The organism is Ciceribacter thiooxidans (assembly GCF_014126615.1).
Taxonomy (GTDB): domain Bacteria; phylum Pseudomonadota; class Alphaproteobacteria; order Rhizobiales; family Rhizobiaceae; genus Allorhizobium; species Allorhizobium thiooxidans.
This window is the reverse complement of record NZ_CP059897.1, coordinates 575,153-631,000: the sequence shown is the minus strand read 5'-3', so window position 1 is coordinate 631,000 and position 55,848 is coordinate 575,153. Positions and strand designations below refer to the sequence as shown.

Sequence of the window (55,848 nt, the reverse complement as noted above, 5' to 3'; positions counted from 1 at the left end):
GCGCCTTTGGGATCAGCCCGTAATTGTAGAAATTGATGCCGTCGGCGCCGCCCGCTCGGGCGGCCTCTGCTCGCAAGGCAAGGTCATCGGCTCCGCGCATTTCCGGATAGAACACCCGAAAGCCCACTCCCAGATATTTGTCCGGACCGAGGATGTCGCGGCCGTTCCTCATAAGAGCCGCGATGTCGTCCACTTCCATGTCATAGCCGCAGAGAATGGCGCCGTCGCACACCTTGCCGACAGCAGCAAGGTCCACGCCGCCGATCCAACCGTCCTTGAGATCGATCAGCACGATCTTGCTGGCCTCGTCGGCCTGCTCGCGGATTTCGCGAACAAGGCTGGTGACGGGCTCGGTACGCCAGGCGAGGAAGGCATATAGATCGGGATAGTCGCGAAAGGCGGAAATGCCTTTTTCCGGAAAGTCCGCGAACTGAACTTCGGGAACCGCGCGCTCGCAGGCCTCTGCGAGAAACTTGCGAACGACCTTCCGCGCACCGTCGATGTTGATCCCGACGCGCATGGTGGCCGTGCGGCAATGGTCGCAGAAGCAGAGGGAAAACAGGAAATCGTCCTCAGGCGTCAGGCCGACGCCGTCCTTCTCATGGTGGAAGCCGTGCAGGAAGCCCATGAAGTTCGGGCTTTCGAGTTCAACCATGTCTGGCTTATAGCGGCTGGTGATATCCCGCACCATCGTCGCGACATAGTCGCGGGCGGCAGGGCTCGACGGGCAGAGATTGAACGGATTGGGATCGCCGAATGCATTGCGTGTGACATCGCCGGGATGAAGCAGACCGAGGCGCGTATTGTGAAGGCATACCGTCCAGCAGGAAACGGACATGCCGCCCTCATCACGAGCCCTGATCAGGGTGTCCAGCATATCACCCCGCGCGGCGACGTTGCGCGCCATGAGCGGCTGGATGCGCTTTTGCTCCCAGAGCTTCGCCTGGGGGCGATAGTAGACGGTGCCGTCTTCCGGGAAATAGGATTTCCGGCCGGGGCTTCTCGGTTGCAGGAAATGGCCGGCATGATAGGAGGTCGCCAGACTGACGTTGTTCAAACCCGCCCGGTCGCGCAATTCGACAGTCAGCCGGTCCAGACCCTGATCCTGGATGTCCCAGGAATAGGTCCACATCGCAAGTCGCATGCTCGCCTTCATCTTCGTGGCCATCGCCGGCAAGCCCGTCAGAACTCAACCGCGGATCCCAAACCATTTTCGGCGGCTCGCCGGACAGCGAGGTCGGCGACAACCAGATCCTGCAGCGACACGCCTGTTCCGTCGAAGATCGTGATCTCCTCGGCGGACCTGCGTCCTTCACTGATACCAGAGATCACCTCGCCGATTGAGCCGCGAATATCGCTCTCCTTGATCAACCCCTGCGCATAGGCGTGCTGGAACTCGCCAATACTGATCGATTGGGCCGCTTCGTCGACGAAGAGCGCGGCAGCAGAGACGAGCCGTGGATCAAGCTCCTGCTTGCCTTTCGTGTCGGCGCCCATGGCGGAGATATGCGTTCCCGGCCGAACCCAAGCCCGGTCAACCAGAGCCTTGGTAGAGGGCGTGACGGTGATTAGAATGTCGGAAAGCCGGGCGACGTCCTCGCGGTTCTCGTGGGCATGGTAATCAAGGCCGAGCTCAACAACCGTCTTGCCGAAGGCGGCCAGGTTGCCCGGCGAGGGATCCCATGCATGTACGGTCGTGATCTGCCGGACAGCAAGGGTCGCCAGTAGTTGATAGACGGACTGTGTGCCCGTTCCGATGATGCCCAGGACCGCCGAATCCGCTCGGGAAAGGTGCTTGGTAGCAATCGCGCTTGCGGCCCCGGTACGGACGCCGGTGAGGTAATTGGCGCTGACGAGCGCCGATGCACGCCCGGTATTGAGGTCGAATAGGAGCGTGGCGGACTGATGGTTCGTCAATCCGCGGGCCAAGTTGTGCGGCCAGTAGCCGCCCGCCTTAAGACCGAGAAACGGTGCGGAGACGTCGGCTCCCGTCTTCACACCGAAGACGGCGTCCGCATGGCCGACGACCTCGCGAACCACCGGATAGTTCCGCGCGAAACCCCGCGCCATGGCTGCAAAGGTCTGCTCGACTGCCTCGATGGTTTCCTCGATGGTGACGAGATCCCGGGCCAGAGCTTCGGAAATGATCAGCATGCTTAGTCTCCGCTGATTGAGTCAGGCTTCTAGGATGAATTCATCGATCATGACATTCATTCCGGCCAGCATGCCGCCGTCGACCGGCAGTGCAACTCCGGATATATATCCGGCCTCGTCGGATCCGAGGAAGCAGACAGCTCTGGCAATGTCCATGGGCTCGGCGACGCGACCGAGCGGATACCAGCGACCAAGCTTCTGGAATATGTCCGGATCCTTCTGCTGGCGAATGGTCCAGGTGACGTTTTCGGTTCGCACCGAACCGGGGCACACTGCGTTGCAGCGGATGCCGTCGCGGCCGAATTCGGAGGCCACTGACATGGTAAGGTTGATGATGCCAGCCTTGGCGGCACTGTAGCTGGGATTGCCGAAGTAGCGCATCCCGTTCACCGACGCGATATTGACGATGGCGCCGCCACCCTTGGCTCGCATGCGCGGGATGATCGCTCTTATGCAGTGATAGGTGCCGTTGAGGTTGACTTCGATCTCGCGATGCCAGGATTCGAGCTTCATTCCCTTAAGGTCGCCGGCATCGGTAAAGGCCGCATTGTTGACAAGAAGGTTTGCGGGCCCAAGCGCCGCCTCGGCAGCGGAAAAGGCGGTCTCGACTTGGGCCGCGTCGGTGATGTCGGCCTTGACGAAGACCGCGCGCCCGTCGGCCTCGATGATCTGGCTGACCGTCTCGTGGCCGCTTGGCTCATCCACTTCCAGCACGGCAACCGCGGCGCCCTCGGCAGCCAGCTGGCCGGCTATGCAGCGGCCGATACCGTGGCCTGCACCCGTCACAATCGCAATGGTCCCGTCATGGCGCGGCATATCTCGACTCCTGTCGATCACTTGTTGCGTTGGAAAGCGCGACGGCAACCCATTTGCGCCCCTGCCATCCTCATCGACAACTACCGGCGGACGGTTCAGTCTTCCAATGCAGAACAAACATGACAGGATCACGATTTCGCATTCGCCTTGCCGCATCGCACGGACGTAGGGTGACTCGATCTGCCCGCCGGACGGAAACCCGCAGGGAATTCGGCGGCATCGCACAGGTAAGGGAGCATCGAATGAAGAACATCGTCGTGACTGGTGGCAGCGGCAAGGCAGGCCGGGCGGTGTGCCGCGGTCTCGTTGAGCATGGCTACAACGTCCTGAACATCGACATGCAGGCGTCGAAGGATCCCGTCTGCCCGTTCTACAAGGTCGACCTCAACGATCTCGGCCAGGTCATCGACGCCATGCAGTGGAGCGGTGGCAAGGATCATCCCTTCCGCAAGTTCCGCACGCCGGACGCAGTCGTCCATCTCGCGGCCATCCCCGCTCCTGACCTGATGCCCGACGACGTCATCTTCCGAAACAATGTCGTGTCGACCTACAATGTCTTCGATGCGGCGATCCGCGTCGGTGTCAAGCGCATCGTCTGGGCATCGAGCGAAACCACGCTCGGACTTCCCTTCAGCCCGTCGAACCCGCCTTCCTATGTGCCGGTAGACGAAGACCATCCGATGCGTCCCGAAAGCGCCTACTCACTATCGAAAGATCTCGGAGAGGAGATGGCACGGCAGATGCAGCGCTGGAATCCGGACACGACCTTCATCGGGCTGAGGCTGTCCAACGTCATGGAGCCCGCTGACTATGAACAGTTCGCCTCGTGGCAGGACGATCCGCACTTCAGGGAATGGAACTGCTGGGGCTATATTGACGGGCGCGATTGCGCGCAGGCGGTACGGAAGGCATTACATGTCGATCTAGTCGGCGCCGACCATTTCATCATCGCGAACGCGGATACCGTGATGGCGCGCGGCAGCGCCGAACTGATGGCTTCGATTTTCCCGAACGTGGCCGTCAAACGTCCTATCAAGGGTCGGGAAACGCTCCTGTCGATCGACAAGGCTCGTCGCGTGCTTGGCTATGAACCGGAGTATGACTGGGGCCGGCCCTGACAGGATCGTCCGGGAAACATCGGTTGGTTAGAACGAAGGCGGGTTTAGGCCCGCCTTTTTTGCGTTCTGCGTATCCGCGCGGCGTGGCCTTGTCTCGCGCCTCGCCGCTATGCCGCTTCTTCATGCCTTCATGCGATAATAGTATTTTAACCCGCCTTAATGGTGTCGCACAGTGTGCTCGTCAAGTCGAAAGCCTGAATGCGAAATGCGTCAGGTAGAAGAAGGGATAGCGACCCCATGAGGAGAACACATCGATGAATTTCAGCATTCGGAGTGCAATGACAGCATCCGCACTGGCCGTGGGCATGGCTTGGGCAGGGGCTCCGGCCTTGGCGGAGACGCAGGTCAATTTCACCGTCGCGGAGTATAGTTCCAAGACCGGACCCTTCTTCCAGGAAATGGCGGACGCGTTCCAGCAGGAAAATCCCGACATCAAGATCAACATACAGGTAGTTCCGTGGGACACGCTCTTGCAGCGTCTGACCACCGACATTGCCGGAGGACAGGCGCCGGACATTTCGATCATCGGCACACGCTGGCTTGTCGATTTCGAACAGCAGGGCATCGCCGAGCCGGTCGATTCCTACCTTACACCGGAATTCAAGGCGACCTTCATCGATACCTTCATGTCGCCGTCGGTCATCGACGGCAAGATCATGGGCTTGCCGGTCGCAGCATCCGCTCGCGCCATGCTCGTCAATACCGAGCTTCTGGACAAGGCGGGCGCCAAGGCTCCGACCAATTGGGACGAGTTCTACGAGGCGGCCAAGAAGCTGAAAACCTTGCCGGATGTGTTTCCCTTCGGTCTCCAGGGCAAGGAAATCGAGACGGACGCCTACTACTACTACAGCCTCTGGACGCATGGAGGCGACATCCTGAAGGCTGACGGCACCTCGGGCCTCGACACACCGGAAGCGCTCGCAGCAGCAACGCTGTACAAGAAGCTGATCGATGAAGGCCTGACCCAGCCCTCGCCGACAAATTACAACCGCGAAGAAATCTTCAACATGTTCAAGCAGGGCAAGCTCGGTATGGTATTTACCTTCCCGATGCTGATCCCGCAGATCAAGGCGGAAGCTCCGAACCTGAAATATGCGGTCATGCCGTTCCCGGAAGGAAAAGCCAAGGCCACCTATGGCGTGACGGATACGCTGATGCTCTTCTCCTCGTCGCAGGTGAAGAAGGAAGCCTGGAAGTTCATCGAGTTTTCCTACAGGGATGAATGGCGTCAGAAATTCGACCTCGGCGAAGGCTTCCTGCCGGTGACGAAGAACGTCGCGACACTCGACAACTTCACCAAGGACCCGGACATCGCCGGCTTTGCTGCGGGCCTTCCGTATGCCAAGTTCGCTCCGACCATCGCCAACTGGGAAGAAATCGCCGACGTGACGGTTCGCACGATGCAGCAGATCTATCTCGGCCAGGCCCAGCCTGAAGAAGCCCTCAAGGCCGCAGCAGCCGAAATCAACAAGATCCGCGGCAAGTAAACGAGACAAAAAGGGGCGGCGACTGCTGCCCCTTTTTCGATGTCATGTCCGGCGGACCAGGACGGGAAGCCCCCTAATGAAATCTACGTTGCGCTCCACGCCTCTGCTTATGATCCTGCCGAGCCTGCTGCTTGCAGTCCTGATCATCGGTTATCCGGTTCTCGATCTTGGATGGACTTCGATGCAGGAGGTCAGCCGCTTCGGCAAGCTGATGGGGTTTTCAGGTTTGAAGAACTTCTCGGAAGTCTTCGCCGATCCGCTTTTCTATGCGTCGCTCGGGCGCACGGTGATCTGGACCGTCGTCGTGGTCGGCGGCACACTGGTCATATCGCTGCCAGTCGCCATCATGCTGAACGACGATTTCTATGGCCGCAGCGTGGCACGCGTCATCATCATGTTGCCCTGGGCAATCTCGCTGACCATGACAGCCGTACTTTGGCGCTGGAGCCTCAACGGCCGCGCCGGTCTGATCAATGCCACACTGATGGACCTCCATATCATTTCAGAGCCAGTCGAATGGCTGGCCACGGCTTCACTGGCATTCACCGTAGAGATCCTGGTCGGGATCCTGGTTTCGATACCGTTTACGACGACGATCTTTCTGGGCGGGTTGTCCTCGTTGCCACAGGACTCGTATGAGGCGGCAGCTGTCGATGGAGCGAGGCCGTTGGAAATGTTTCGCCATATCACGTTGCCGCTGATGAAGCCCTTCATCAATATCGCCATCGTCCTCAACGTCATCTACGTCTTCAATTCATTGCCGATCATCTGGGTCATGACAGAGGGCGGTCCGGCAAATGGTACCGACATCCTCGTCACCTACCTCTACAAGCTCGCCTTCCGCTTCGGACAACTGGGCAAGGCATCGGCGATCTCGTTGATCATGTTCGGTGTGCTCTTCGTCTTCACCATCGCCTACGTCTTCCTCGTCATGCGCCAGGAATCCGACAATCTAGCCGAGGAGCAGGTCATAAATGACGCCTAAACTCAAGAAATCGATACTCTACTGGGTCCTGCTCTCTCCCCTTTGCGTTGTCATCCTCCTTCCATTCGGCATTATGTTCGTGACCGCCGTGCGACCACGCGACGAACTGTTTGTCTATCCGCCGACTTGGACTTTCAGTGAATTTCGCTGGGTAAACTTCGTCGAGATGTGGGCGAAGACCAACTTCGGTGGCGCACTGCTCAACAGCCTTTATGTCAGCATCGCATCCACCATTATCGCGATCCTGCTGTCTATCCCCGCGGCCTACGCACTTTCCCGCTACCGGTTCGTCGGCAAGGGACTCTACAGAAACTTCCTGCTGATGACCCAGATGATGTCGCCAATCGTTCTCGTCCTGGGCCTGTTCCGGCTGATGGTACACCTCAATCTGGTCAACAGCCTCAATTCGCTGGTCGTCACCTATGTTGCCTTCAACATGGCTTTCACGATCTGGATGCTGCAGAGCTACTTCAATACGATACCGCGCGACCTCGAGGAGGCCTCCTGGATAGATGGCGCAACCCATTTCACCAGCCTTGTGAAGATCTTCCTGCCTCTCGCCATTCCCGCAATGGTGGTCACGGCAATTTTCACATTCATCAACAGCTGGAACGAGTTCGTGCTGGCGCTCACGCTGATCCGCAACCAGAACGATTACACGCTGCCGGTGCAAATCTTCTCCCAGGTAGCTGGCCGATACCAGGTCGAATGGCACCATGTCATGGCGAGCACCGTGCTCGCCACAGTGCCGGTCGCCATCGTCTTCTCCTGGCTGCAACGTTATCTCATCCGCGGCATGGCGCTCGGAGCGGTCAAGTAAGCCCTCGGAACGATCCGGAACACAAAAGGACTTCGCATTCATGGCATCGGTTACAATCAAAGGCATCGAGAAGCGGTTCGGCGCTCTGCAAATCATTCACGGCGTCGATATCGAAATTAAGGACCAGGAATTCGTCGTTCTTGTCGGTCCATCGGGTTGCGGCAAGTCGACACTCCTGCGCATGATCGCCGGCCTGGAGCCGATCTCGGGTGGTGAAATCTTGATAGGATCGCGCGTCATCAACGACGTTCCGCCGCGCGACCGCGACATCGCCATGGTCTTTCAGAACTATGCTCTCTATCCTCACATGACGGTTTTCGACAACATCGGCTTCAGTCTCAAGCTGAGGAAGAAGCCGAAGGAAGAGATATCGACCAAGATCCACGAGGCAGCCGAGATCCTCAATCTCGGGCCCTATCTGGAGCGTTCTCCCCGGCAGTTGTCGGGCGGCCAGCGTCAGCGTGTCGCCATGGGCCGGGCGCTGGTCCGGGATGCCCAGGTCTTCCTGTTCGACGAACCTCTGTCCAACCTCGACGCAAAGCTACGCGTCGTCATGCGCACCGAGATCAAGGCTCTCCACCAAAGGCTCAAGACCACGTCCGTCTATGTGACCCATGACCAGATCGAGGCCATGACCATGGCGGATCGTATCGTGGTGATGAACAAGGGCCGCGTGGAACAGGTCGGCACGCCGATGGAGCTCTACGACTACCCGACCAACCTCTTTGTTGCGGATTTCATCGGGTCTCCTTCCATGAACTTCATCGAGGGCGTTGTGGCCGCCGATGACAACGGACCTTCCGTGGTGGCCTCAGACGGAACAAGGATGGCGATTTCGCGGCAAGCCGGCGTGAGCCCGGGCCGGAAGGTCATCTACGGCGCAAGACCGGAACATCTGGATCTGTCTTCCGGGCCTGAGGGGTTCGACGCGGTTATCGAAGTTGTCGAGCCGACCGGTCCAAACGTTCAGATCTTTGCCAACGTCGCCGGCAAGCGGATATGCGCGCTGACGAACGCGCGGCAGGCCTTCACGCCCGGACAGGTGATCAGGGTGCATTGCCCGCAGGAATCCGTTCACCTGTTTGATGCGTCGACCGGCGTACGAATCTGAACGGATTAGGTGCTCCTGGACATCGGTCTTGCGATGAGCCGCTAAGAGAGAGAGCGTGACCATCGCGGCCGACACGCTCTCTATCGTTGAAGGTAAAGCAAGCGTGGCGCACGGCTCCGTTCGGGAACGATGCGCTGATCTCCACTCACCAGAACTGCGAACAGCAGCACCCTACCAGCCGTTGATGCGTGGCCATGAGGCAATGTGCTGGTCGTCGTCGCCCACAATGACGTGGTAGCGATCATACATCGCCGCAGTCATGCAGGCATGGTTGGGCAGCACCCTTACCTTCGAACCGACCGGCAACAGATGGTAGGGGAAAGGTCCCTGGCTGACCAAAAGTCCGTGTTCCTGATAGACATGACCCACCGTGACTCCGGAGATGCGCTGCCGGCAAGACATGTCCATAACCATGCCGAAGCCGATATCCTCCGCGAGACCGGGGGCTGCGGTGCTGCGGTCCTTCGACAGAGCGAGGGCTCCCGCGTCGATCAGGGCAGTATTGAACTGGGGCCGGTGGCCGATGACCGTCGCAAGCACCGATAAGGCGATGTCGCGCGGCTCGCAGGAATGGATTTCCGACTGCATGACATCGCCGAACATGTAGACGCCACAGCGAACTTCGGTCAGCCCCTCGAAGCTGACACCATGGGTGGCAGTCGGCGTGGAGCCGACGCTGACAACGGGAACCGGAAGGCCAATCGCGCGTAGGCGTGTCGCCGCGGTTACCGCCACCATCCGCTCTTCTTCCGCAACCTTGCGGATGTCCTCGATGGTACGGCACTGGTACGAATGTCCGGCATGCGTGAGCACGCCTTCGAGACGGGTCCCTGGGAGTTCTACGAGCGCACGTCCAATTTCGAGCAATTCGGGCGACTCGGCGAAGACGCCGGCGCGCTTCTCTCCTGAATCCAGTTCGATGAGGACATCCAGCACGATACCGAGATCGACGGCTTGCCGGCTGATTTCCCGGGCAAAGTCCACCTGGTCGAGTATCACACCGATCTTGATCCCACGTTTGACGAGAGCGGCGATCCGGGGCAGCTTGTCGGGAAGAACGGTGACACCATAGGTGATATCCGTTATGCCGTTGTCAGCAAGGTATTCCGCCTCTTTGAGCGTCGATACCATCACGCCACCGAAGTTCCCGGCAATCGCGATGCGGGCGACGTCGATGGATTTCGCGGTTTTCAGGTGGGGGCGGAAACGCACGCCGTGATCCTCGAGTCTCGAGGTCATACGTCGCGTATTGGTCTCCAATATCCCTCGGTCCAGAATAAGGCTCGGAGTGTTGAGATCCTTCAATCCCATGTTTCCCTTCCAGAATATAGGTGAGTTCGGCTTCAGCCGCGCGGCCAGGTGACGTCGCGATCGACAGGAAAGATGGGGCGGGGCAGGAACTTGAACTCGAAACGCGAGAGTATCGGCGACGAAAGACCAGGCGCGTCCACCTCCACGACTTGATCCGGACCGAAGAACTCGTCGAAACCGGCGCGAAAATGGCCGCGGGATTTGACGACGACTGATCGTGCCTTGGCGATGTCGATTCCCATCATCTCCAGAAAGACTGGATCGGCACATTGTGTGCGGATGGAAACGACAACGACCTGAACGCCTTCCACATCAAGGAGAACCGTCGTGCCCAAATTGAGCCTGCGGTTGGCGTAGAAGCCACGGCGGCCTACGCAGTCACCGTCCCGAATACGCACTATCGTGGCGTTTGCCTCGAACCTGCGCGAGAAGCGATCCGGCTCGACCCGGTTGAAAACAGCCCGGAATGTTTCGCCCACACCGAGTTGCATTGCTTCCTGGGCCAGCAGGGGATCGTTGAAGATGCCGAGGACGCTACCCTTGGCGCGGGCACTCACAAGCGCCTCGAGGATCCATGTCGTGTTACCGTTTGCCCCACCGCCGGGATTGTCCGCGACATCGGCAAGAATAACGGCCGGAAGATCCGGATTTTCCCCCACAGCAACCGCTTTCGCAACGGCATCATCGAGCGAGGTCAGATGCGGATCGTAGCGACGGTAGTCCTTCCAGGCCGTTTCGGCGATATCACGGGCGACCGCTTCGGCACGGGCGCGATCGCTCCGGGCAGTCACGATGATGCACAAGCCGTTTTTTGGCGTATCGGCATAGGCAAAACCGCCGAGAATTGAGACATTCATGATCTCACCACCCGACTTGGCTTGCCCATATTTCATCAGATCCGCATAAGGACCCTTCTCCGTAAGAAGGGTCACCGTCGGTGGACAGACAGGCAGACGGATGATGCTCGCGACCGGACGCAATCCATCAAGCATTTCGATCAACGCCGCGGCGGCCTCGCGGCCCCGCGCTACCATATCGACGTGGGGATTCGTTTGGTAGGCAATCACGAGGTCGACCGCGGCAACCATACGGTCCGAGACGTTTCCGTGAAGGTCGAGGGTCGCGACAACGGGCGTATCCTTACCGACGACGGAACGCACCATCTCGAAGATCTCGGCATCGGGATCACGGTTCTCGGTGGTGATCATGGCGCCGTGGTTGCAGATATACACGCCATCGAGCGGCATTGCCGCTTCCAACCGGTTCTTCATATCCGCCAGTGTCTGTACGAAAAATTCGTGATCTATCGGGCCGCCGGCTTCGACCAACCCGATGAGAATTGGGACCGCCTCCCATTCAGTCGACACGTCCATCGTGGCGCAGAAGCTGTGTATTTCAGCAGGGATCCTCGATTCGTCCTCGCGAAGTTCCTCGGCCATTTCGATGCCTGCTAGGTAAAGCCGGCTAAGAAAATCATCGCGGCCGGTTACCGGCGCGAAGCTGTTGCTCTCAAGCATGAGCCCCAGGATGGCGATTCTTTTTTTCTGGAACATGGGACGATCTCTTTCTTGCATCTTCCCGAAGGATAGACCGCTGGATCGGACCCCTCCAATGCAAGCTTCGCCTCATTCAATGCATGGCCGGTATCAGGCATCCTCCTCGGACTGCAAAACCTGCAGCGGCTCGACTTCGCCGTCCAGCATGGACCATAGCTGTTCGGCCATGGCCGGGAGCGGGTCGCGAGAGCGGTAGATCCTGATCTCCACAGGAATGAACCATTTCTCATCTCCGGCCAGCACGAGGCTTCCGGATGCGAGTTCCTCGGAAATGCTGCTCTCTGGCAGCCAGGCCATGCCCTTGCCCTCCCTGCTCAGCGTCTTCAGCACCGCTGCGAGCTGGCTGACGAAGACCCTGCTAAGATACACCGGCTCCTCCACATGATTGATCATGTGATCGACGGCCCGGCCGATCGCCGAGGCTTCAGTATAGGCCAAATAGTGGACCGGCTCTTCGGGGGTGCCGGGAAGGCGGTCAAGTGGCGCGCCCGACGAATCCGGCAGCGTGACCGGCAATAGCCGGTCGGTACCGACGAGTTTCGAGGTGAAATGCATCGGCGGAAGGTTCATCTCTACCTGCGGATGCGCATGACTGATGGCAAAATGGCATTCACCCTTGATCAACGACTGGATACAGTCGGTGAACTGATATGAATCCAGCCGGATGTTGAATGCGTGTGTGCCGGATTCGATCGAACGGATCCATGCGGGGAAGAACGTCAGCGAAAGACTGTGAGTCGCGGCAAATCGGATGAGATTGGCGGACGTTTCGCTGACTCTGCGTGCGTCTTCCCGCCCTTGGAGGAGCCTTCTCAGCACTTCTTCGGCCACAGGCCGGAAGCGCTCACCCGAAGGTGTAAGGCTGATCGGCTGGGTCGTGCGGTCGAATAGCTTGGCGCCAACCCAGTCCTCCAGGCTCTTGATCCGGCGGCTGAATGCGGGCTGAGTTGTATAACGGGCCTCAGCCGATCGGGAGAAGTTTCTTGTGTCCACAAGACTGAGAAAGTCCTCCAGCCAGCGGCTTTCCATGTCGTACTCCGTTGTCGTGGCCGTTCGTTAGAGCCACTATCGTCAGAACTGGACGGCTGTCCAGCAAGAGTTCCGGCTTCGGGCCATGGCCCCGCACTCGCGCGTGGCAAACAACCCCCTGACCAAGCAGACGCTGTGGCTACAGCCTGATACCGACATTCTTTGTCTGCACATAACCGAGAAGAGCTTCCTGGCCCTTTTCCCTCCCATAGCCGGACCGGCGAGCGCCACCGAAAGGCGTCTCCACCCCACCGACCCACCAATCATTGACGTATACCTGACCAGCCACCAGACGGTCGACTGTCCATAGCGTGAGCTTAAGGTCGCGGCTGAAGACGCCGGCGGCAAGGCCATAGTCAGTACCATTGGCGATGGCGACCGCCTCCTCCGGAGTGTCGAAAGGAAGGACAACAAGGACGGGCCCAAAGAACTCTTCCTGTGCGATCCGCATGTCCGGACTGACATTGGTGAAAATCGTCGGCGGTAGAAAATAGCCCTCCCTGTCTAACCGTTTTCCGCCCATCTCGAGGGTGGCGCCCTCGGCGACGCCGGCATCGCACAAGGCCTCAATGCGCGACAACTGCCGCTCGGAAATAACCGGTCCCATGTCACAGCCGTCAGCGCCCGGGCCAACGCTCCGGCGCGCAGCCTCCGCCCTGATCTTCTCGACCAGCGTGCCGACGATCGACCGGTTTACCACCAAACGAGAAGCAGCCGAACAGATTTGGCCAGAGTGGTGCAGGATGCCGCGCGTGATATTACGCGCCGCATCGTCGAGATCGGCATCTGCATAAACGATGGCTGCGGATTTGCCTCCGAGCTCCATCACACAGGGGATGACCCGTTCCGCTGCAGCGCGCAAAACGCTCTTGCCCGTCTCCACGGAGCCGGTGAACACAATATGATCGATGTCCTTGTGACCCACAAGAGTAGCACCGGCTTCTTGACCATAGCCGCAGACGATATTGACAGCGCCCTTCGGAACAGAAGCACGTTCGCAGGCTTCGGCAAGCAAGAAGAGGCTGAGCGGAGAATCCTCGGGCGACTTCAGGACCACCGTGTTTCCGGTAATCAAAGCACAGGCAATGGAGCGCGCGCCTACGGGCAAAGGACCATTCCAGGGCACGATCTGGGCAGACACGCCATAAGGCATATGGACCGTATAGTCGACGATCCCGTCGCCGAGAGGAATTTGGCGACCCTCGAGCTTGTCGGCCATACCACCATAATATCGGAGGTAGCGCTGAGTTAGCTTGACTTCATTGTAACCGCCGGCCCGCGTCTTGCCGTTATCCTGGATTTCCACCTCGGCGATCTCGTCCGCCAGGAGGTCGAGCTGCTCGGCTATTGCGAACATGAGCTCCCCACGTGAGGCGGGCGACATAAGTTGGAGCCGCCGACTTTCAAAGCAGCGCCGGGCCGCCGTTACGGCCATATCGATCTCGGCGGCGGCCCCACAGGCGACGTGTGCAATATTTCTGCCCGTTGCCGGATCGGTGACCGGGATAGTTCTCCCGTCGCTGCTGTCGACCCATTCACCATCTATGAAGTTTCGCCAATATGATCGAATTTGCGTTACCATTATTTTCTCACGATTTCTCCTCGGAATTAGCGTAGATCGCCAGTCGTTCTCGCGCCAATGTCATTTCGCGATGCGACGATAAGTTTGAGGAATAGTGGACTGCCGTAATGACCACGATTCAGAACCCTCGCACGGCCCGCTCCCCGGAATCGCCTCGGATGTTGTGGTGGTTCAGATTGCGGGGAACATGCGCGCGCTCAATCACGCTTTTGAGGGCTTGACCGTCGATGAGTCAGCCAATAGGTCCAATTCCTGTTCAAGCGACCCGACCGAGCAACCGCTGCAGCTCGATCCGAGAATGCGGTGACGATCAAGGGCAAGACAGGGCGCAGGGTCATTTGCGCCTCCCTGGAAGCCAGTACTGTCCCGCCGATCTGCCGGAGACCCGCAACCGAGTGCCGTCCCCTGCACTGCTTGACACCCCACCCTGCCTTTTCGACTTAGTCGGGCGTGGCGCCAAACGAGGACCGTCCTGCCGGGCGAGCTCCCCCTGGTTTCTGTCGGTGGACGATGCTCAGCGATAATCGCGGTCGCGGAGACCCGGCGAAACCGAAATCAGCCTTTAAGAATTGCGGAGAAGCGCGGGTCGAAGGCCCGGCTTATCGGCTCTGCGGCCGCACCCAGCGCCACCGCCCAGGGATCTGTCATTCCAAGTTGCAGACGCGGTAGCGTCCGTTCGCCCCGGTCGGCAATCGACGGCAGGAGGGGTTGCATCGCCTCGATCAGCCGACCGGCCAGGGTCGGCGGCGTCCCACCGCAGAGGATTACCGTCTGCGGGTCGAAGATCGTTTCGATCAGATGCACGCTCCAGCGCAGATCCGCGGCTGCGGCTTCTACCCATCTTCCGATCCTCGGATCGTCTGACGAAGCCAACTGCGCCATCTTCTCTTGAGAATCTAAGGCACCCGGGTCGATTTTCAGATACTGGTAGAGCGAGGCCAGCGAGGCATGATGCTCAAGCGGGGTGCGTGTAGCACCGCCCGAATGCAGCAGGGCCATGCCGATCTCGCCGGCATTACCTCCTGCGCCGTTGTAAAGTTCACCTCCTAGGATGAGGCCGGCGCCGATGCCGTAACCGAGATACAGGCAAACGACATGGTCGAGGCCGTGGGCGGCGCCCACCATCCGCTCAGCCGTGGCGCATGCCGTCGCATCGTTCTGCAGGCTGACATCCAGACCGGTTCCCGACATCAGCGTCTCCAGCAGCGGGAATCTCTGCCACGCCTCCATCATCCACGGGTCGTCACCGGAACCGCCGACCCCGAAGGGGCCGGGCATCGCGATGCCAAGGCCGACCAGCCGCCTCTCGGACTGGCGTGCGACCTTGGTCAACGCACCCCGAATTTCGGCGATCAGTGCCAAGACCACCTTTGCACCGGCAGCCGGTCCACCGGGCGGCAGGGTGGCTTGCGCGCGCGCCAGTATGTTTCCCATCAGATCCACAGCAAGCGCCCGCGTCACATGCCGGTCGATCTGCAGGCCGATGGCAAAGGCGCCTTCCGGTACCAGACGGTAGGGCGTTGAGGGTTGCCCCCTGCCCCTGCGGATCGTTTGCCCGGCGGTCACCAACCCGTCCTGTTCCAACTCATCGATGATGTTCGAAACTGCCTGCTTGGTGAGCCTCGTCGCCCGCGCGAGGTCCGCCCGCGACAGCGCGCCGTTAATGCGCAGGGCATCGATCATCACCCGGCGGTTATGCGTGCTGGTGCCCTCGTGATTAGTGCCGCTCGTGGCGCGGATCGGCCGGCGTTCATTCATGCAGGGTTACCTCTTGACTCTACTAGAGTATTGGAGAAGTAATAAGTCAAGACATTTGACTTATTAGGGACCGAAGAGTTCCGGGAACAAGGCGCCCGCAGTGCGGACACCCAGAAATCATGCGGTACGGGGATAGCCCTCGTGTCCGGTTCATTCTTCAGGCAACCGAACGACGCCTGCGGATCTGCGCAATCGAAAAAACTGGAGGCAGCAATGTTGAAATTCCGGAAAACGACACTGGTCGCCGCCGCGCTTGCAAGCGCGGCCGTCGCACCGCATGCCATGGCCGAGACCAAGATCAACGCACTGTTCATGGCACAGGCGGCCTATAGTGAGGCCGATGTCCGCGCCATGACGGAAGCCTTCACCAAGGCCAATCCCGATGTGACGGTCAATCTCGAATTCGTGCCGTATGAGGGCCTGCACGACAAGACGGTACTCGCGCAGGGTTCGGGGGGCGGTTACGATGTCGTGCTCTTCGACGTGATCTGGCCGGCAGAATACGCTGCAAACAATGTACTGGTCGACGTTTCCGACAAGATTACCGACGACATGAAGACGGGTGTTCTCCCCGGCGCGTGGACCACGGTCCAGTATGAGGGAAAATACTATGGCATGCCGTGGATCCTCGACACAAAATACCTGTTCTACAACAAGGAAATCCTCGAAAAGGCCGGGATCACTGCTCCCCCGAAGACCTGGGCCGAACTCACGGAGCAAGCCAAGATCATCCAGCAGAAGAACCTGCTGAAGACGCCGATTGCCTGGAGCTGGTCGCAGGCCGAAGCCGCAATCTGCGACTACACGACGCTGGTCAGCGCCTATGGCGGGGACTTTCTAAAGGATGGCAAGCCGGTCTTTCAGACAGACGGCGGTCTCGATGCTCTCAAGTACATGGTCGACAGCTATAAGTCGGGTCTGACCAATCCGAACTCCAAGGAATTCCTCGAAGAGGACGTCCGCAAGGTGTTCGAGAACGGTGATGCGGCCTTCGCACTGAACTGGACCTACATGTACAACATGGCCAACGATCCCAAGGATAGCAAGGTCGCAGGCAAGGTCGGCGTCGTTCCCGCGCCCGGTGTCGAGGGCAAGAGCGAAGTTTCCGCGGTCAACGGTTCGATGGGCCTCGGCATCACGACGGCGAGCAAACATCCCGAAGAAGCCTGGAAATACATCACCTTCATGACATCACAGGCGACGCAGAACGCCTATGCCAAGCTCAGTCTGCCGATCTGGTCCTCATCTTACGAGGACTCGACCGTGACCGCCGGTCAGGAGGAACTCGTCGCTGCGGCGGAGAAGGGCTTGGCCGCCATGTACGCCCGGCCTACCACACCCAAATACCAGGAGCTGTCGACCGCCCTGCAGCAGGCAATCCAGGAAGCACTGCTCGGTCAGTCGACACCGGAGGACGCGCTGAAGTCCGCCGCCGAAAACAGCGGTCTCTGAAGAATTCACAATTGCCGGGCGGCCCGTGCCGCCCGGCCGCTCAACTCGATGTCGAAAACCTGGGAAGGACCGCCACATGTCAGGTACCTCCATGACGCTTCGCGCCTGGCTCCTGATGCTGCCGCTCCTCGTGGTTATGATCGCGGTGATCGGCTGGCCCCTGTTTGACACCGCGCGCCTGTCGTTCACCGATGCCAGGCTCGTCGGAACGGAGGGCAATTTTGTCGGGGTTTCCAACTACGCACGAATACTTTCGAGTTCGAATTTTGAGCGCACCCTGATCACGACGGCCCTTTTCGCAATCATATCGGTGGCGGCCGAACTGGTCATCGGCGTGCTCGCGGCTCTTCTGCTCAACCAGGACTTCCGCGGTCGGTTCCTGCTACGCGCACTGATGATCTTGCCATGGGCGCTGCCAACGGTGGTCAACGCGACATTGTGGCGGCTGATCTACAATCCCGAATACGGCGCCCTGAACGCGGCTCTGACCCAGATCGGTCTCCTCGACGCATACCGTTCCTGGCTGGGCGAACCGGGCACGGCACTCGCCGCCCTCATTGTTGCCGACTGCTGGAAGAACTTCCCGCTCGTGGCATTGATTGCGCTCGCAGCCTTGCAGGCGGTGCCCCGCGATGTGATAGCCGCATCGCTGGTGGACGGCGCCGGCGCATTCAACCGTTTCCGTTACGTCATCATGCCCTACATCGCCGGACCACTGCTCGTGGCCCTCGTGTTAAGGACGATCGAAGCGTTCAAGGTGTTCGACATCATATGGGTGATGACGCGCGGCGGTCCGGCCAACAGTACGCGCACGCTCTCAATTCTCGTTTATCAAGAAGCATTTTCATTCCAGCGGGCCGGCTCGGGCGCGTCACTTGCGCTCATCGCCACGCTTTTGGTGACGGTGCTCGCAGTCGGCTATGCCGCGCTCGTTAGAAAAGCCGCGGGGAGCAACGCCTGATGGAACGAAAGAGCCCGCTCTTCACGGCATTCATCTACATATCTGCATTGCTGCTTGCGGCGCTCATTCTCGCGCCCATCCTCTGGCTCTTCGTCATGAGTATATCGCCGGCGGCTGATCTCGCAGCGAAGCCGCTGCGCTGGTGGCCGCAACAGATGGATTTCTCGCGTTATCGGACACTGTTATCGACGGTCGAGAACAGCGCCGGCGCGGCATTTCTGGCATCGCTGCGCAACAGTATCGAGGTCGCCGGCATGGCTACGGTCGCCGCCATCGCGCTCGCCATCCCGGCCGGTTGGGCGGTGTCGCGCACGCCGTCCGTAAGCTGGTCGCTGTCGCTCGTCGTTGCCACCTACATGTTGCCGCCGGTTGCGCTAGCCGTGCCCCTCTACTTTGCGCTCGCTCATTTCGGCATGCTCAACAATGTCTTCGGATTGGCGCTCGTTTACCTGACGATCCTGGCACCTTTCACGACCTGGCTGATGAAGTCCGGCTTCGATTCCATACCGAAGGAGATCGAAGCCGCGGCGATGATCGATGGTGCAAGTCTCTTCCAGACGCTCCGGATCATCATGCTGCCGCTTGCCGCGCCAGTGATCTCGACGTCGGCACTGTTCGCCTTCCTGCTCGCCTGGGACGAGTTTTTCTATGCGCTCTTGTTCACCTCGAACCAGCGCGCCAAGACGCTGACGGTTGCAATCGCCGATCTGGCCGGCGGCCGCGTTTCCGATTACGGGTTGATTGCCACCGCCGGCGTCCTTGCCGCCCTGCCACCGGTGCTGATTGGCCTCCTGACCCAACGAGCCCTGATTTCGGGGCTCACCAGCGGCGGCGTCAAGGGATGACCGAATTGAACAACAATCGTCCGGCGGGGCTTCTCGCTATCGATCGCGAAATGGCGCGCCAGCATGCCGACGCCATGACCTCCTACGAAGGCGCCCGGAGCTTGGCCGGCAAGGCCGCCGCCTCGCTGACGCGGACCGGCAAACTGCTCCTGCTTGGCATGGGCGGCTCCCATGCCGTCAACCGCGCCGTCGAGCCGCTTTACCGCGACCTGGACGTCGAGGCGATCGCGATCCCGTTGTCCGAGCAACTCGGCCAGCCGCTGAGGCTGGCCGACAAGACCGTCTTCGTCACCTCGCAATCCGGCGAAAGCGCGGAAGTTCTCCGCTGGTTCGAGGAAACGGGTGGCACACCGGACACATTCGGGCTGACCCTGGAAGCAGGATCGTTCCTCGCTCGGGCTACGTCGTCTCTGATCGGCGCAGGCGGGACCGAGCTCGCGTTCGCAGCAACACGGAGCCTGACCGTGACGTTGGGCTTGCATTTGGCGATTCTGGAGGCGTTAGGATCGGACGTGTCGCAGGCACTCGCGGTGCTTCGAACACCCGAAGCGCCTGACATCGGCGAGGCGCTCTCCGCGCTCGCAAAGGTCATGACGATCGTCACCTCCGGGCGACGGCTGCAGGGGGTGGCCGAGGCGCTTGCCCTGGGCCTGACGGAGCTTTCGCGCTATCCCTGTTTCTCGCTCGAAGGTGGGCAGCTTCGCCACGGCCCGATGGAGATGCTCGGTCCGCAGGTCGGCGTCGTGCTGTTCCGCGACGGACACAAGACGTCCACGCTTGTGACCGCGATCGCCAAATCCGCAGTCGAGACTGGATCGCCGGTGATCATCTTCGATTGTTCCGGCCTCAAACCTATCCAGGGCGCCGTCACGATTGCCTTCCGGCCGGCATCCGGAATAGCTGCAATCCTGGCCATGCTGCCGACGGCACAGCGGCTGATGGTGGCCTTCGCGGACGCACGGGTTGAGAATGCCGGTACGCCCCTGCGCTCCACGAAGATCACCCGGAGCGAGTGAATGCGGCCACTTGCAGTCATCGGCAATGTCAACGTTGACCTCATCCTGGGGCCCGCCGAGCCATGGCCGAAGGCGGGCACGGAAGTCGTCGTCGATCACGACGAGCTTCGTGTCGGCGGCCAGGCGGGCAATACCGCACTCGCCTGGGAGGGGCTCGGCGTGGAGTATGCAATCGCCGCCAATGTCGGCGACGACCAGTTCGGCCGGTGGCTCTCGGAGGCCTTCGGCGAGCGCGGCAGGCGGTGGCCGGTCACTCCAGTCGGCACGACGCTGTCGGTGGGCATTACCCATCCGGATGGCGAACGCACCTTTTTCACCACACGTGGACATCTACCGAGGCTGAGCTTTGCCGACGTCCTGGCGGTGCTGGACGGCGAGGCACTTTCCGGTGGCTATGCGCTGCTGACGGCAGCGTTCCTTACCGACGACCTAACCGGGGATTATCCCGCACTGTTCGACTGGGCGGATCGGCATGGTATCGCGATCGCACTCGACACCGGGTGGCCGCTCGACGGCTGGACGGCGCACAACTGCGACGCCGTGCGCCAATGGCTCTCGCGCTCCCGGATCGCTCTGCTCAACGAAATCGAGACCACGACGCTTGCCGGGCTCGAGGACCCGGCTGATGCGGCGCGAAACCTCCTCTCGCAAATGCCGGATGGCTCCATCGTCGTCGTCAAGCGCGGACCCGAGGGAGCAATTTCGATCGGCACCGGGGGTGACCTTGTCTCGGTGGCCGCACCCTCTGTAACGGTCGTCGACACGATCGGCGCCGGCGACGTGTTCAATGCCGCATTCCTCGCATCGCTGGCGCGGCAGGAGCCGCTCGAAGCGTGCCTCGCCGCCGGCACGACCGTTGCGTCGCGTGCCATTTCCACGCTTCCCCGCAGTTATGGCGGACCCGAACCTTTCAGGGAGATCGTGCGATGAGCGCGCTCGAGATCGAGAATATCCGCAAGACCTATGGCAAGACCGAAACACTGAGGGGGATCGACATCTCGCTCGAAAGCGGCGAGTTCCTGGTCCTGCTCGGTTCGTCCGGCTGCGGGAAATCGACTCTCCTGAACATCATCGCGGGCCTTACTGAAGCGTCCGGAGGTAACATCCGCATCAACGGCCGATCAATGCGCGGTGTGCATCCCAAGGACCGCGACATCGCCATGGTGTTCCAGTCTTACGCGCTCTATCCGAATCTCACCGTCCGGCGGAACATCGGCTTTGGTCTGGAAATGCGCGGGGTTCCGGCAGCCGATCGCGACAGGGCGGTCGGCGAAACGGCCAAGCTTCTCCAGATCGAAAACCTGCTGGACCGCAAGCCAAGCCAGCTTTCCGGCGGTCAGCGCCAACGGGTGGCGATTGGCCGGGCGCTGGTGCGGCAGCCGAAGATATTCCTTTTCGACGAGCCGCTTTCGAATCTCGACGCCAAGCTCCGGATGGAGATGCGCGCCGAACTCAAACGACTGCACCAGTTGCTGAAGACGACGGTCGTCTACGTCACCCATGACCAGATCGAAGCTATGACGCTCGCAAGCCAGATCGCCGTCATGAGCGACGGCCGGATCGAGCAACTCGGAACCCCGGAGGAGATCTACAACCAACCAGCGACACTGTACGTCGCGACCTTTGTCGGCGCTCCGCCGATGAACTTGCTGAAGGCCGAAGTCCGCGACGGAACTTTGGCCGTGACAGGTGGAGAGAGTTTACTGCCGATCCCCCAGGGCTTGCACGCCGCGTTGAACGAGGGGCAGCACGTCATCGTCGGTATCCGCCCCGAGGGCCTCAGGGTAAATGATGTCGAGGGTCTCTCGATCTCCGTACGCTGCGAGATTGCCGAACTCACAGGTCCGGAGTTGATCATGACGGCCGACATGCATGGCCAACGGATCATCGCGTCGTTGCCGCCGCAGGCACGTATCGCCCACGGCGACACACTCAGGCTTTATTTCGATAGCACAGCCATGCACCTCTTCGACGCCCCAACCGGCAAACGGATCGCGACCTGAGCCCCGGGCGGGCTGTTATGTCAGAAAGTGCGTGTTGGGCGACCCGAGGTCCCCGTTTAGCGCGCATCGCACACGGCCCAGGCGGGTGCCTGGACGAAGGACACCGGCACACAATGGATCGGCAGCCACATATGAAGGTGGCGGCATCGTGCGTGTAACGCCCGCCAGTTTTGCGATCTGGTCGCCGGCTAGCTTCACTTCTATGGTGATGAATCCCGTTGTGCTGGTGTTCTGCTCCGGGCCCGCCCAGGACGAAAAGGGCGCCTGATGGCGGCAGCCCAAGGAAGGTGATGCCGGCGGCGGTCTGCTCGGCAGCCCATGGGGCATGGCCGAGGGAGCGGAGAAATGCTTCTGGCCAGGCGCGTTTTTTTTCAGATACCTCGCGCTGTCATTGTCAGGCGCCTCCGCTGACAATCAATGTGTTTCGCGCGGCCTGGAAAGCGTCCCGCAGTGCCTTGTGGTCATCGAGGCCTTCGAGGGCATAGCTGTTGAGAAACTGGCGCCCGGCGAACAGTTTGCGTTCGACGGGGCTCAAATCTGCTTCGTCGCAGACCTCCTGCCAGCGCTTGGCGATGGTCGTGACCTGGTGTTCGATCAGGGCAGCGGCATCGGTTTCCTTTAGGTGATAATCCGGCGCAGCGGAAATCAATGTGGCGAGCGTGCTGGCGCGCCCATCGCCCTTGATCAGCATGGCCTGCGTGGCTTCGTTGCCCGTGCGGACTTGCGGACAGATGTCATAGGCGGGGGTGAGCGTGAGCATCGTGCCGTCCCAGAAGGCGGCATGGTTGCGCGCGTGGTCGTCGGTATTGCCGCAAAGCACGTTGAAGCAGATCCGCCGATAAAGTTCCTTCAGCGTGTCCTTGGGATCAGTGAAGCGGTGGCGGATGAGTTCGGCCAGGTCTTCGTATGAGGCATAGCGGGCCATCATTTCATCAAGGCCCAGCATGGTCAGGGCCGAGACCATGGCCTTGCGCGTCCAGCCGTCTTTTGTGTGCGTGCGATCGAAGCGCTCGATCAGCAGCACATCCTTATGGGCGGTACGGGTCATCGACACGGGCGCGGCGTTGAGTCCGCAAGCAGATGCCAGCTTCATCGCGATGAATTCGGCCTTCACGACGCTGTAGGTGTCGTTGGCGGCGGAGAATTTGGCGATGAACTTCTTCGTGTCGTCATCGATCAGCGCCTTGGGGCGCGCGCCGCCGATCGAAGTGCCGTGATTGAGGGCCTGGTCGAGCGCCGGAGTAAGAGGGACGCCCTTTTCGATGAGTTCGGCCCCTTCGAGGAGTTCATCGAGCGATGCCTGCGCGGCAAGGCGGGGTACATACTCCGTAGCGGATGCCTGGAAATCGAGGGCGCCGATGCGGTCGGAGCCCGACTGGAGCAGGAAGATCAGCTCGCTGATCTCCGGCACGCCAGCAGTGTCGGGCTTCTTGCCCGTCAGCCTGTTGATAATGACGCGGCGGCCCCAGGCGTCGGGCGAGCCATCGCGAATGCAACTGGCCATGGTCAGGCCGTTGACGGGCGCAATGACGCCTTCCTGGAGGGGGAGCTCCGGCTCGTAGATGGGAATCGCGCTCTTACGGCGGCGATAGCTGGCGCCGTAGGTAAAGAGCAGGCGCTCGCCATCCTGGTCGAGGCGGCCGGCCACCACCGGTTCCGTCGCCCCGGGCAGCCACATCCAGACAAAGGCTTCTGTTGCATCCGTCTTAGAAGTCATCATCGACCTTCTTCACGGCGTGGCGGACGCTCTTGGGCAGCAGGGTCAGTTTTTCGTCGAGGCGCGCGTTGTGCAGCTGGAGCGTGCGCTCGTCATATTCGAACAGGCGCACGCCGACGATGGAGGCGACTTCGAAGACGATGCCGATCTCGGGGCCCGGCGCGCCTTTTTCGATGCTGGAAAGTGTCGTGCGGCTGATACCGGCGCGGTCCGCCAGTTCCTGCGCGGTCAGGCCGCGCTCGGCGCGGCCGACGCGGATCAGCTTGCCGAGCATGGCGAGGGCTTGGCGGGTGACTCTTGAATAGCTTCTCTGGCGCGGCACAGCTACACCCGTTTTGTTCATTTGAGTGGGCATGAGGCGTCCTCATGCGCAGAATTTTGTACATTCTTGACGTAGGACCGGCGTCCAGTCAAGTTTTGCTCATTTGAATGGCCGTAAGGGCGGTTCGCGGCCAGAATTTTGTACATTGCGGATAAGAGCTGGACGGCGGCAATGCACCTCCGTGAGACGCGAGGCACGACCGCGGACTACGTACTGATTTGTCGGACGGACTCGATGACACGATCGCGACCTCAGCGCCTGCAAGCAGCTTGAAACCGGAAAGCGCTTCAATCGGGTCGCGGTTGATGGGGAACGTCGTCAGGATCCCCACCGGCTTCTTGCTACGGGCTTTCGCAGAATTCCTCGACGTCCTCGAATGTGCCTTTTCAGTCATGGTTCATCTCCTCCATTGTCAACATGGAGACCAAAGCGACATTGACGGCCACGACAACTAAAGCACATCTAAGCGGGCCGGCGAGAATGGAATGCGCCCCTGACGAAGCAAAAACCTGGCGCCGATCCGCCTGTCTGTTCTGCCGCGAATTTCACAAGGAAGACCCCACGCCGGGGAGAAATAGCCATGCGAAATCCCGAAGGGGCGCTGAGTATTTCCCAATATTCGATAAGCCGATCTGGGAACGCCTCGTGTAGGACGCGCCAAGAATCAGGGCGCCTGCCGCGAATCGTTCCCGCGTCTTGATATGCATCAAGCCGCTCGGGTGGCTTGCGATTAGACTACATTAGCCAAAGTGAAACCATAGGGCGGAGCCGCAAGCGCGGGACGCACTCTATCGATACGGTTGAAGCTACTCTGGATTGCATCGCGTACTACCGTCACATTCTTCAAGCGAAGGAACACGAACATGGTTACGGCGAATGTTGCAGCTCCCTCCACCACTACCGAAAAAGCATCCGGCAAGCTTGGCCTTGTGCCGCTTGTGGCTCTTGTCGTCGGCTCGATGATTGGCGGTGGCGTCTTCAGCCTGCCGCAGAACATGGCCAAGGGCGCTTCTCCGGGGGCCGTCATCATCGGCTGGCTGGTCACGGGCATAGGCATGCTCGCCTTGGCCTTCGTCTACCAGGGCTTGTCGACGCGCAAGCCGGCGCTCGATGCCGGCCCTTACTCCTATGCCCGTGCAGGCTTCGGCGACTTCATCGGCTTCAATAGCGCCTGGGGATACTGGCTTAGCGCGTGGATCGGAAACGTCTCCTATGTCGTCTTGATCTTCGGTGCCCTCAGCTATTTCTATCCTGCCTTCGGTGCCGAGGGGAATACGACCCAAGCGATCATCGGGGCATCGATTGTCCTTTGGGGTACCCATGCGCTCGTCCTCATGGGTATCCGGGAGGCTGCGATCATTAACGTCATCACCACGACCGCCAAGCTGCTTCCGATCCTGCTCTTCATCCTTCTGGTCGCGGTCGCGTTCAATCTCCCGAAATTCAGCCTCGACTTCTGGGGCGCGCAAACACCGGATCTGGGCAGCGTCATGACGCAGGTCAAAAGCACCATGCTGGTCACGCTTTGGGTCTTCATCGGCATTGAAGGCGCCAGCGTCGTTTCGGGCCGCGCAGCAAAGCGCGCGGATATTGGACGCGCCACCATCATCGGCTTTATCATTGCCTTGGCTGCCTACCTGCTTGTCTCGCTTCTTTCCTTTGGCGTCATGACTCAGCCGGAATTGGCTGCATTGCCGGCCGCGGCGTCCATGGCCAGTGTGCTCGAACAGGCCGTCGGTCCTTGGGGCTCGGTCGTCGTGCGCATCGGGCTCGTCATTTCGGTTGCAGGTGCATTCCTGAGCTGGACCGTGTTTGCGGCCGAAATCCCCTATCGCGCGGCGAAAGAAGGCATGTTGCCGGCGGTATTTGCAACCGAGAACAAGAATGGGGCGCCCGCGGGCTCGCTGTGGATCACCAACATCTTTGTGCAGATGTTCCTGATCGTCACGCTTTACGCAAACTCGACCTATCTCGCGCTGTTCTATATCGCCTCGACCGCCATTCTGGTGCCTTATGTGCTCTCCGGCGCCTATGCCTTCAAGCTGGCCCTTAGCGGCGAAGAGTACAGAGAAGGCGAGCGTCGAGGACGCGACATGTTCACCGGTGCGCTGGCGACCGTCTACGGTGCATGGCTAATTTATGCGGCAGGTCCCAATTACCTCTTCATGTGCGCGCTGCTCTATGTTGTTGGCATTCCTGTCTATTGGTGGGCGCGGCATGCACGCGGTGAGAAGGCCTTCTCCGGCATTGAGGCGCTCATCGGCCTCGGAATCGCGGTCGCGGCGGCCATTGCCGGCTATCTGATGTGGACCGGCGCGATCAGCGCCCTGTAATCGTCTCAAGCGTGGGAACATGACAATGAACGCAATCCCGCAACTTGGCGTCCATTCCGAAACGGGAAAGCTGCGGCAGGTGATCGTCTGCCGCCCCGGTCTTGCCCATCGACGTCTCACGCCTTCCAACTGCCAAGAGCTACTGTTCGATGACGTGTTCTGGGTCAAGCAGGCGCAGAAGGACCATGACGTCTTTTCACGCGTGATGCGCGACGATGGCGTCGAGGTGCTCGACGTCAACGTGCTACTCGCCGAAACGCTGAATCTGAAAGATGGTCGGGCCTGGGTGCTTGACCAACGCGTCAACGCGGATCAGGTCGGCGTGGGTATGATGGAGGAACTGCGCGCGTGGATGGACGAACTACCCGGCGCCAAACTGGCCGAGTATCTGATTGGTGGGCTGGCGGCGGATGATCTTCCGTTCAAGCCGACCGGCCTGTTCGGAAGCTATCTCGGCCATCACGGCCTGATCCTGCCGCCCTTGCCCAACGCGCTCTTCACCCGCGATAACTCCAGCTGGATCTACGGCGGTGTAACGGTCAACCCGATGTACTGGGCCGCTCGTCGGCCGGAAACGCTGCTCAATGCCGCGATATATAAATTCCATCCGAAGTTTGCCGGCAAGGTCGAGATTCATTGGGGCGACCCGACCAAGGAGCACGGGTTGGCGACATTGGAAGGCGGCGATGTGATGCCTGTCGGTAACCGCACCGTGCTGGTTGGCATGGGCGAACGCTCGTCTCCGCAGGGGATCGGCCAACTAGCAGAGGCACTGTTTGCCAAGGGGGTCGTCGATCGCGTGCTTGCCTTCCGGATTCCGAGGTCGCGCGCTGCAATGCACCTGGACACGGTGTTCACCCTGTGCGGCGGCGACGTGGTGACGACATTCAAAGAGGTTGCGGACGAACTGGTCTGCTATGACATACGGCCGGCGGAAGGCAAGGCGCCGCTGTCCTTCCGCCACGATCCGCGTCCGATCTTCGATATCGTGGCCGAGGTTCTGGGCTATAAGACGCTTCAAATCGTGCCCACCGGCGGTAACACCGACGAAGAACGTGCGCGCGAGCAATGGAACGACGGCAACAACGTACTGGCGTTGCGTCCCGGCGTGGTGGTCGGATACGACCGCAACGACGATACCAACGCCGCACTGAAGGCTGTGGGCATTGAGGTCCTGGCTATTCCGGGCGCCGAGCTTGGACGCGGCCGGGGCGGTGGACATTGCATGAGCTGCCCGACCATCCGCGATGCGATCTGATTTCAAGGGGAGTCACCATGGCCTTCAACCTGAAAAATCGAAGCTTCCTCACGCTTCGCGACTACACGCCGCGCGAGATTGCCTTCCTGCTGAAACTCGCCGTCGACCTGAAGACCGCCAAATACGCAGGAACCGAGGTTCCGAAACTGCAGGGCAAGGATATCGTCCTGATCTTTGAAAAGGATTCGACCCGCACTCGCGTCGGGTTTGAGGTCGCTGCCTACGACCAGGGCGCGCGGGTCACGTATCTGGGGCCGACCGGAAGTCATATCGGCCATAAGGAATCGGTGAAGGACACTGCCCGGGTTCTCGGGCGGATCTATGATGCGATCGAATATCGCGGCTTCGGCCAGGAGATCGTCGAACAACTGGCCAGGTATTCCGGCGTGCCGGTCTATAACGGCCTGACCAACGAGTTCCACCCCACGCAGATCCTCGCCGACTTCCTGACGATGCAGGAGCATGTCGAAATGCCGCTGCACCAGGTATCCTATGTTTTCATGGGCGATGCCGGCAACAACATGGGCGACAGCCTGCTGATCGGCGGGGCCAAGATGGGTATGGATGTGAGGCTCTGCGCCCCGAAAGCCTGCTGGCCCTTGCAGGAAATCCAGGACGAGGCGCAAGGGATTGCCGCCGAGACCGGCGCGCGGATCATGATCACCGAGGATATCGATGCCGCTGTGAAAGGGGTCGATTTCGTCTATACCGACGTCTGGGTGTCGATGGGCGAGGCGAAGGAAAAATGGGCTGAGCGCATCAAGCTGCTCACGCCCTACCAAGTGAATGCGGCGCTAATGGCCAGAACGGGGAATGCGCGCGTGCGTTTCATGCATTGCCTGCCCGCCTTCCACAATACGGAGACGAGCGTCGGAGCCGACATCAAGGCCGAGTTCGGTCTCGACGCGATGGAAGTGACCGAAGAGGTTTTCGAAAGCCCGGCATCGATCGTATTCGATCAGGCCGAGAACCGACTGCATACGATCAAGGCGGTGCTTGTCGCCACCCTGGGAGCCTGAGATGCTCGTGGTTGCGGCATTGGGCGGGAATGCCCTGCTGAAAAGGGGCGAGCCGCTGACTGCCGAGGCGCAGCGGGAGAACGTGCGGGTCGCGACCCAGTCGCTGGCTGCGGTGGTCAAGGCCGGTCACAACCTGGTCGTCACCCATGGCAATGGTCCCCAGGTCGGTCTTCTGGCCTTGCAGAGCGCCGCATACAAGCCCAACGAGGCCTATCCGCTTGACGTTCTCGGGGCGGAAACCGAGGGCATGATCGGTTACATGATCGAACAGGAACTCGAGAATGCGCTCGATCATGTGCGGCCGGTCGCAACTTTGCTGACCCAGGTGGTAGTGGATCGGTACGACCCCGCCTTCGAAAAGCCGAGCAAATTCGTCGGACCGGTCTACGAACGGGCCGAAGCAGAGACGCGGGCCGAGGTCGCGGGATGGGCGATCGCCGCCGATGGTGACAAATGGCGCCGGGTCGTGGCATCGCCCAGGCCGGTCGAAATTCCCGACTTTAGAATCATAAGGCTTCTACTGGACCATGGCGTGGTCGTGGTTTGCACCGGGGCGGTGGCATTCCAGTGGTGCGGCGCGACGACGGCACGCTAATCGGCATCGAAGCCGTGATCGACAAGGATGCCGCCAGCGCCTTGCTGGCGCACCAGCTCGGTGCCGATGCCTTGTTGTTGCTGACCGACGTCGATGCAGTCTACCGTGGCTTCGGCGGCGAGGGCGCCGAGCCGATTTCCCGAATGTCCCCGGAGGTGGCCCGGGTCTTTGGCGCGCCTGCAGGGTCAATGGGACCGAAGATCACCGCTGCGGGTGACTTCGCCGAGACCGGCGCGTTCGCCGGAATCGGCCGGCTGGAAGATGCCATCGCCATACTGGCCGGCCGCGCAGGCACGCGGATCGAGAAGGCCATCGGACAAGTTGATCCGTCGATCCGGCGATGATCAGGACGGCTTTCTAAACGTCTTGGCGACCATGGTCAGGACATCGTACTGTGCGACGACTGCGCTGTTCTGGTTCGTCACCTGGCAATCCCACCGCACTTCGCCGTGATCGGCCCTGGCGCGCGGATTGATCTCCTTGCAGGTGAGCCGGACCTGCAGCGTATCGCCTGGATTGACGGGGGTCAGGAAGCGCAGGTTGTCGACGCCGTAATTGGCAAGGACCGGGCCGGGATCCGGATCGACGAACAGGCCAGCCGCGAAGGAGACGATCAGGTAGCCGTGCGCCACGCGCCCGTCAAAGAAGGGATTGGCCTTGGCCGCGGCCTCGTCCATATGCGCGTAAAAGGTGTCACCTGTGAAATGGGCAAAGTGCTCGATGTCCTCGAGCGTCACTGTCCGCGTGGCCGTCACGAGCTGGTCGCCGATCTTCAGTTCGGCGAGTGACTTGCGGAAGGGATGGACACTCGTGTCTCCGGCGCCTGCGCCCTCCATCCAGCGGCCGGTGACGGCCGAAAGAAGCCGTGGCGTGCCCTGCACTGCGGTGCGCTGCATGTAATGCTTGACGCCTCGCATGCCGCCGAGCTCCTCGCCGCCGCCGGCGCGCCCCGGCCCGCCATGCACGAGGCCGGCGAGTGGCGACCCGTGGCCCGTCGAGGTTTTCGCCGAGGCCCGGTTTCCGATCAGGATGCGGCCATGATAGGGCGCCATGCCGATCACCATTTCCTCGGCGATCCTCGGATCATTGGTGAAGACGGAAGCCGCAAGCGATCCCTTGCCCTTGTGGGTCAGTGCGATCGCTTCCTCGATGCCGTCATAGGGCATGACGGTGGAAACCGGCCCGAAGGCCTCGACGTCGTGGACGGCGGAAGCCGAAAACGGGTTGTCGCAATAGAGAAGCACCGGATTGAGGAAGGCGCCCTTTTCGGCGTCGCCGGACAAGACGCGGACATTGTCGGGATCGCCGGAGACGATCTCGGCATCGACGGTCAGGTCGCGGATACGCTCGCGAACCTCGTCGCGCTGGGCGAGGCTTGCGAGCGGTCCCATCCGCACGCCCTCGTCGGAAGGATTGCCGAGGGCGGTCTTGGCAAGACGATTGCCGAGTGCTGCGACCAGCGCCTGGACATGCACGCGCGGCGCGATCACGCGGCGGATCGCGGTGCATTTTTGCCCGGCCTTCGAGGTCATCTCGCGGGCCACTTCCTTGACGAAGAGGTCAAACTCCTCCGTACCCTGGCCGGCATCGGGGCCGAGCACCGAGGCGTTGAGGCTGTCGGCTTCCATGGTAAAGCGCACGGAGTTGGCGACGACCGCCGGGTGCGACTTCAGCTTGCGCCCGGTCCGGGCCGAGCCGGTGAAGGTCACGGCGTCCTGGCCTTCGACGTGGTCGAGCAGGTCGCCGACGGAACCGGAAACCAGCTGCAGCGCACCTTCCGGCAGGATGCCCGTCTCGATGATCCGGCGCACGACGAGCTCGGTGAGATAAGCGGTCTGGCTTGCAGGCTTGACCAGCGAGGGGACACCGGCGATCAGCGTCGGGGCGACCTTTTCGAGCATGCCCCAGACGGGGAAGTTGAAGGCGTTGATGTGGACCGCGATCCCGTGCAGCGGCGTCAGAATGTGCTGGGCGGAGAAGCTGTTGTCCTTCGAGAGCAGTTCGACGTCGCCGTCGATCAGGACGCGGGTATTCGGCAGCTCGCGACGGGCTTTCGATGAATAGGACAGCATTGTGCCGATGCCGCCTTCGATGTCGACCCAGCCGTCGGCGCGCGTCGCACCCGTGAGCGCGCTTTCGGCATAGAATTCCTCCTTCAGGTCCATCAGGACCTGGCCGAGTGATTTCAACATCTGCGCCCGTTCGTGGAAGGAGAGAGCACGCAAGTTCGGCCCTCCGACCTCGCGGCCATAGGCAAGGGCGGCGGCGAAATCGATGCCGGTCGAGTCAATGAATGCGACTGCGGCACCCGTCGAGGCATCGAGCAGCGGAACGCCCTGCTTGTCGCCGGGGTCCAGCGGCCGCAGACATAGCTTTCGAGACGGCGCGGAACGCGAGCCGAAACATTCATGAAGTCATCCTTCCTGGATCGGTTTATTCAGTGCGGTCGGGGGCCACGAATGGCCCCGCCCTTTCCGGTGGCTATTCGTCGTAGGAGAGCACGACCTTCTCGGTCAGCGGGTGACACTGGCAGGTCAGCACGTAGCCAGCCTCGACCTCGTAGTCTTCGAGCGCATGGTTGGTGTCCATCTCGACCTCACCTTCGATGACCTTCGCCCGGCATGTGGAGCAGACGCCGGCCTTGCAGGAGAAGGGAGCGTCCATGCTCTGGGCGATCGCCGCTTCGAGAATGCTGACCCCGTGCTTCGGCATGTTGAAGGTCCGGGTCGTGCCGTCGAGCGTGATTGTCGTCCCCACCACGGCCGCCGCTTCTTCGGCACTCGCCGACGCGACACGGTTCTTGGCGCGGCCCGGCTGACCGGAGGCAAAGAGCTCGAACTTGATCTGCTCGTCCTTCAGCCCGTGCTCCTTCAGGCTGGCGACGATCGTCAGCATCATCGGTTCCGGGCCGCAGATGAAGGCGGCATCCACCGATTTTGGGTCAATCCAGGTGCGGAACAGCGCAGCCAGCTTGTTCTCGTCCAGGCGACCGGTGAAGAGATCGATCTCCTGGGCTTCGCTCTCGAGGATGTGCAGCACCGAGAAGCGGCCGAGATAGGTGTTCTTCAGATCCTCGAGTTCCTCGCGGAACATGATCGAATTGATCTGGCGGTTGGCGTAGACGAGCGTGAAGCGAGCCTTCGGTTCGCGGGCGAGCACCGTCTTGACGATCGAGAGAACCGGCGTGATGCCGGAACCGCCGGCAAAACCGAGATAGTGCTTCTCGGTCGTCGGATCGATGTCCGTGAAGAAGCGGCCCATGGGCGGCATGGCCTCGATGACGTCGCCGGGTGCCAGGTTGGCATTGGCCCAGTTGCTGAAGGCACCGCCGTCGACGCGCTTGATGCCGACGCGAAGGATACCCTCGTCCTTACCCGCGCAGATCGAATAGGACCGACGCAGTTCCTCGCCGTCGAAATCGCGACGGAAGGTCAGGTACTGGCCTTGCGTGAACTCGAAGGCCGCACGATCCTCCTCGCGGGGCTTGAGCGTCACGACGACCGCGTCACGGGTCTCGTGGCGGATATCGGTCACCGTCAGGGAATGAAAACGTGCCATGAGTTATGTCCTCCGCATCCTCAGATGCACTTGAAATAGTCAAAGGGTTCCAGACAGTCCGAGCAGCGGTAACTCGCCTTGCACGGCGTCGAGCCGAACTGACTCACCTTCTCGGTCCTCGTCGAGCCGCAACGGGGGCAGGCGACGGCGAGGTTCGTACCGGCAAGGCGGCTGGCGCGCGCCGTCAATCGCCCGTCAGCCGCTGTCCCGTCGATCGGCGGGGCAATGCCGTAAGCGCGAAGCTTTTCGCGCCCGGCTTCGCTGATCCAGTCGGTCGTCCAGGGCGGCGACAGACGCCGCTCGAGGCGCAGCTTGTCGATGCCGTGGTCTCGCAGCGCCGCCTCGATGTCGAGGTTGATCACCGTCGTCGCCGGACAGCCCGAATAGGTCGGGGTAACGGCGACGACGAGAGTGTCGCCGTCCCAGGCGACGTCCCGGATGATACCGAGATCAGTCAGGCTGATCACCGGGATTTCCGGATCCGGAACCTCGCCCAGCCAGCGCCAGACCTCTTCCGGTTTAGGCAATGTCCTGGCATCCATGACACAAACCTCACCAGACAGAATTCGGATAGGCTCGCTGCAGGAACTGCATGTCGGCGAGAATGTAGCCGAGATGCTCGGTGTGGATCCCGCGCTTGCCGCCCTTGTGCTGGTAGGTGCCTTCGGGGCGAACGAGCGTCGCCTCAGTGAGCACTTCCGCCACCGACTTGTCCCAGGCCGCCCTGAGCGCCGAAGGCAGCCGCGCGATGCCTGCTGCCGCCACCGCTTCGTCGGCGGTATCGTCGAGGAACATTTCGGCGGTGTAGGGCCAGAGGTCGTCAAGCGCCTTCTGCATCCGGCGATGGCTTTCCTCGGTCCCGTCGCCGAGACGGATGACGAGGTCGGCCGAACGCTCGAAGTGGTAGGAGACTTCCTTCAGTGCCTTGCCGGCGATGTCCGCCACACGCGGATCGCTCGAGGCAAGAAGTGCGCGCAGCATTTCGAGATGATAGGCGTCGAACAGGAACTGCCGCATCAGCGTCTTGCCGAAGTCGCCGTTCGGACGCTCGACGAGCAGGACGTTGCGGAAGGCGGCCGCATCGCGCAGATAGGCGAGATTGTCAGCCGTGCGGCCCTTGCCCTCGACCTCGCCCGCAAGCCCCAGCCAGAACTGGGTCTGACCGATCAGGTCGAGCGCGGTGTTGGCAAGCGCGATATCCTCTTCGAGCACGGGCGAATGGCCGCACCACTCGGACACGCGGTGACCGAGGATCAGCGTATTGTCGCCCATGCGCAGGAGCCATTCGAAAAATGCGGCCTGATCGACCGCCGGGGTCGCGGTCGCCATCACATGTGCCCCACGTCAGCCGGAATGTCGAAGAAGGTCGGGTGACGATAGACCTTGGAATTCGACGGTTCAAACAACGGGCCCTTTTCCGAGGGCGACGACGCGGTGATGTCGGCCGACTTCACCACCCAGATCGACACGCCTTCGTTGCGGCGGGTGTAGACGTCACGGGCGTTACGGATTGCCATTTCGGCGTCCGGAGCGTGCAGGCTGCCGACATGACGGTGATTGAGGCCATGCTGGCCGCGGATAAAGACTTCCCAAAGGGGCCATTCGCTGGACATTGGTTTCCTCCCAGGTTCAGGTGACGACGGAGGAGCGACCGCGCCGCTCCCGGTATGGAATCTTCAGGCAGCCGCGCGGCCGGCGCGGCGGGCTTCGTGCTTTTCGGCATGGGCCATGAGGCCATCTCGGAACCACGTACCTTCTTCCCAGGCGGTGACGCGGGCGCCGAGACGCTCGGCATTGCAGGGGCCATTGCCGGCGATGACGTTGAAGAACTCTTCCCAATCGGGTTCGGAGAAGTCGTGGCCACCCTTCTCCTCGTTCCAGCGAAGGTTCTCGTCCGGGATGGTCAGGCCGAGATACTTGGCCTGCGGCACCGTCTGGTCGACGAACTTCTGGCGCAGCTCGTCATTGGTGTTGATCTTGATCTTCCACTGCATCGACTGGGCGGAATGCACCGAGTCCTTATCGGAGGGACCAAACATCATCAGGGCCGGGTACCAGAAGCGATTGAGCGCATCCTGCGCCATCGCCTTCTGCTCTTCGGAGCCGAAGGCCATCTTCATCATGATGTCGTAGCCCTGGCGCTGGTGGAAGCTCTCTTCCTTGCAGATGCGGATCATCGCACGGCTGTAAGGGCCGTAGGAGGCCTTCTGCAGTTGCACCTGGTTCATGATTGCGGCGCCGTCGACCAGCCAGCCGACCGCGCCGATATCCGCCCAGTTGAGCGTCGGGTAGTTGAAGATCGACGAATATTTCATCTTGCCGGAGTGTAGCAGCGCCAGAAGCTCGTCGCGGCTGACGCCAAGCGTTTCGGCGGCGGAATAGAGGTAGAGACCGTGGCCGGCCTCGTCCTGCACCTTGGCGAGAAGGATCGCCTTGCGCTCGAGCGTGGGCGCGCGGGTGATCCAGTTGCCTTCCGGCAGCTGGCCGACGATTTCGGAATGCGCGTGCTGGCCGATCTGGCGGATCAGCGTCTTGCGGTAGCTCTCCGGCATCCATTCCTTGGGCTCGATCTTCTCGCCCCGGTCGATGCGATCCTGAAAGGCTCGCTCCTCTGCGGACATTTCGTTCAGCGACTTCACCCGGTCGCTGTCGGTCTTGACCATTTGCGCATACATGGCGGGCTCCTCCCCTGCTCAGATCCGTTCGATGATGATGGCGATGCCCTGACCGACCCCGATGCACATCGTGCACAGCGCATAGCGCCCGCCCGTGCGGTGGAGCTGGTACATGGCAGTGGTGACGAGGCGCGCGCCGGACATGCCGAGCGGGTGACCGAGCGCGATCGCGCCGCCGTTCGGATTGACATGGGCGGCATCGTCGGGAAGCCCGAGCTCGCGAAGTACCGCCAGCGCCTGGGCGGCGAAGGCCTCGTTGAGTTCGATCAGGTCCATCTGCGAAAGCGTGAGACCGGCGCGCTCCAGCACCTTGCGGACCGCCGGGACCGGGCCGACACCCATGATGCGCGGCTCGACGCCCGCAGCCGCCATCGCAACAACTCTTGCCCGGGGCACCAGACCCTGCTCTCTTGCCATTTCCTCCGAGGCGATCACGAGGGCGGCGGCGCCATCATTGACGCCCGAAGCGTTGCCGGCGGTGACGGTGAGATCGGGGCCGTTGACGCCCTTCAGCTTCGACAGTTGTTCGGCCGTGGTGCCGGGGCGCGGATGTTCGTCGACCGAGACGACCAGCGGCTCACCCTTCTTCCGCGGGATCGTGACGGGTACAATCTCTTCGGCGAAAACGCCTGCCGCCTGGGCGGCCGCCCAGCGCGCCTGACTGCGGGCGGCGAACGCATCCTGGTCCGCTCTGGTGATATTATATTGCTCGGCGACATTGTCCGCCGTCTCCGGCATGGAATGGGTGCCGAACTTCTTCTTCAGTTCCGGATTGGGAAAGCGCCAGCCGATCGTCGTATCGTAGACCGCATTGGATCGGGAGAAGGCCGTTTCAGCCTTCGGCATGACGAAGGGTGCACGCGTCATGCTCTCGACGCCACCGGCAATCACCAGATCGCAGTCGCCGCCGCGGATCGCGCGTGCGGCCATGCCGACGGCGTCCATGCCCGAGCCGCAGAGGCGATTGACGGTGGTTGCGGGCACGTTGATCGGCATGCCCGACAGGAGAACGGCCATGCGTGCGACATTACGGTTGTCTTCGCCCGCCTGGTTTGCGCAACCAAAAATGAGGTCATCGACACTGGACCAGTCGACACCGGGATTGCGCTCCATCAAGGCCACGAGCGGCAATGCAGCGAGATCATCTGCCCGGACGGACGCAAGTGCCCCGGCATAACGACCAATGGGCGTGCGCACCGCGTCACAGATAAAGGCTTGCTGCATGGTTCGCTCCTCCTCAAACACGCCTTCGATCGATGTCAATTCAAATTAACCAACCGACCGGTCAATCTATAACCTTTAAACATCACATTGAAAAGTCTTTTTATGGCTTTCATGTGATGTTTCGTCGCAAATCTGTGCTCGCCCGCGAGAAATCATTTCATATCAGGTTTTTAGCTCGCCTCTGTGAAAGGCCGCCTGCGATTTCCGGATTTGCCGATGCAAGCATCCGAGCAACCCCGCAAAGTCATTTTTGCCGGCGCCAGCAGCTTTGCCCTTCATCGTCTGGCTGCAGCGCTTCCCGATAAGTCTCGTCACACGGCTGCAACGGGATCCCGGTCTGCTCGCCGCGTATACAGGACCGGCGCCTTTGATTTCACCACGCTCGTCGACGTCGAGGAACATACTTGCGTTTCCCGCCCAAGTAGCTTAAATACTGAACTAGATGGTTCAGTATTTAAGCCCTCCCCTCGATCTTGCGTTTGCGGCGCTGTCCGATGCGACCCGCCGTGGGATCATCGATCAGCTTGGGCGAGGTGACGCGTCGATCACCAGTCTCGCGGATAGATTCCAGATGACGCTGACCGGCATGAAGAAGCATGTCCAGGTCCTCGAGCGAGCGGGGCTCGTTGTCACGCAGAAGGTCGGGCGGGTGAGAACCTGCAAGCTCGGGAAGCGTGGCCTCGAGGCGGAGGCCGAGTGGATCGAGGCGCATCGCAGGCTCTTTGAGGCCCGCTTCGAAGCACTCGACGAAATCATCAGCGAAATGAAACGGGAGGGAAGCGATGAACCAGCAAGTTGACAATGCAGGTGGTGCGCAGAACCGCATGTCGGTCGAGCGCAGAGGCGATCACGAACTCGTCATAACGCGGACATTCAATGCACCACCGAGCACGGTTTACAGAGCGTGGACCCAGCCCGACCTGTTCCAGCGCTGGTGGACGCCTAAATCTGTACCCGGCCTTTCACTCGCATCGTGCGACATGGACGTCCGCACCGGCGGCAAATATCGGCTGGAATTCGGCACCGGCGGTTCCGACACCATGGCCTTCTATGGCAAGTATCTCGAGGTCGTTCCGAACGAGCGTATCGTCTGGACCAATGACGAGGGCGAAGAGGGTGCGGTCACGACCGTGACCTTCGAGGACCAGGGCGGGAAGACGCTCCTGACTTTCCACGAAATCTATCCATCGAAAGAGGCGCTTGAGGAAGCATTGCAGGGCTCGGCGGTCGCATTGCCGGAACAGATGGAACAGCTAGACGACCTGCTTTCCAGCATGGGCGAGTAGCGCGGGTCCGACACCCCGCGAGGGTCGTCCTCCCGGCGTTCTCGTGATGATCGTTCCCGGGACCGTTGGACTGCTGCTTTCGAATTGGCACGCGCGACGGGGAGGTACACGCCCTCTGACGACACTTTTCGCCATAGTCTCCATCGTCTGCGCGGCGCTTTGGCAGCGCATCTTCGATCGGGTCTCAGCGTTCAAAAGTGCCGGATACTCAACCTATTCTGACAGCCTCATGTCCCAGCCTTCGGACGTGGTGGTGCTCGAAGCGAACATGACCAGCGTCCTTGTCGGCGGGGGATCGGCTTTCCCCTCTTGGCGGACGTGAAGCGCAACCGGCGGCAGCCGGCGCGGTGGACTCTCCCCACCAGACCGAACTGCTCAGAACGGCGATCCTGCTGGTTGTCGGCTTCTTCGTCACGCTGATCAACGAGCCCACTGCCGCTGGACTGGCCCGCTTCGGGGAGCAACAGTCGTCATCACCTCCTGCTCGGGATGTTCCGCCATACAGATGTCGCAAGCGGAAATTCCTGCGTTTCTTGAACCTGAAGAACCAGTCGTTGAACCTGGGTCATCCGCTGCGACAGAAAGATCCCTCGAAATAGCTTGCGAATCACATAAGTCCGTGCTTATGTATCCACATGACTGAGAATGACTTCTTCCGAGCTTTGGCAGATCCGACCCGCCGTGCGATCTTTGAGAAGTTGGCGGCAGGGAGTATGAACGCCAGCGCCTTGCGCGAGGGCATGGAGATTAGCCAGCCGGCGATGTCGCAACACCTCGCGGTTCTGCGCAGCGCAAGGCTTGTGAGGGAAGAGCGCCAGGGGCGTTTCGTGAACTACGAAGTCGATCCTGACGGGTTGGCTCTCATCGCCGGGTGGCTCGCAAAATACCGCGCCTATTGGCCAGAGCGTATCGCAGCACTCAACGTCTTGCTGAAGGACATGGATCAATGAACGAAGGGAAGACCAAGGAGCAGCAAAGCGGCATTACGATGGAGTTCGACTTGGGCGATCCGCCACAAAAGGTCTGGCGTGCCGTCACCATGCCCGAGCTTCGGGAAAGATGGTTGCCGAAGGAGGCATTGGCTGACCCCGATGCGATCGCCGTCACCCCCGGCCAGCAAGTTCGCTACAAGCTGCGTGACGATACCCCGCCTTTCCTGGAAAGCACCGTGACGTTCACGATCACCCCGAATGCCACTGGCGGCACTTGCCTTCGGGTCGTGCATGAACTGACGGACGCAAGACTCTGTGGACGGGCAAGAACGCCGGCGAACAGCAACAGCCCGCCCCTCATGCTCGCCGCCTGACACGGCGAGCCCCCGCTAAAATTCTGAACATCTGGAGATCGCAGATGCGCGAAGCGATGCAACTCGTCCCTATGGTCATAGAACAGTCCAGCCGTGGGGAGCGGTCCTTTGATATCTATTCCCGGCTTCTGCGCGAGCGGATCATCTTTCTCAACGGTGAGGTGAACGATGCCGTTTCGGCGCTCGTCTGCGCACAGCTGCTGTTTCTGGAAGCGGAAAACCCAAAAAAGCCCATCAACCTCTATATCAACTCGCCGGGCGGCGTCGTGACCAGCGGCCTGGCCATGTATGACACTATGCGCTTCATCCGTGCGCCGGTTCACACACTTTGCATGGGCACGGCCCGTTCAATGGGATCGTTCCTGCTGATGGCAGGCGAACCCGGCGAAAGATCTGCGTTGCCGAATGCCAGTATCCTCATTCACCAACCCTCCGGTGGCTTTCAAGGGCAGGCTTCCGACATGCTGATTCATGCCGAGGAAATTCTGAAGACCAAGCAACGCATGACGCGGCTCTACGCGGAGCATTGCGGGCGTTCCTACGAAGACTTTGAGCGCGGGATGGACCGCGACCGCTTCATGACGGCGGAGGAAGCGCTTGAATGGGGCCTCATCGACCGTATTCTGAAGGTTCGGAGAGACGGCGACGCTCTTTGATCTCTGTCGCCAAATCCCGAGCTTTGAATCAGTTGTGCGGCTGAGATATGCAACAGCCCGGCTCTCGACCCGGATGGAAGGCTCGCCTCCTTCCTGGCAGACCTTCCGGCCGAGGCGCTCAGAAAGCGGGGCCGGGAGCCTCGCTAGAAGCGCGCGCCGTACTGAGTGCCCACACGGATCACCTCCCCTGAATCGGCCGAGCAAATGTAAACGGTTCCCTGGAGCCGATTTTGATCGTAGGTCTGCTATTATTCCATGGGCCAAATCTCGACGACGCCGTGCGCCACAGCGCAGGGCACGCCGGAGACCTTTTGGATTGCGTCATCAAGGTCCGCAGCCTCGATCACTGCAAAACCCGCAACCGGAAGCTCCGAGGACATGAACGCTCCGGCGACCCTTTTCACGCCGCTCGCATTGGGATTTCGAACCTGCACGGGCTTGCCCGCGATACCCACCATGGCGCCTTCGGCGATCAGCTTCGCATCCTGTTCATGGGCTGCGGCTCTGATCTGTTCAGGTGTTCTGTCGTAGCCTGCCCGGTCACCATATCCGATAGTGAGAAATTTCGGCATCGTCGTTTCCTTTCCAATTATTGCGCTTTCAATCGCGATCCTCTGGGGCCCCGAGCGGGAAGAGATGGCGGTAGGGCCGAGCCTCATTGAGCGCCCGCGCATAGCTCGGACGGGCAAGCAGGCGTGAGCGGTAGGAGCGGACGTTTTCGAAGCGCTCGCCGAGCGGATGGCTCCAGTCCGCATAAAGCAGCGCAGGCGCTGCTGAGCAATCGGCCAGGCTGAAGGCGTCGCCGGCAATCCATTCGCGATCCCTCATCCGGTCATCGAGAATGGCGTAGGCGGTTTCGAGCGCTTCCTTCCACCGCGCGTCGCCGCCTTCCTGCCTGTTTTCCCGGCCAATCGCTTCGTAAACCATGCGCTGCTGCGGATACTGGATATAGTTGTCGAAGAAGCGGTCCCACATGCGCACCGTTTGCGCCGTTGCGGCATCGTTCGGGATGAGCGGCGCGGCCCCTGGTTCCAGCGCGTCGAGATACTCGATAATGCTGGTGGCCTCGAAGATGAAGTCTTCGCCGTGGCGAAGGACCGGAAACCGCTTGATCGGCCATAGCGCTGCGAATTCGCTCGCAACCGGTTCGCTGCCGTCGAGAAGTTTCGCTTCGAAAGCCAGATCCTTTTCATAAAAGGCCGTCTTGACTTTCTGCGAATAGGACGAGAACGGGTGCATATACATGACAAGAGACATTTCGAACCTCATTTCCTCAAGACGAGGTGTGTGGCCTTTTCCGTCGCTTCGTGTGCAGCGATGCGAAAGCCGAGCGACGGCAGGTCGATGCCGGCAAACATCGCCTCGCCCTTGCCCAGCACCACCGGGGCGATGGCGAAGTGCATCTCGTCGATCAGGCCGGCCTGAAGATATTGGCGCACCGTGCTGACGCCGCCGCCAATCTTGATATCCTTGCCTTTCGCTGCGGCTTTCGCCTGTTCAAGGGCGTCTTCAATTCCGCCCGTGACGAAATGAAAGGTGGTGCCGCCTTCCATGACGATCGGTGCGCGAGGATAGTGCGTCAGAATGAAGGTTGGCGCGTGATAAGGCGGGTTGTTCCCCCACCAGCCTTTCCATGACTCATCTGGCCAGTCGCCGCGAACGGGGCCGAACATGTTGCGCCCGAGGATAAAGGCGCCGAAGCCGGTGTTGCCGGCCGAGGCGTATTTTTCATCGACGCCGTCCGATCCGCCCTCCTCGCCGAACATCGCCCGGAATGTCCGCGTTGCGAAAAACCACTCATGCAGTTCGGTGCCCCGCTTGCCCAGCGGATCGTTCAGGCTCTGCTCAGGACCAGCACCGAACCCGTCGACCGAGAGGGAAAACGCAGCAACGCGCAATTTCGACATGATCTCCTCAATCCGGTTGCAAACCGCAACTGGTCTAGTCATCCCATAACCGATCTCATATTGCAACCAGTTTTCTGACAGGGGTACATGTATTGAAGATGTCGGGCTCGCCGTAAGGGTCCAGCATTTCCTCGATTGTTTTGATGCAGAATGTCACTTCTATCGTGATTGACAGCCGCCACGACCTGCCGGTTCCGCCTTCGCTTAATCGACAGCCATGGCTCCGACGCGCTTGCCCCGTCTCTCACGCAGGGCGGTGTCACAACGGTCCGGTCCGTTTCGTCTTGTTCCCATCTGCCGCGGTGTCTGCCCGGAAAAAAGGCGGCGAGAAGGTCGGCGGCGACCGCACGGACAAAGGAGACAGATCATGCGAGTCTTTGTTGCAGGCGCAACTGGCGCCGTCGGCAAGCCGCTCGTACGGCAGCTTATCGACCGGGCCAGCGCCCATTTCGAACAGTAGGACGCGGAGCCCGCCGACCGCCAAGAGCATCGCCGCCGCCGCTCCGAGCGTGGCGTCGGCGAGCCGCAGGGTCTTTGCGCTCGCCAAGGTGAGATCAAGGCGAATGCCGGCGAACTCGACGGCGAGCGCGGAAATGAGCAGAGCTGCCGCAACGTGGTGGAGAAAGGCAAAGAGCGTGGTCATCGGGTCACCGCGATGGATTTCTGCAATACCGCCTTGATCTCGGCCATGCCCGGACAATCGCCGACGAGGTGCAAAGCACGCCCGCCGGTGCTTTTGCAAAGCATCGCATTCGGAATTCAGTCCAACTCACCAGATGTTCGCCGCCGGTGATTTCGAGGACTGCGCCCGTGACATAGGGGGTCGTCATCAGAAATTCGGCGGCGTCGCCGTCACCAGCAGATGATCGAGCGTCGTGGTTCCATCGAGGAAGCCACGAACGGCTGCTTCGTCGGTCATGTCGAGCGCGGCACGTTCAATGCTGCCATGACCGAGCTGAACGATCCCGGAAACCGCGCGACGGCTGACGGCGAGCACCTGCGCGCCGTGGGCGGCCAACCTCACGGCAGCACCACGGCCCATGCCGCTCGTTCCGCCGACGATCACCACAACGCTGCCGGCAAGCGGATGCCGTTTTTCCAAATCCGTCGGCTGTTTCATTGCTCGAGCACCGTCAGATAGGGATTGTCGTTGATTAACAGGATGATGCATTCTCCAGCGGAGATGCAGGCGTCCTTGTGCGGCTCGTCGGCCGTCTGGGTCCAGTAGGACCCAACCGGAAGCGGTTCGCCCCGCGCCTCTCCGCCACCGGGAACCCAGTGCGACCACGTTCCCTTCACGACAATGGCGCGATAGTCCGCAGTATGGCTGTGCAACGGTGCTTCGAAGCCCGCCGGCACCTTGAGATAGGTACCTGCCGCCCCTTCCGACCGGACACCCCAAAGCGGCCCGAGCCTCTGAGGCTGATCGGGAGCTTCTTCGACGAAACGCACCGCTGGAAAGGGAACGATGACGTCGTCTTGCGCATATGACGGTTGCGCGAGACAGACGATGAGCGCGGCGAATTTCATCTGCACAGGCATCCGGATCCCTCGAGGGGTTCGCTCCTGCAGGCACCGGGCGGCCGCCCGGCCCGTCTGCCCGCCGCTTCGCCGACGTCCAACACCAAAGACATCCATGACATGGCCTCCCGTTCTGCCGGCGCTCCACCGTCCAGCCCATTGGAGCTGCTCCGATTGCCGCGCCATCCTCGGCACATAAGACGGAACAGAGGGAACCGCTGTGACAGGCCCGTCAAAAAATCTTCTACCCGCCTTCGCAGGAGATCGTGGTTACGGATGGCGTCCGAGATGCGCCGAAGGATTAGGCACCCTGAGCGATTGCGGCTATGATCCGTCAGGAGATCATGGGAGGCGGCCCTCGAGAGCCGGTGACTGATGGGTTTTGCGGATCACGTGAGGGAAATCGAGCGTGTCGGAAAGGGCAGCAATACGGGCCGCGACGCCATTGTCGTGGAATCCTGGCGGCGGTGCCTGGAAACCTACCAGCTCGATCCGGCGCAGGCGCGCGAGGCGGTCATCGTCTCGCAGACTCGGCTGCGCGAGCATCGCCAACAGGCGGAGGACTTGGTGCGCATCGCCCGCTCCGGCCTCGAACGGCTCTACCGCCAGGTCGCCCAGCAGAACTATGTTCTTCTCCTATCCGACCGGCAGGGCGTCACCGTGGAATTTCTTGGCGATCCCTCCTTCAACAACAACCTGCGCAAAGCGGGGCTCTATCTCGGCTCGGAATGGTCGGAGCCGCGTGCCGGCACCTGTGCAGTCGGGGCCTGCATCGCCACCGGCGAGGCGCTTACCATCCATCAGACAGACCATTTCGACATTACCCACACGCCACTCTCCTGCACCGCCGCACCGATCTACGATACCCAAGGGTCGCTGGCGGCCGTTCTCGACATTTCCCTCCTGAGTTCGCCTATCCTGAAGACAAGCCAGAACATGGCACGCCATCTCGTCTCGTCGACCGTGCGGCGCATCGAGCTTGCAAACCTCATGGCGAACAGTCGCCACGATTTGGTACTGCGCTTTGCCGGCGCGCCGGAATTCCTCGACGTCGACCCCGAAGCCGCGATCTCCGTCGACGGCGCGGGGCGCATCACCGGCATGACCCATGGCGGTGCCCGGCTTCTTGCCGCATCACGCGGGCTCGACTGGCGCATGCCCGAGCTTCTGATCGGGCAGCCGGTCACCGACTTCTTCTTGGCCGGGCTCGACGAGCTCTCCTCGCTAACTCGCGCCAGCCTGCCGCAGGACCGGCGGATCGCGGTGCGCGACGGATCGCTGCTCTTTGCCCATGCGATCGAGCCGCAGCAGCGCACGGCGAGCGTGCCGCTTGCCCGCTCGTCCGGCGGGCCCTTGGCGATCAGCCGGCTCGGCGGCAGCGTCCCGGCGATCGATAACCTCCGGCGCAAGGTGACCAAGCTCGCACCCAGCCGACTGCCGATCCTGCTGCAAGGCGAGACAGGCACAGGCAAGGAACATCTCGCCCGCATCGTTCACGAGGTGAGCGGCCTGTCCGGTCGCTTCGTGGCCGTCAACTGTGCCGCAATCCCGGAACAACTTATCGAGAGCGAACTCTTCGGCTATGCACCGGGCGCCTTTACCGGCGCGCTTGCCAAGGGCCGCAAGGGCCTGATTGAGGAAGCCGACGGCGGAACACTGTTCCTCGACGAGATCGGCGACATGCCCTATGCGGGTCAAAGCCGGTTGCTGCGGGTTTTGGCCGAAGGCGAAGTCCTGCCTGTGGGCGGTTCGGCACCCCGAAAGGTCGAATTCCGCGTCGTTTCTGCCTCGCACCGGTCACTAGCCGACATGGTCGCCGCCGGCACCTTCCGCGAAGACCTCTATTACCGTCTCAATGCGGCGGTACTATCATTGCCGCCACTGGCGGAGCGCGATGACCTGCCCTGGCTTCTCGATCGCCTTCTCGAAAAGCACGCGAAGGAGGGCCTGCCCCTTCGGATCTCGACCGCCGCGAGGCTGATGATCCTCAGCTATCGCTGGCCCGGCAATGTTCGCGAGCTGGACAATGCAATTGCCTTCGCCGCCGCCCTTTGCGACGAAGGCGTCATCGAAACCGCCGACCTGCCGGATCATGTGACACGCCTTTCCGGGAACGCGGCCGAAGACACGAATGACGCGGACGGGAAAGACGCCGCCGACCTGAGGGCAGTCCTTGCCGCCTGCAAAGGCAATGTATCCGAAGCTGCGCGGCGCCTCGGCATCGATCGCACGACGATGCATCGCCGCATGAGACGCCTGGGCATAGACCGGCCGCATTGAGGCGTTCACAACACCTGTTGTGCCACAGCTGTGGCGGCGCACCCGCTGCCCGCCATGAAAAGCTCTATAATTTCAGGCCGAACTGAAAAGGCCTCTCCCTGGCACGGGCATTGCTCCCCTTCTGGCATCGCAAGCAGCCAAGGGAGGAAACATGCGCGCGCTCCGATTTCATGCAGCCAAGGATTTGCGGCTTGAGGACGTTGCCGAGCCGAAACGGCCGGGCCCGGGCCAGGTTCTCGTCCGCAACCGCTTCGTCGGCATCTGCGGAACGGATCTACACGAATATAGCTATGGCCCGATCTTCATTCCGACCGAGCCTCATCCTTACACGGGCGCCCACGGCCCCCAAGTTCTCGGCCACGAATTCGGCGGTGTCGTCGAAGCCGTTGGGGAAGGCGTGACCTCGGTCAAGGTTGGCGACCGCGTGTCGATCCAGCCGCTCGTCATGCCGAGAAAGGGCGACTATTTCGCCGATCGCGGCCTTTTCCATCTCAGCACGCAGCTCGCCCTCGTAGGTCTGAGCTGGGATGGCGGCGGCATGGCGGAAGCAGCCCTCGTCAACGAATACAATGTCCAGAAAATCCCTGACGAGATGACGGATGAGGAAGCGGCACTTGTCGAGCCGACTGCGGTTGCGGTCTATGCCTGCGACCGCGGCGGCGTGACGGCCGGCAACAGCGTTCTCGTCACCGGCGCGGGCCCGATCGGTATGCTGACGCTTCTGGCCGCACGGGCAGCTGGTGCCGCTCAGCTCTTCGTCTCCGACCTCAACGACGCCCGGCTCGAACTGGCGAAAAGCGTCGTGCCGGATGTCATCACGATCAACCCGAAGCGCGACAATGTCGGCGATGTCGTCCGTTCGCTGACGGAAGGCAATGTCGGCTGCGACGTCGCCATCGAATGCGTGGGCAACGAGCATGCGCTGAAGGCCTGCGTCGATGCCGCACGCAAGCAGGGCGTCGTGGTGCAGACCGGTCTGCATCCGCATGAGAACCCGATCGACTGGTTCCAGGTCACCTTCCGCGATCTCGAGATCAAGGGCTCCTGGGCCTATCCGACGCATTACTGGCCGCGCGTCATCCGCCTGATCGCCTCGGGCCTTCTGCCGGCCACCAAGATCGTCACCAAGCGCATCACGCTCGACACCGCCGTGAAGGAAGGTTTCGACATCCTGCTCGATCCGGCCGGCACGCAGCTGAAAATCCTGATCGATCTTTCGAAATAGGCCTTCGCCGCCATCGCCTGCACCGGGAGAGGAGCCCGGCAGGAGGGAACGGCCAAGGCTTTCCGGAGCGCCCGTCGCGGGCGTCCCAAGACCACCACCAAGCATTTACGGAGGAGAAATCCATGCTTGATATCAGCCCCGGAACCAAAATCGACACGATCCTTGCCAAGCTTGGCGACGCGCTCGCCAGCGGCGACATCGACGCCGCCGTCAATCTGTTTCAGGCCGAATGCTACTGGCGCGACCTCGTGACCTTAACCTGGAACCTGAAGACCATGGAAGGTCACGAGCAGGTGCGCGACATGCTGAAAAGCCAGCTTGCCGCGACCAAACCGTCCAACTTCACGCAGGACACGAAGGAGGCCGCTTCCGAAGCCGGTGGCGTCACAGACGGCTGGTTCGAATTCGAAACCGGCGTCGCGCGCGGCCACGGCCATATCCGCCTGAAGGACGGGCTGATCTGGACGCTGCTCACCACCATGACGGAACTGAAGGGATACGAGGAGCCGAAGGGCTTCCGCCGGCCCATGGGAGCCGAACACGGCCACGATCGCAACCGCAGGACCTGGAAGGAAAAGCGCGAGACGGAGGCCGCCGAACTCGGTTACTCGACCCAGCCCTATGTCGTCATCATCGGCGGCGGCCAGGGCGGTATCGCGCTCGGCGCGCGACTGCGCCAGCTCGGCGTTCCGACCATCATCATCGAGAAGAACGAAAGGCCCGGCGACAGCTGGCGCAAGCGCTACAAGTCGCTCTGCCTGCACGATCCCGTCTGGTACGACCACCTGCCCTACATTCCCTTCCCGGAAAACTGGCCCGTTTTCACACCGAAGGACAAGGTGGGCGACTGGCTGGAAATGTACACCAAGGTCATGGAGCTGAATTATTGGGGCTCCACGACCTGCAAGTCGGCGCAGTTTGACGAGACGACCGGTGAATGGACCGTCGTGGTCGACCGCGCCGGCCAGGACGTGGTACTCAAGCCGAAGCAGCTGGTGCTGGCGACCGGCATGTCCGGCAAGGCCAATGTCCCCAAAATCCCCGGTCAGGACATCTTCAAGGGCGAGCAGCAGCATTCGTCGCAGCATCCGGGTCCGGACGCCTATGCCGGCAGACAAGTCGTCGTCATCGGCTCCAACAACTCGGCGCACGATATATGCGCGGCGCTGTGGGAAGCCGGTGCGGATGTGACGATGGTGCAGCGTTCGTCGACCCACATCGTGAAATCGGACTCACTGATGGAAATAGGGCTGGGCGATCTCTATTCGGAGCGCGCTGTCCAAGGCGGCATGACAACAAGAAAGGCTGACCTCATCTTCGCCTCTCTGCCCTACCGGATCATGCATGAGTTCCAGATCCCGATCTACAACCAGATCCGGAAAAAGGATGCGGAGTTCTACAAGGCACTCGAAAAGGCCGGCTTCATGCTGGATTTCGGCGACGACGACTCTGGACTCTTCATGAAATACCTGCGGCGCGGGTCGGGCTACTACATCGATGTCGGGGCCTGCGATCTCGTCATCGACGGGTCGATCAAGCTGAAGTCGGGTTCGGACGTGTCGCACCTCACCGAAAATGCTGTCGTGCTGAAGGACGGCACGGAGCTTCCCGCCGATCTCGTGGTCTACGCCACCGGCTACGGATCGATGAACGGCTGGGCGGCCGATCTCATCTCGCGCGAGGTGGCCGACAAGGTCGGCAAATGCTGGGGCCTCGGCTCCAATACGACCAAGGACCCCGGTCCCTGGGAAGGCGAGCAGCGCAACATGTGGAAGCCGACGCAGCAGGAAGCGCTGTGGTTCCACGGCGGCAACCTGCACCAGTCGCGCCACTATTCGCAATATCTCTCGCTTCAGCTCAAGGCCCGTCAGGTCGGCATCGATACGCCTGTCTACGGGATGACGAAGCCGCATCACCTGTCCTAGGGCTCAGACGGCGCCGGCCACGCCGGCGCCCTCAATGGGTGTCGGCGGAGTGTGCGGTCCGTCTGGCAATAATCCTCGATGTCGTTATGACCTTCGGTCATCTGCGGCCGTACCCATTCCGAGAGGCAACAGGTTGCCAAACTGAGGCCCGGATGCTCCATCCGCAACGGGAGGAACTCGCCTGTCAGACCGGAGCGAGCGCGATCCGCTCAAGGATGAGGTCGAGCAGTGCGCGAAGGCGCGGCAGGCGTTTCAGGTCCCTGTGATAGCCGATCCAGGTCTCGCGCGATGGCGGGTCCACGCCGAGATCCACCATGCGGATTCCCGGCGTGGCCTTCGCGAGCGGCCGTGGCAGCACGGCAAAACCGGCCCCCAGCGCGCAGAGCCGCGCCTGCACCTCGCGATTGTTGCTGCGGCAGACCACCTTGGCCTTCGGCAGCGCCTGCGTCACCCAGCTCACATCAGGCATGCCGCCAAAGGCCGTGTCCATCAGGATCAGCGGACACCCCTCGCCATCGCCAAGGGTCGGTGTTGCATGGCCCGGCGCGGCATAGAGCCCGTAGGAAATGGTCACCAGCTTGCGGGCAATCACCTCCGGCTCGTCAAACGGCGCGATACGCATGACGAGATCGGCCTCACGACGCGACAGGCTGTAGAGACGCGGATCGGTCAGCAGTTCCACCGTCACGTTGGGATGGAGCCTGCTGAACTCCGCCAGCACCGGGCTCAGCACGGTCGTGCCGAACCAGTCGGAACAGGAGAGGCGCAAAAGCCCGTCGAGGCCTTTGACGCTGCCCGCAAGCTCACGCTGTATCGCATGGGCCTCCTCCTCCATGCGCAGGGCATGAGCATAGAGCGCCTGTCCCTCGTCGGTCAGGACGAAGCCGTCGCTCGTGCGCTGGAAAAGGTTTGCGCCCGCCGCACGTTCAAGCGCGCGCAGGCGCCGCCCCATGGTCGGCTGGGTCTGCTTCAGGCGTCGGGCGGCAGCCCCCAATGTGCCTTCCCGGGCGATGGCGAGAAAGATCGGTAGGTCGCTCCATTCGAGGTCGTGCAAGGGGCCTCCAAACAAATTTGCATGAACGTCGTGCAATACTTATGATCGGCATGCATTTTTATTTAGCGCATATTCGCCTCGGCAACAAGGAGATCGCTATGACCCGCAACACACAAACCATGAAAGCCGCCCTCGTCGAAACCAATGATGGCGCGTTCCGCCTTGCCGAGGTCGCCCGTCCCGCGCCAAACCTCGGCGAGGTTCTCGTTCGCATCCATGCCAGCGGCGTCAATCCGCTCGATACCAAGATCCGGGCCGGCGCCGCAGCTCACGCCCGGCATCCGCTGCCAGCCGTTCTGGGCATAGACCTGGCCGGCGTGGTCGAGGCGGTGGCACCCGATGTCACGGCCTTTCATCCCGGCGACGCTGTTTACGGCATGACCGGCGGTGTCGGCGGCATCCAGGGGACACTGGCGGAATACGCATCGGTCGATGCCAGACTTCTTGCGTTGAAGCCCGCCAACCTGACCATGCGCGAGGCGGCAGCACTGCCGCTCGTCACCATTACCGCATGGGAAGGGCTCATCGACCGGGCGCACGTCAAACCCGGCCAGACCCTGCTCGTCCAGGGCGGCGGTGGCGGCGTCGGCCATGTCGCCGTCCAGATTGGCGTCGCGCTGGGCGCCAAGGTGTTCGCCACCGACAGCGTGCACAAGGCCGACTTCATCCGCTCCATGGGGGCGACGCCCATCGACTATGCGACGGAAAAGCTCGAGGATTATGTGGCGCGTCACACGGGCGGCGAAGGCTTCGACCTCGTCTACGATACCGGCGGCGGCGCAGTCCTCGACGCCTCGTTCCAGGCCGTCAAGCGCTTCGGCCATGTCGTCAGCTGCCTTGGCTGGGGCACGCATGCATTGGCGCCGCTTTCCTTCAAGGCCGGCACCTATTCCGGCGTCTTCACCCTGGCGCCGCTCCTCAACGGCATCGGCCGTGAACGTTATGGTGATATTCTGCGGGAAGCCGCGGCGCTGGTCGAGGCCGGCAAGCTCGTTCCGCGGCTCGATCCTCGAACCTTCGGGATCGATGCGGTCACGGAGGCCCATGCGGCTCTCGCCGATCGCAGCGCCGCCGGCAAGATCGTCGTCTCCATCGCAGACCCAGCCTGATACGGCAGAAGGTAAGGGAGACGGCCGGCCCGCACGAAATTTGGCGCCGGCTCTCCCGTCACCTATTCGAGATCTGCATCGATGCGGACAAACAGCCCGTCGGCATTCGCCTTGGTGACGAGTACACCGGTCTCTTGGCCGAAATCGCCTGTGAAATCCACGCGGAGACGGGCTCTGCTATCGCCGAGATCGTCGATCGACAGAAAGCGCGTCACCGTGTGATAGCCCTTGAAGTATCGCTCGACATAATCGCCAATCCCGGCATGGCCTTCGAAACTGCGTCCCGTCGAGGGATCATCGATCACTGCATCGGAGGTGAACAACGCCTGAACACCTGGCGTGTCGAAGGCATTCAGCGCAGCAATCAGCGCATTGGCTGCCTTGCGCAAGGCGTCGGTTGTCGTTGATGTCATGGCAATTTCCCTTTTCCCAGAGCTCTTTCAGGAATCAGACGATGTATCCGCCTGACACTTCGATGTTCTGCGCATTGATCCAGCGATTGTCGTCGCCCAGCAGGCTGGCGATCATTGCGCCGACATCGTCAGGCTCGCCGATGCGGCCGAGCGCCGTCTGCCCGGCCAGCAGGGCCTCGAACTCTTCGTTCAGGCCGCCGCCCAAATCCGTGCGGATCGCGCCGGGAGCGATCGAATTGGCGCGGATGCGTCGATCCCCGAACTCCTTGGCCATGTAGCGAGACAGCACCTCCAGGCCGCCCTTGAAGGCGGCGTAGGGAGCAACCCCGGATGTAGCCACGCGCGTCGTTGCGCTGCCGATGTTGACGATATGGCCGCCATCCGCCATCAGCGGCAGAAGGATCTGGGTGAGGAAGAAGGGTCCCTTCAGATGCACGCGATAAAGCGCATCGAACTCATCCTCGGTGACGGAGACGATCGGATTGAACTGCCCGAAACCCGCATTGTTAACGAGGAAGTCGAAGCGGTCCGTATTCCAGACTCTTTCAAGCTGACGAGCGACGTCGTCGCGAAATGCGGGAAAGGATGCATTGTCCGCAACATCGAGCTTTACGGCCGTCGCTCGACCGCCCTGTTGCCGAATGCGCTCGACAACCTTTTCAGCCGCTCCAGGATTGGCGTTGAATGTCAGCACGACACCCATTCCGCGCTCGGCGCATGCGAGCGCCGCGCTCGCTCCGATTCCACGACTTCCACCGGTGATGATGACGATAGGCATAGCTGCTCCGTTGATCTGATGGGCGTCCGATAGCACTGACGACGCAAGGCGCGCATTCACGATCCTCGTCGAAACTTGCCTATTCCTGCTTGATCGTTGCGTATTCCAGGTCCCTCTGAGAGGATGAGCTGCATGGAAAACAGGCTTCTTGAACTGCGGCGACTGGCGTCGCGGGCGGAAAATCGGCGCACGGAGACCGGCATTCCCCGCGTCGCGATGGTCAAGGGCGAAATCCCCGAGCACCGGCTGGCCACGGTCTATGAACCGATGATCAACCTGGTCCTTGCCGGGTCGAAGACGATGACGATTGGTGATCGCACTTTGCGTTACGATCCGGCGACCTATTTCGTCATGTCCGTCGATCTGCCGGCGGTGGGCACGGTCAGCGCTTCGGATGATGGCGATCCATATCTTGCGGTCAGCCTGTCGCTGGAGCCGGCAATCCTCGCGGCACTCTTGGCCGACTTGCCCAAACATGGCAGGCTCCATGCCGCCAACACTGGCTTCTCGGTTGCGCCAGTTTCAGACGATCTGCTGGACGCGTGGGTTCGCATGATGCGTCTGACCGAGCGACCGGAGGAGATTGCGCTGTTTGCGCCGCTCTATGAGCGCGAAATCCTGCTCCGTGTGCTGCAAGGGCCTCTCGGGTCTATGCTGCGCGACATCGCCACGCCGGAAACCCCGTTCGCAGGAATCGATCTCGCGATCCGCTGGATAAGGGAGAATTTCGCGCGGCCATTGCGAGTTGAAACACTAGCCGACATGGCGGCGCTGAGCGTCTCCGCCTTCCATCGTCACTTCAAAGCCGTGACTGCGTTCAGCCCGCTACAGTATCACAAGCATGTCCGCCTGCTGCATGCGCGTTCCCTGCTGATTTCAGGCGAAGGCAACGCCACGACCATCGCCTTCAGGGTCGGCTATGAGAGCCCCAACCAGTTCAGCCGTGAGTATGCGCGCCAGTTCGGGCGTCCGCCCTCCTTGGATGCCAGGGTATTGCGTGGCTAAAGGTGGCGCTTTCGTAACCTCGATTTCCAAGGGTCATAGCATTCGTGCGGCCTGCCAGATGACGTTCCAACTCACCGGTATCCCTTGATCGTCGAGCAGGACCGGGAGACTTGGCCGTTGCAACTGTTGCCGACGGATATGTTGGTGATGCCTACAACGGCAACCCGTATAACTGGACTGCTAAACGGGTCATGCGATTTGCATCAACAGAGGCTGTACACCACCTTGAATTCAAGCTGGCGCCCTTGTCTATTTTTTGTCTTGGTGGGATCAGAACCGACGGCCCGCTACGTGCTTCGCGTGCGCAGCCGCCGGCAAGCTCGGCGGATCAAGCAGTTGGTCCCTTCCGATCCCCGACAAGGAGCCGGGAAGCAACAGTCCGCTCCTTTCGGTTCGACAATGGAAGCGGACATACGATTTCTAAGTCTCAACGGCCGCCACGAATTCCAGACTATTACTGTGACGCATTGGAAGCCGGAGACATTTTCACCGGCTTCCTGACTAGACGCCGTTGTCGTGCAGCTTACATCTGATGCCCAAGCATCATCCCTGACGATGCCAAGGCCATCCACACTGCCATGGCGATCATCATCAAGTTCTCGGTCAGGGAGATGAACCCGAGGGGCACGTTGCTCGAGCCACCAACGCAGGCGCATTTTAGTTCACGCTTGTCGATGTAGACCGCCTTGAAGACCGAGATGGTACCGACGCTGCCGATGAACAGCGCAACCGGGATCGAGAGCCAGTTCGCGATACCGGCCACCATCAGAACGCCCGCCAGCCCTTCGGCATAGGGATAGATGTAGCTGTAGGGGACCCAGCGCTTGGCGAGCAAGTCGTAGTTCAAGAACATCGTGGCAAAGGACTCGACATTTTGCAGCTTGAGCATGGCCAGGACTACCATCGAGAAGGCGATGAACCACTCCAAGGCCCGGACGGTAAATGGCGTGCCCAAGACGGCGTAGCTGCCCCCCATGGCCATCAGTGCAGTCATCGCAAACAGCACGATGACGGGGCGGTAAGTGGTTGCCTTCGGGTCAGCCACGGGCTTTCCAAAGTAACGCCGCAGATCATCATAGCCGCCGACGCGGGCACCGTCGATGAACACTTGAGGTGTCGTCTTAACGCCGTGCTCTTCCTTGAACGCGTCCGTTTGCGCTCGGGTTGTCAGGTGGCGGTCATCTACCTCGTATCCTGACCGTTTGAGCAGATCTTTGGCCTTCAGGCCATAGGGGCAGGTATGCTCCGCAGTGACCATCCGGTAGAGGACGGCTCTCGTTGCTGTGGTCGGGGGGGTCACTCTATCCAACATTTCACGTCTCCTTCAGCTTGTGAAACAGTTGGCAAGACCATACGTTCCGTACCATGGTACGGAGTCAAGCCCCATGGATATGACAATCGGGAAATTTGCAGCCGCAGGCGGAGTAGGCGTCGAAACCGTCAGGTTCTACCAACGTAAGGGTCTCCTCAAGACACCCAAGCGCCTCGAAGGCGGCAGGCGATATGGCAGCGAGGATTTAAGGCAACTTCAGTTCATCCGGCAGGCCCAGACTGCGGGCTTCACGCTGGAGGAGATACGAGAGCTCCTCGAACTCGATGCTGGTGACGACAGGGCGCGGGTGCGTGAGGCCGCAACGATCCGGCTTGCCGCCCTTAATGCCCGGATTTTGGAACTCAACCGTACCCGTGAGGCACTCGAGCGCCTGGTGGCAGAATGCTCATCCGGAAAAAGCGGCCCCTGCCCTATCCTCAAGTCCTTCGGACTATAAACGCCTTCCATTCGCTAGCCTGAGCGTCCATGCGCAACGCCTATAGTGATCTCGCAGCCAACAGGGTGATTCCAGAATTCAATAATTGGCAAGGAGTTGCGGCGCGGCCTCAAGTCTTAGTCGTGGCTGTACGCCGAGAAGCGACGCCGTCCGTGCAATGATCGCTTTCGCCATCGGGCGGCGGTCGATGCTGCAGCTCTCCCCTCATGTTCACCGGTCTGGTATTCACCTCCCTGCGCGAATGAACGATGAAGCTGACCGGCGTACTGATCGCCGGATCCCGCATCAGCCGGTCGGCTGCCTTGTTCCAGTAGGCGGCAAAGACGCGCGGCAGAACCCGAGATCATGATCGAGTTTGCACAAAGTCGAGCTTAGATGTCCGTGTCACGGGCCAAGGACTGAAGCCGGGCGATGACTTCATCCGTTCGGGTCGGCAGAGAACCATCACGCCCTTCGAAATGCGTTCCGATGTACTCATCCGCCAACGGCGAGATTTTCCGGTAGAGTCCACTGAAGAGCCGACGCGCCGCGATGCCGGGCCAATCTGCGGGTAGCGCATTGCTTGGCAGACGCGGATCGCGCAGGAGCACCGCACGGTAGGCCTGAACCAGCAAGAGCCGCGCACTGACCGCATCGGCGGGACGCGGGACCTCGCCTTCGTGCAAAGCCGCCGCCAGCGGCGAAAAGAGGTCGATGACCGCCCTGTAGGCGTCCGCAAAGGATTGCAGGTCCCACAGCGTCGCTACGTAGCCGGAAAGGAGGGCCGCCTCCTTCACCACCTCGGCGCGGAAGGCAAGCCCGGGAACGGGCACGTTCTCCGGACGGTCGGGACGCAAATAAAGGTCCGGCCCCATCCGTCCGAGCCCGGCGCGACGGACGGTCTCGTCATCGACACCGGGGGCGTGGTGG

At 61.2% G+C, this 55,848-nt stretch carries 54 protein-coding genes and 3 pseudogenes (2 of these 57 only partly in view); 27 read left to right on the top strand and 30 right to left on the bottom strand.

Going from position 1 to position 55,848, the window contains the following annotated elements; translation table 11 throughout:
* The 3 genes in view from H4I97_RS20920 to H4I97_RS20910 are tightly spaced (at most 38 nt apart) and all read right to left on the bottom strand, a layout consistent with a single transcriptional unit that may run on beyond the window.
* On the bottom strand, nt 1–1,144 hold the 5' portion of the coding sequence (locus H4I97_RS20920) for a hypothetical protein (protein ID WP_182309016.1). 44 nt of this gene lie to the left of the window's left edge; the window shows 1,144 of its 1,188 coding nt (coding positions 1–1,144); its start codon is at nt 1,142–1,144; its stop codon lies beyond the left edge, outside the window.
* 38 nt (nt 1,145–1,182) lie between these two features.
* On the bottom strand, nt 1,183–2,154 hold the full coding sequence (locus tag H4I97_RS20915; RefSeq protein WP_182308926.1) for an ornithine cyclodeaminase family protein: 972 nt from the start codon (nt 2,152–2,154) through the stop codon (nt 1,183–1,185).
* Nucleotides 2,155–2,175: 21 nt separating this feature from the next.
* Nucleotides 2,176–3,126, bottom strand: coding sequence for an SDR family NAD(P)-dependent oxidoreductase (locus tag H4I97_RS20910; RefSeq protein WP_182308925.1), 951 nt, complete (start codon nt 3,124–3,126; stop codon nt 2,176–2,178).
* 86 nt (nt 3,127–3,212) lie between these two features.
* Between H4I97_RS20910 and H4I97_RS20905 the strand changes: the two genes are divergently transcribed.
* The 5 genes from H4I97_RS20905 to H4I97_RS20885 all read left to right on the top strand — a co-directional run bounded on the left by H4I97_RS20905 (nt 3,213) and on the right by H4I97_RS20885 (nt 8,491).
* Complete coding sequence (locus H4I97_RS20905; RefSeq protein ID WP_182308924.1) at nt 3,213–4,088, top strand: NAD-dependent epimerase/dehydratase family protein; 876 nt, start codon at nt 3,213–3,215, stop codon at nt 4,086–4,088.
* A gap of 254 nt (nt 4,089–4,342) precedes the next feature.
* The gene (locus H4I97_RS20900; protein ID WP_244658892.1) at nt 4,343–5,575 is read left to right on the top strand and encodes an ABC transporter substrate-binding protein; all 1,233 of its coding nucleotides are present in this window, start codon (nt 4,343–4,345) and stop codon (nt 5,573–5,575) included.
* 76 nt (nt 5,576–5,651) lie between these two features.
* A complete protein-coding gene (locus H4I97_RS20895; RefSeq protein ID WP_182308923.1) occupies nt 5,652–6,560 on the top strand; it encodes a carbohydrate ABC transporter permease in 909 nt (302 codons plus the stop codon).
* Nucleotides 6,550–7,380: a carbohydrate ABC transporter permease gene (locus H4I97_RS20890; protein ID WP_182308922.1), complete on the top strand. Its 831-nt coding sequence runs from the start codon at nt 6,550–6,552 to the stop codon at nt 7,378–7,380. The genes H4I97_RS20895 and H4I97_RS20890 overlap by 11 nt, the downstream gene beginning before the upstream one ends.
* 40 nt (nt 7,381–7,420) lie before the next feature.
* A complete protein-coding gene (locus tag H4I97_RS20885; protein ID WP_182308921.1) occupies nt 7,421–8,491 on the top strand; it encodes an ABC transporter ATP-binding protein in 1,071 nt (356 codons plus the stop codon).
* A 171-nt stretch (nt 8,492–8,662) separates the two neighbouring features.
* On the opposite strand, the gene H4I97_RS20880 is transcribed toward H4I97_RS20885, so the two are convergent.
* The 5 genes from H4I97_RS20880 to H4I97_RS20860 form a co-directional block, all read right to left on the bottom strand.
* On the bottom strand, nt 8,663–9,730 hold the full coding sequence (locus tag H4I97_RS20880; RefSeq protein ID WP_244658891.1) for an alanine racemase: 1,068 nt from the start codon (nt 9,728–9,730) through the stop codon (nt 8,663–8,665).
* A 104-nt stretch (nt 9,731–9,834) separates the two neighbouring features.
* Nucleotides 9,835–11,355: a M81 family metallopeptidase gene (locus H4I97_RS20875; protein WP_182308919.1), complete on the bottom strand. Its 1,521-nt coding sequence runs from the start codon at nt 11,353–11,355 to the stop codon at nt 9,835–9,837.
* A gap of 93 nt (nt 11,356–11,448) precedes the next feature.
* A complete protein-coding gene (locus H4I97_RS20870; protein ID WP_182308918.1) occupies nt 11,449–12,387 on the bottom strand; it encodes a LysR family transcriptional regulator in 939 nt (312 codons plus the stop codon).
* Between the two features lie 139 nt (nt 12,388–12,526).
* Complete coding sequence (locus H4I97_RS20865) at nt 12,527–13,969, bottom strand: aldehyde dehydrogenase family protein (protein WP_182308917.1); 1,443 nt, start codon at nt 13,967–13,969, stop codon at nt 12,527–12,529.
* 555 nt (nt 13,970–14,524) lie between these two features.
* On the bottom strand, nt 14,525–15,727 hold the full coding sequence (locus H4I97_RS20860) for an ROK family transcriptional regulator (protein WP_182308916.1): 1,203 nt from the start codon (nt 15,725–15,727) through the stop codon (nt 14,525–14,527).
* 213 nt (nt 15,728–15,940) lie between these two features.
* On the opposite strand from H4I97_RS20860, the gene H4I97_RS20855 reads away from it, so the two are divergent.
* The 6 genes from H4I97_RS20855 (at nt 15,941) to H4I97_RS20830 (ending at nt 22,004) form a co-directional block, all read left to right on the top strand.
* The gene (locus H4I97_RS20855; protein ID WP_182308915.1) at nt 15,941–17,179 is read left to right on the top strand and encodes an extracellular solute-binding protein; all 1,239 of its coding nucleotides are present in this window, start codon (nt 15,941–15,943) and stop codon (nt 17,177–17,179) included.
* A 76-nt stretch (nt 17,180–17,255) separates the two neighbouring features.
* Nucleotides 17,256–18,140, top strand: a complete 885-nt coding sequence (locus tag H4I97_RS20850) for a carbohydrate ABC transporter permease (protein ID WP_182308914.1) — start codon at nt 17,256–17,258, stop codon at nt 18,138–18,140.
* The gene (locus tag H4I97_RS20845; RefSeq protein ID WP_182308913.1) at nt 18,140–18,985 is read left to right on the top strand and encodes a carbohydrate ABC transporter permease; all 846 of its coding nucleotides are present in this window, start codon (nt 18,140–18,142) and stop codon (nt 18,983–18,985) included. Before H4I97_RS20850 ends, H4I97_RS20845 begins: the two co-directional genes overlap by 1 nt.
* Nucleotides 18,982–20,001, top strand: coding sequence for an SIS domain-containing protein (locus H4I97_RS20840; protein ID WP_182308912.1), 1,020 nt, complete (start codon nt 18,982–18,984; stop codon nt 19,999–20,001). The genes H4I97_RS20845 and H4I97_RS20840 overlap by 4 nt, the downstream gene beginning before the upstream one ends.
* Entirely contained in the window at nt 20,002–20,931 is a 930-nt protein-coding gene (locus H4I97_RS20835) for a PfkB family carbohydrate kinase (protein ID WP_182308911.1), read from the top strand.
* The gene (locus tag H4I97_RS20830) at nt 20,928–22,004 is read left to right on the top strand and encodes an ABC transporter ATP-binding protein (RefSeq protein ID WP_182308910.1); all 1,077 of its coding nucleotides are present in this window, start codon (nt 20,928–20,930) and stop codon (nt 22,002–22,004) included. The genes H4I97_RS20835 and H4I97_RS20830 overlap by 4 nt, the downstream gene beginning before the upstream one ends.
* Nucleotides 22,005–22,398: 394 nt before the next feature.
* Here the strand turns inward: H4I97_RS20830 and H4I97_RS20825 are convergent, their stop codons facing one another.
* A complete protein-coding gene (locus H4I97_RS20825) occupies nt 22,399–23,721 on the bottom strand; it encodes a type II toxin-antitoxin system HipA family toxin (RefSeq protein ID WP_182309014.1) in 1,323 nt (440 codons plus the stop codon).
* Nucleotides 23,711–23,995, bottom strand: a complete 285-nt coding sequence (locus H4I97_RS20820; RefSeq protein WP_182308909.1) for a helix-turn-helix transcriptional regulator — start codon at nt 23,993–23,995, stop codon at nt 23,711–23,713. Before H4I97_RS20820 ends, H4I97_RS20825 begins: the two co-directional genes overlap by 11 nt.
* 911 nt (nt 23,996–24,906) lie before the next feature.
* Between H4I97_RS20820 and arcD the strand changes: the two genes are divergently transcribed.
* The 4 genes and pseudogenes from arcD to H4I97_RS20800 all read left to right on the top strand — a co-directional run bounded on the left by arcD (nt 24,907) and on the right by H4I97_RS20800 (nt 29,592).
* The gene (arcD, locus tag H4I97_RS20815; RefSeq protein WP_182308908.1) at nt 24,907–26,376 is read left to right on the top strand and encodes an arginine-ornithine antiporter; all 1,470 of its coding nucleotides are present in this window, start codon (nt 24,907–24,909) and stop codon (nt 26,374–26,376) included.
* A 25-nt stretch (nt 26,377–26,401) separates the two neighbouring features.
* Nucleotides 26,402–27,634 (top strand): arginine deiminase, encoded by a 1,233-nt coding sequence (locus H4I97_RS20810; RefSeq protein WP_182308907.1) that lies wholly within the window; start codon nt 26,402–26,404, stop codon nt 27,632–27,634.
* A gap of 17 nt (nt 27,635–27,651) precedes the next feature.
* A complete protein-coding gene (gene argF, locus H4I97_RS20805) occupies nt 27,652–28,653 on the top strand; it encodes an ornithine carbamoyltransferase (RefSeq protein ID WP_182308906.1) in 1,002 nt (333 codons plus the stop codon).
* Between the two features lies 1 nt (nt 28,654).
* Nucleotides 28,655–29,592 (top strand): annotated as a pseudogene (locus H4I97_RS20800) (carbamate kinase).
* Here the strand turns inward: H4I97_RS20800 and paaZ are convergent.
* The 8 genes and pseudogenes from paaZ to H4I97_RS20760 form a co-directional block, all read right to left on the bottom strand.
* A pseudogene (gene paaZ / locus H4I97_RS20795) lies at nt 29,593–31,658 on the bottom strand (phenylacetic acid degradation bifunctional protein PaaZ). It lies immediately after the preceding pseudogene.
* Nucleotides 31,659–31,729: 71 nt separating this feature from the next.
* Complete coding sequence (gene paaE, locus H4I97_RS20790) at nt 31,730–32,806, bottom strand: 1,2-phenylacetyl-CoA epoxidase subunit PaaE (protein WP_182308905.1); 1,077 nt, start codon at nt 32,804–32,806, stop codon at nt 31,730–31,732.
* A 20-nt stretch (nt 32,807–32,826) separates the two neighbouring features.
* Nucleotides 32,827–33,348 (bottom strand): 1,2-phenylacetyl-CoA epoxidase subunit PaaD, encoded by a 522-nt coding sequence (paaD, locus tag H4I97_RS20785; RefSeq protein WP_182308904.1) that lies wholly within the window; start codon nt 33,346–33,348, stop codon nt 32,827–32,829.
* A 10-nt stretch (nt 33,349–33,358) separates the two neighbouring features.
* Nucleotides 33,359–34,135 (bottom strand): 1,2-phenylacetyl-CoA epoxidase subunit PaaC, encoded by a 777-nt coding sequence (gene paaC, locus H4I97_RS20780; protein ID WP_182308903.1) that lies wholly within the window; start codon nt 34,133–34,135, stop codon nt 33,359–33,361.
* The gene (paaB, locus tag H4I97_RS20775; protein ID WP_182308902.1) at nt 34,135–34,419 is read right to left on the bottom strand and encodes a 1,2-phenylacetyl-CoA epoxidase subunit PaaB; all 285 of its coding nucleotides are present in this window, start codon (nt 34,417–34,419) and stop codon (nt 34,135–34,137) included. Before paaB ends, paaC begins: the two co-directional genes overlap by 1 nt.
* Before the next feature lie 63 nt (nt 34,420–34,482).
* On the bottom strand, nt 34,483–35,481 hold the full coding sequence (gene paaA, locus H4I97_RS20770) for a 1,2-phenylacetyl-CoA epoxidase subunit PaaA (protein ID WP_182308901.1): 999 nt from the start codon (nt 35,479–35,481) through the stop codon (nt 34,483–34,485).
* An 18-nt stretch (nt 35,482–35,499) separates the two neighbouring features.
* Complete coding sequence (pcaF, locus tag H4I97_RS20765) at nt 35,500–36,705, bottom strand: 3-oxoadipyl-CoA thiolase (RefSeq protein ID WP_182308900.1); 1,206 nt, start codon at nt 36,703–36,705, stop codon at nt 35,500–35,502.
* Nucleotides 36,706–36,867: 162 nt separating this feature from the next.
* Nucleotides 36,868–37,107, bottom strand: a complete 240-nt coding sequence (locus H4I97_RS20760; protein ID WP_182308899.1) for a hypothetical protein — start codon at nt 37,105–37,107, stop codon at nt 36,868–36,870.
* A 40-nt stretch (nt 37,108–37,147) separates the two neighbouring features.
* Here H4I97_RS20760 and H4I97_RS20755 point away from each other — a divergent pair, with 40 nt between their 5' ends.
* The 6 genes from H4I97_RS20755 (at nt 37,148) to H4I97_RS20725 (ending at nt 39,953) form a co-directional block, all read left to right on the top strand.
* Nucleotides 37,148–37,504, top strand: coding sequence for an ArsR/SmtB family transcription factor (locus H4I97_RS20755; RefSeq protein WP_182308898.1), 357 nt, complete (start codon nt 37,148–37,150; stop codon nt 37,502–37,504).
* A complete protein-coding gene (locus H4I97_RS20750) occupies nt 37,488–37,991 on the top strand; it encodes an SRPBCC family protein (protein WP_182308897.1) in 504 nt (167 codons plus the stop codon). Before H4I97_RS20755 ends, H4I97_RS20750 begins: the two co-directional genes overlap by 17 nt.
* Before the next feature lie 281 nt (nt 37,992–38,272).
* Nucleotides 38,273–38,590 carry a hypothetical protein gene (locus tag H4I97_RS20740; protein WP_182309070.1) on the top strand — a complete coding sequence of 106 codons (318 nt, stop codon included), beginning with the start codon at nt 38,273–38,275 and terminating at the stop codon, nt 38,588–38,590.
* A 36-nt stretch (nt 38,591–38,626) separates the two neighbouring features.
* Nucleotides 38,627–38,941: an ArsR/SmtB family transcription factor gene (locus H4I97_RS20735; RefSeq protein ID WP_182308895.1), complete on the top strand. Its 315-nt coding sequence runs from the start codon at nt 38,627–38,629 to the stop codon at nt 38,939–38,941.
* A complete protein-coding gene (locus tag H4I97_RS20730) occupies nt 38,938–39,297 on the top strand; it encodes an SRPBCC family protein (protein ID WP_182308894.1) in 360 nt (119 codons plus the stop codon). The genes H4I97_RS20735 and H4I97_RS20730 overlap by 4 nt, the downstream gene beginning before the upstream one ends.
* 44 nt (nt 39,298–39,341) lie before the next feature.
* A complete protein-coding gene (locus tag H4I97_RS20725; RefSeq protein WP_182308893.1) occupies nt 39,342–39,953 on the top strand; it encodes an ATP-dependent Clp protease proteolytic subunit in 612 nt (203 codons plus the stop codon).
* Nucleotides 39,954–40,201: 248 nt separating this feature from the next.
* Here the strand turns inward: H4I97_RS20725 and H4I97_RS20720 are convergent, their stop codons facing one another.
* The 6 genes from H4I97_RS20720 to H4I97_RS20695 all read right to left on the bottom strand — a co-directional run bounded on the left by H4I97_RS20720 (nt 40,202) and on the right by H4I97_RS20695 (nt 43,390).
* The gene (locus H4I97_RS20720; protein ID WP_182308892.1) at nt 40,202–40,525 is read right to left on the bottom strand and encodes a YciI family protein; all 324 of its coding nucleotides are present in this window, start codon (nt 40,523–40,525) and stop codon (nt 40,202–40,204) included.
* Between the two features lie 28 nt (nt 40,526–40,553).
* Nucleotides 40,554–41,210 carry a glutathione S-transferase family protein gene (locus H4I97_RS20715; RefSeq protein WP_182308891.1) on the bottom strand — a complete coding sequence of 219 codons (657 nt, stop codon included), beginning with the start codon at nt 41,208–41,210 and terminating at the stop codon, nt 40,554–40,556.
* 8 nt (nt 41,211–41,218) lie between these two features.
* Entirely contained in the window at nt 41,219–41,860 is a 642-nt protein-coding gene (locus H4I97_RS20710; protein ID WP_182308890.1) for a dihydrofolate reductase family protein, read from the bottom strand.
* Nucleotides 41,861–42,119: 259 nt separating this feature from the next.
* Nucleotides 42,120–42,503: a DUF2214 family protein gene (locus H4I97_RS20705; protein ID WP_182308889.1), complete on the bottom strand. Its 384-nt coding sequence runs from the start codon at nt 42,501–42,503 to the stop codon at nt 42,120–42,122.
* Nucleotides 42,504–42,689: 186 nt separating this feature from the next.
* Entirely contained in the window at nt 42,690–42,980 is a 291-nt protein-coding gene (locus tag H4I97_RS20700; RefSeq protein ID WP_182308888.1) for an SDR family NAD(P)-dependent oxidoreductase, read from the bottom strand.
* Nucleotides 42,977–43,390, bottom strand: a complete 414-nt coding sequence (locus H4I97_RS20695) for a DUF4437 domain-containing protein (RefSeq protein ID WP_244658890.1) — start codon at nt 43,388–43,390, stop codon at nt 42,977–42,979. Before H4I97_RS20695 ends, H4I97_RS20700 begins: the two co-directional genes overlap by 4 nt.
* Before the next feature lie 366 nt (nt 43,391–43,756).
* Between H4I97_RS20695 and H4I97_RS20690 the strand changes: the two genes are divergently transcribed.
* From H4I97_RS20690 to H4I97_RS20680, 3 genes are all read left to right on the top strand, one after another.
* Nucleotides 43,757–45,661 (top strand): sigma-54-dependent Fis family transcriptional regulator, encoded by a 1,905-nt coding sequence (locus tag H4I97_RS20690; RefSeq protein WP_182308886.1) that lies wholly within the window; start codon nt 43,757–43,759, stop codon nt 45,659–45,661.
* Between the two features lie 151 nt (nt 45,662–45,812).
* Complete coding sequence (locus H4I97_RS20685; protein WP_182308885.1) at nt 45,813–46,886, top strand: 2,3-butanediol dehydrogenase; 1,074 nt, start codon at nt 45,813–45,815, stop codon at nt 46,884–46,886.
* A 122-nt stretch (nt 46,887–47,008) separates the two neighbouring features.
* The gene (locus H4I97_RS20680) at nt 47,009–48,811 is read left to right on the top strand and encodes an NAD(P)/FAD-dependent oxidoreductase (RefSeq protein WP_182308884.1); all 1,803 of its coding nucleotides are present in this window, start codon (nt 47,009–47,011) and stop codon (nt 48,809–48,811) included.
* A gap of 184 nt (nt 48,812–48,995) precedes the next feature.
* On the opposite strand, the gene H4I97_RS20675 is transcribed toward H4I97_RS20680, so the two are convergent.
* Nucleotides 48,996–49,865, bottom strand: coding sequence for a LysR family transcriptional regulator (locus H4I97_RS20675; RefSeq protein ID WP_182308883.1), 870 nt, complete (start codon nt 49,863–49,865; stop codon nt 48,996–48,998).
* A 98-nt stretch (nt 49,866–49,963) separates the two neighbouring features.
* Between H4I97_RS20675 and H4I97_RS20670 the strand changes: the two genes are divergently transcribed.
* Nucleotides 49,964–50,974, top strand: coding sequence for a zinc-dependent alcohol dehydrogenase family protein (locus H4I97_RS20670; protein WP_182308882.1), 1,011 nt, complete (start codon nt 49,964–49,966; stop codon nt 50,972–50,974).
* A 62-nt stretch (nt 50,975–51,036) separates the two neighbouring features.
* On the opposite strand, the gene H4I97_RS20665 is transcribed toward H4I97_RS20670, so the two are convergent.
* Together H4I97_RS20665 and H4I97_RS20660 are read right to left on the bottom strand one after the other, a co-directional pair.
* The gene (locus H4I97_RS20665) at nt 51,037–51,387 is read right to left on the bottom strand and encodes a nuclear transport factor 2 family protein (RefSeq protein ID WP_182308881.1); all 351 of its coding nucleotides are present in this window, start codon (nt 51,385–51,387) and stop codon (nt 51,037–51,039) included.
* 34 nt (nt 51,388–51,421) lie between these two features.
* On the bottom strand, nt 51,422–52,165 hold the full coding sequence (locus H4I97_RS20660; protein WP_182308880.1) for an SDR family NAD(P)-dependent oxidoreductase: 744 nt from the start codon (nt 52,163–52,165) through the stop codon (nt 51,422–51,424).
* A 132-nt stretch (nt 52,166–52,297) separates the two neighbouring features.
* Between H4I97_RS20660 and H4I97_RS20655 the strand changes: the two genes are divergently transcribed.
* Entirely contained in the window at nt 52,298–53,170 is an 873-nt protein-coding gene (locus tag H4I97_RS20655) for an AraC family transcriptional regulator (protein WP_182308879.1), read from the top strand.
* Nucleotides 53,171–53,693: 523 nt separating this feature from the next.
* Here the strand turns inward: H4I97_RS20655 and H4I97_RS20650 are convergent.
* The gene (locus tag H4I97_RS20650) at nt 53,694–54,482 is read right to left on the bottom strand and encodes a MauE/DoxX family redox-associated membrane protein (RefSeq protein ID WP_182308878.1); all 789 of its coding nucleotides are present in this window, start codon (nt 54,480–54,482) and stop codon (nt 53,694–53,696) included.
* 73 nt (nt 54,483–54,555) lie between these two features.
* On the opposite strand from H4I97_RS20650, the gene H4I97_RS20645 reads away from it, so the two are divergent.
* The gene (locus H4I97_RS20645) at nt 54,556–54,939 is read left to right on the top strand and encodes a MerR family transcriptional regulator (RefSeq protein WP_182308877.1); all 384 of its coding nucleotides are present in this window, start codon (nt 54,556–54,558) and stop codon (nt 54,937–54,939) included.
* Nucleotides 54,940–55,159: 220 nt separating this feature from the next.
* Here H4I97_RS20645 and H4I97_RS24630 read toward each other — a convergent pair.
* Both H4I97_RS24630 and H4I97_RS20640 read right to left on the bottom strand, forming a co-directional pair.
* Nucleotides 55,160–55,261, bottom strand: a pseudogene (locus H4I97_RS24630) (nucleotidyltransferase); the annotation flags it as partial.
* Nucleotides 55,262–55,310: 49 nt separating this feature from the next.
* Nucleotides 55,311–55,848, bottom strand: partial view of a PaaX family transcriptional regulator C-terminal domain-containing protein gene (locus H4I97_RS20640; protein ID WP_182308876.1) — the 3' portion only. Its footprint extends 326 nt past the window's final position; the window shows 538 of its 864 coding nt (coding positions 327–864); its start codon lies beyond the right edge, outside the window; the stop codon is at nt 55,311–55,313.

Bases quoted from the DNA above. Each gene is read 5' to 3' on its own strand.
- H4I97_RS20915 (WP_182308926.1), bottom strand. From the start codon at position 2,154: ATGCTGATCATTTCCGAAGCTCTGGCCCGGGATCTCGTCACCATCGAG.
- H4I97_RS20910 (WP_182308925.1), bottom strand. From the start codon at position 3,126: ATGCGGCAAGGCGAATGCGAAATCGTGATCCTGTCATGTTTGTTCTGC.
- H4I97_RS20905 (WP_182308924.1), top strand. From the start codon at position 3,213: ATGAAGAACATCGTCGTGACTGGTGGCAGCGGCAAGGCAGGCCGGGCG.
- H4I97_RS20900 (WP_244658892.1), top strand. From the start codon at position 4,343: ATGAATTTCAGCATTCGGAGTGCAATGACAGCATCCGCACTGGCCGTG.
- H4I97_RS20895 (WP_182308923.1), top strand. From the start codon at position 5,652: ATGAAATCTACGTTGCGCTCCACGCCTCTGCTTATGATCCTGCCGAGC.
- H4I97_RS20890 (WP_182308922.1), top strand. From the start codon at position 6,550: ATGACGCCTAAACTCAAGAAATCGATACTCTACTGGGTCCTGCTCTCT.
- H4I97_RS20885 (WP_182308921.1), top strand. From the start codon at position 7,421: ATGGCATCGGTTACAATCAAAGGCATCGAGAAGCGGTTCGGCGCTCTG.
- H4I97_RS20880 (WP_244658891.1), bottom strand. From the start codon at position 9,730: ATGACCTCGAGACTCGAGGATCACGGCGTGCGTTTCCGCCCCCACCTG.
- H4I97_RS20875 (WP_182308919.1), bottom strand. From the start codon at position 11,355: ATGTTCCAGAAAAAAAGAATCGCCATCCTGGGGCTCATGCTTGAGAGC.
- H4I97_RS20870 (WP_182308918.1), bottom strand. From the start codon at position 12,387: ATGGAAAGCCGCTGGCTGGAGGACTTTCTCAGTCTTGTGGACACAAGA.
- H4I97_RS20865 (WP_182308917.1), bottom strand. From the start codon at position 13,969: ATGGTAACGCAAATTCGATCATATTGGCGAAACTTCATAGATGGTGAA.
- H4I97_RS20860 (WP_182308916.1), bottom strand. From the start codon at position 15,727: ATGAATGAACGCCGGCCGATCCGCGCCACGAGCGGCACTAATCACGAG.
- H4I97_RS20855 (WP_182308915.1), top strand. From the start codon at position 15,941: ATGTTGAAATTCCGGAAAACGACACTGGTCGCCGCCGCGCTTGCAAGC.
- H4I97_RS20850 (WP_182308914.1), top strand. From the start codon at position 17,256: ATGTCAGGTACCTCCATGACGCTTCGCGCCTGGCTCCTGATGCTGCCG.
- H4I97_RS20845 (WP_182308913.1), top strand. From the start codon at position 18,140: ATGGAACGAAAGAGCCCGCTCTTCACGGCATTCATCTACATATCTGCA.
- H4I97_RS20840 (WP_182308912.1), top strand. From the start codon at position 18,982: ATGACCGAATTGAACAACAATCGTCCGGCGGGGCTTCTCGCTATCGAT.
- H4I97_RS20835 (WP_182308911.1), top strand. From the start codon at position 20,002: ATGCGGCCACTTGCAGTCATCGGCAATGTCAACGTTGACCTCATCCTG.
- H4I97_RS20830 (WP_182308910.1), top strand. From the start codon at position 20,928: ATGAGCGCGCTCGAGATCGAGAATATCCGCAAGACCTATGGCAAGACC.
- H4I97_RS20825 (WP_182309014.1), bottom strand. From the start codon at position 23,721: ATGACTTCTAAGACGGATGCAACAGAAGCCTTTGTCTGGATGTGGCTG.
- H4I97_RS20820 (WP_182308909.1), bottom strand. From the start codon at position 23,995: ATGCTCGGCAAGCTGATCCGCGTCGGCCGCGCCGAGCGCGGCCTGACC.
- arcD (WP_182308908.1), top strand. From the start codon at position 24,907: ATGGTTACGGCGAATGTTGCAGCTCCCTCCACCACTACCGAAAAAGCA.
- H4I97_RS20810 (WP_182308907.1), top strand. From the start codon at position 26,402: ATGAACGCAATCCCGCAACTTGGCGTCCATTCCGAAACGGGAAAGCTG.
- argF (WP_182308906.1), top strand. From the start codon at position 27,652: ATGGCCTTCAACCTGAAAAATCGAAGCTTCCTCACGCTTCGCGACTAC.
- paaE (WP_182308905.1), bottom strand. From the start codon at position 32,806: ATGGCACGTTTTCATTCCCTGACGGTGACCGATATCCGCCACGAGACC.
- paaD (WP_182308904.1), bottom strand. From the start codon at position 33,348: ATGGATGCCAGGACATTGCCTAAACCGGAAGAGGTCTGGCGCTGGCTG.
- paaC (WP_182308903.1), bottom strand. From the start codon at position 34,135: ATGGCGACCGCGACCCCGGCGGTCGATCAGGCCGCATTTTTCGAATGG.
- paaB (WP_182308902.1), bottom strand. From the start codon at position 34,419: ATGTCCAGCGAATGGCCCCTTTGGGAAGTCTTTATCCGCGGCCAGCAT.
- paaA (WP_182308901.1), bottom strand. From the start codon at position 35,481: ATGTATGCGCAAATGGTCAAGACCGACAGCGACCGGGTGAAGTCGCTG.
- pcaF (WP_182308900.1), bottom strand. From the start codon at position 36,705: ATGCAGCAAGCCTTTATCTGTGACGCGGTGCGCACGCCCATTGGTCGT.
- H4I97_RS20760 (WP_182308899.1), bottom strand. From the start codon at position 37,107: ATGTTCCTCGACGTCGACGAGCGTGGTGAAATCAAAGGCGCCGGTCCT.
- H4I97_RS20755 (WP_182308898.1), top strand. From the start codon at position 37,148: ATGGTTCAGTATTTAAGCCCTCCCCTCGATCTTGCGTTTGCGGCGCTG.
- H4I97_RS20750 (WP_182308897.1), top strand. From the start codon at position 37,488: ATGAACCAGCAAGTTGACAATGCAGGTGGTGCGCAGAACCGCATGTCG.
- H4I97_RS20735 (WP_182308895.1), top strand. From the start codon at position 38,627: ATGACTGAGAATGACTTCTTCCGAGCTTTGGCAGATCCGACCCGCCGT.
- H4I97_RS20730 (WP_182308894.1), top strand. From the start codon at position 38,938: ATGAACGAAGGGAAGACCAAGGAGCAGCAAAGCGGCATTACGATGGAG.
- H4I97_RS20725 (WP_182308893.1), top strand. From the start codon at position 39,342: ATGCGCGAAGCGATGCAACTCGTCCCTATGGTCATAGAACAGTCCAGC.
- H4I97_RS20720 (WP_182308892.1), bottom strand. From the start codon at position 40,525: ATGCCGAAATTTCTCACTATCGGATATGGTGACCGGGCAGGCTACGAC.
- H4I97_RS20715 (WP_182308891.1), bottom strand. From the start codon at position 41,210: ATGTCTCTTGTCATGTATATGCACCCGTTCTCGTCCTATTCGCAGAAA.
- H4I97_RS20710 (WP_182308890.1), bottom strand. From the start codon at position 41,860: ATGTCGAAATTGCGCGTTGCTGCGTTTTCCCTCTCGGTCGACGGGTTC.
- H4I97_RS20705 (WP_182308889.1), bottom strand. From the start codon at position 42,503: ATGACCACGCTCTTTGCCTTTCTCCACCACGTTGCGGCAGCTCTGCTC.
- H4I97_RS20700 (WP_182308888.1), bottom strand. From the start codon at position 42,980: ATGAAACAGCCGACGGATTTGGAAAAACGGCATCCGCTTGCCGGCAGC.
- H4I97_RS20695 (WP_244658890.1), bottom strand. From the start codon at position 43,390: ATGAAATTCGCCGCGCTCATCGTCTGTCTCGCGCAACCGTCATATGCG.
- H4I97_RS20690 (WP_182308886.1), top strand. From the start codon at position 43,757: ATGGGTTTTGCGGATCACGTGAGGGAAATCGAGCGTGTCGGAAAGGGC.
- H4I97_RS20685 (WP_182308885.1), top strand. From the start codon at position 45,813: ATGCGCGCGCTCCGATTTCATGCAGCCAAGGATTTGCGGCTTGAGGAC.
- H4I97_RS20680 (WP_182308884.1), top strand. From the start codon at position 47,009: ATGCTTGATATCAGCCCCGGAACCAAAATCGACACGATCCTTGCCAAG.
- H4I97_RS20670 (WP_182308882.1), top strand. From the start codon at position 49,964: ATGACCCGCAACACACAAACCATGAAAGCCGCCCTCGTCGAAACCAAT.
- H4I97_RS20665 (WP_182308881.1), bottom strand. From the start codon at position 51,387: ATGACATCAACGACAACCGACGCCTTGCGCAAGGCAGCCAATGCGCTG.
- H4I97_RS20660 (WP_182308880.1), bottom strand. From the start codon at position 52,165: ATGCCTATCGTCATCATCACCGGTGGAAGTCGTGGAATCGGAGCGAGC.
- H4I97_RS20655 (WP_182308879.1), top strand. From the start codon at position 52,298: ATGGAAAACAGGCTTCTTGAACTGCGGCGACTGGCGTCGCGGGCGGAA.
- H4I97_RS20650 (WP_182308878.1), bottom strand. From the start codon at position 54,482: ATGTTGGATAGAGTGACCCCCCCGACCACAGCAACGAGAGCCGTCCTC.
- H4I97_RS20645 (WP_182308877.1), top strand. From the start codon at position 54,556: ATGGATATGACAATCGGGAAATTTGCAGCCGCAGGCGGAGTAGGCGTC.